The organism is Thalassoglobus sp. JC818, from assembly GCF_040717535.1.
GTDB lineage: Bacteria > Planctomycetota > Planctomycetia > Planctomycetales > Planctomycetaceae > Thalassoglobus.
The window spans coordinates 57672-115342 of sequence record NZ_JBFEFI010000004.1 but is presented as its reverse complement, the minus strand read 5'-3'; the positions used below and the strand labels follow the sequence as shown (position 1 = coordinate 115342).

The window sequence follows — 57671 nt, the reverse complement described above, 5'->3', positions numbered from 1 at the left end:
CTCGTCTGTTCAACGAGTAGTCCGGTAATCACTTTGCCCGATGTGGTTTGCACAGTATGCGTTTCGAAGCCCTCGCGGATCCTTTCCGAAGGTTTGAGGACCGACGCGACGATTTCTGCGTCGGAAGTTCCTGAACTCTTGGCGAGTTCGGTTAACTCTGGACCGAGGCCGTTCCGGGAGCCATCCACCGAGTGGCATTTGACGCAGCCGATATGGACTTGATGAAAGAGAATTGCCCCACGCTGAGGATTGCCGAGCTCCTTCGCTTCAGTCGCGAGTTCTTCGGCGTTCGCTTGCAGAAGAGACTCGGATAATGGAGCAGCTTGAGCTGAAACGCAGAGGGAGAGAGTGAGGAGGGCAGAGAGGAGGAATCGAACAGCATTCGCAGGCACGTACATTCTCCAAGGGCCAAATTGTCTCGAAGGCGATCGACTGTTGGATCTTCGCGACGACTCCGCATTCACTCGGAATCGAAGCTTCGATGTTTGCTCTGAAAACCCTCCAGTCTCGACACATCAGCGTAGCAGAATTTGTTTGGAATGTTTACGCGACGCGCGGCGCAGAAGCTGTCTGCCGGGAAGAGAAAACTGTTGGCCCTTTGAGCAGGGCGAAGCATTCGGCCAAATTGATTGAGAAATAAAAAAGTCTTCGAGTGGACAATTTGACCAACTCGAAGACTCGCACGGTACTCCCTACTTTCCCTTGCGAGAGAGGCGATCACTTCCCGACAGGAAAAGTTGAAAATTTCGAGAGATTGCGGAAAGTCGCATCACCAAACGAATTCGATCACTCGATCGGTTCGACGTCCCAGACAGCGATGTGGGCCAGAGTTCCGATGGCGGTGAGTCGATTTCCGTCCGGGGCGAATCGAATCGACCGAACTCCAGCAACGTTGGCGACGAGTGAGACCTGTGGCTGCCAGGTCGCTGTGTCCCACAGAATGACATTATCGTCCATTCCGCCGGTTGCGAGAGTGAGTCCGTCCGGCGAGTAATCGAGAGACCGAACAGCAGAAGCATGGACAGTCAGAGAGGCAAGTTCCTCAAGCGATCTTGTGTCGTAAATTCGCACGAGTCCGTCCGTCGAACTTACGGCAAAGCTGGAACCGTCCGGGGCATAGCGGATTTCGTGGAGTTTTGAATCACCGCTTTCGACAGAGCCAATTCGCTCCAGCGTGTCCGGATTCCAGCAGTGTATGTTTCCACCTTCGTCTCCGGTCACAAATCGCTTTGCTTCCGGTGAGAGTGCCATTGTCGAGCCGAGAGAAGTATGAGCGGGGAGTTCCTTGAGGATCGTTCCATCGTTCAGATTGATGATGATCAAGTTTCCCTTTTTCGTCAGACCGTACACAATTTCCCGCTTCTCGCAGACGACGCAGTCGACGATTCGTTCTTGCGTGATTGTCCATTTCAGTTCAGCGTTGTCATCAGTCAGTGTCCAGCATTCGCATTCTCCTTTGGCGAGAGTTCGAATGACCGTGGAACGCTGGGGAATGTATTCGAGATCGGTGACAATGCTGCCCCCATTCGGCATGAGAGGCGTCGACGTTTGATCTTCAAAGTTGAACGTCGAAACGTACCCATGCGTTCCTCCAGCGATGAACATTTTATTCGGAGCGAGGAAACGAATTGTCCCGAGACGTTCTTGGGGGTTGGGAACCAATCGTGGTAGCTGTGGCGGATCGGTTCGATAAATCTTGATGTTGCCATCGTGGTCAGCAATAGCAACGCGATCGGCCTGATAGGGGGTGGTCATGGCTCGAATGTTGGAGTCTTTGAGGTGAAGAAGAATGCTGTCTCCTTCGACACCGACGAGTTCTGCTCGAACGCGCGATGCGATCCCGAATTGCACCTTGGGAGTTGAGATCACCACTGGAGCGAGATGAGGCCCCGCGTTAGTGGAATAATAGATCTGCTTCTTCCTCACCAGATCCCAGGCGACGAGATATCGAAACTTGCGCCCTGCGAGTAAATAGCGTCCGGTGTTGTCAAAGCTGGATTGTTGAAGTCCCGCGACGCCCAACTCCATGTACTCCTCGGCGATTCCGGTCGTGGGATTCAGTTGATCGACAAATCCGCTGGCGCTGACTGTCCCGATGTTTGAGCTTCCGAGATCGAAGGTGATTCCGATGATGGGAGAACTCCTCACGAACATGCGCTGGGAGACGCTCGAAAAGTCTTCACTCCAGACTTCCACCGTTCCGTCGTTGTAGCCGATGGCGAACTGGTTCTCTCGGTTGCAAAACATGGCAGTCGCGTGGACTGGAGCTAAACCGACGAGAGGGGTTTTTGTTTCGGTTAAAGAGTCATATCCGACGAGCCCTTGCTCTTCTTTTTCGTAGACGATCCGACGGCCGGTCGAATCTGTGACAAGCAACGTGTTCGGCGACACGCGATCTTTGACAGCCCACAGCAGTTCAAGATCGCTGGCCCGTCGCATTTCGATGGCTCCGATGCTCGCCAATGCAATGCGTTCACCATCTCCTGAAAAACTGGCAGCGATGATAGGTCCTCTGTCCCAGCGACCCTCGGTAATGAGCCAGTCAGCTTTCTGTTTCAGAATCTTCCACGCGAATCCACGCATCTCCGGAGCGACGGAATTTGGATCATCGAGAAGTGTTTGAGAAAGCTGCGGGTTGTTCTCAGTGTTTCGAGACGCTCGCATCATTGTTGCGTTGGAAATCGCCCGTTCCAATCGAGTATTCGAGTCGTTGAGGCTCTGGTTTGCGTCCTCGAGGGCAGAGGCGTGACGCGAAGCGAGACGGGACTGTCGTTCTGCCCGTTCGAATTCGTAGTTCAAACTCGTGAATGCAACTTCCAGGGATTCGGATCGTTGCCTTGCAATGACGTTCGAAATGGTCGCGACGATCAAGCTGACCATGACAAGAGTCGCTGTGATTCCGGTGAATGCTGCTTCGCGGGGATGATGCCGACCCCATCGCAGCAACGCCCCTAAAGCCGTCTGACGACGTGCGAGGATCGGACGACCTTCGCGGTAGTTTTTCAGATCGCTGATGACATCTGCAATGGAACGATAACGATCGCCCGGATCCTTCTCGATCATCTTCATGACAATCGTTTCCAGAGTCTTCGAAACCGAGGGCAGGACCGTGCTTAGCGGAGTTGGTGGAGTGGAGAGAACGGTGTTGGCAATCTCGATCAGCGGTTTGTCGTTGACGTCGTACGGAAGCTTGCCCGACAGCATCTGATAGAGCACAACTCCGAGGCTATAGATGTCGGTTCGGATATCGATCAGGTTGTATTTTTCGGAGTATTGCTCCGGGCTCATATAAAGTGGAGTGCCGACAAACCGAGACGACGTAGCCGTCGCGGCGATTGAATTCGCTTCCGAATCAATGAGCCTTGCCAGTCCGAAGTCGATGACTTTGACCTTGCCGTTCGTTCCGACAAGGATGTTGGACGGCTTCAAGTCGCGATGAATGACTCCATTCTTGTGAGCGAATTGCATCGCTTCAGCAATCTGGTCGAAGAGTTCGAGCCGCTCTTTCCGACTGATCTGATCGCTGACTGGTTTGGTCAGCAGTTTCTCAAGCCGTTCGCCCTCAATGTATTCCATTGTGTAATAAGGCTGTGGGCCGTGACCGATATCTGCGAGTCCAGCTTCGTAAATTCTGGCGATCCCGTGATGAATTAGTGTCGCGAGTAGGTCAATCTCCAATCGAAATCGTCGCTGAATGCTCTCGTTGCAGTGAGAGAACATCAAAATCTTGAGGGCGACTTTTCGTTTCGGGAGGAGTTGGTCACAGAGATAGACATCCGAGGTTCCGCCACGACCGAGGTGATCCACCACGCGATACGGGCCGATCGACGAAATCATCTGCTTCTGTTCGACCGGAGCCGCCGGCGAGATGAAGTAGTCGACGTTGGTGAGAGCTTCGATGTATTTGTCGAGATCAGCGAGCGTTTCGGGCGGAACGGGGGAGGGCCAGTTCGCACACAGCTCTTCGGCCGTCACGTGATTGCCCTCATCGCGGAGTTCTTCCCATCTTTCCAGAAGCTGATGAATCAGCTCGTACGATTCCGGTGGGTAGAGAGGAGTCTCCGAAGTGCTCATCGTTCGGGACCCTAATGCTGAATCGAATTCGATTGACGATTCAGGGGGATGGGTTGCCTTCCGAGTTCAGTCAATTGGTTGTAAAGCCGGAGGCGGGCATCTCGCCAACGCCGTTGAATCGTCCGAACGTTGATTCCCAGAAGTTCGGAGGCTTTCTCCTGAGTGAGATCAGAATACCAGAGCAGGTCGAACATCTCCTTTTCCGGACCCGGCAGCTCTTGGACTGTTTCGTGAAAAGCGGTCCAGTCGTCCAGCGTCAACGAAGAAGAGTTCGCTGGCGGAGTGGCGGGGAGTTCCGAAATCTCGTCCCCGTGCAGGGTTTCATGATGTGCGAGAGAGTTCCCCTGAGCGCGATATCGCTTGGAGAGGTCGAGCAAGACTCGACGAATCTGGAGAGCGGCCAGCCGATGGTAATGCAGCTCAGTCAGCACTTCAGTCGATTCCAGAGCTTTATGAAGTCGAAGAGATGCCTCTTGAAGCACGTCGTCCGTTTCTTCCCATCGCCTAACCGTTGGAAACTGCTCAAGCATTCTGCTCGCCAGTTTCCGCATCCATTCTTCATGAAGGGCTAGTCGACGATCTTCAACCACGAGTGTTCAAAACTCCTCTTCTGAGCGTCTATGGAGTTTGACCAAGGCTGCCCGATTGTAGGACCAGCGACTCAGGAAAGTCAAATTGAGAGACTCTTCGACGCATGATTCACGCAATTGACATTGTTCTGATGACGCGAATCGAAGAATGTTGATTCGTTGGACGTCTGCTCAATTCCCATTTGTTGACCACCGAATCGAAACTTCTCTACGAACATCACATGCAAATTCCAAGGAGAGTCTTGTGTTTGTCCGCGTGATTTGTGCTGCCGTTCAAAACGCCTTCTCTCAAACAACTGGGCAATTCGCTGTTTTCGTTCTACTCGCATTGACCGCGATGACGTTCTGTCATGGCGTCGGTGTGGGAAGTGATGAGATTCCATCCGACTCGGGCAGTTCCCTTTCTCCCAGGCCGGGGGGGATGGTCTCCTTGAGTCAATTCTTCGTGGAGCGGGGAGCAACTTACTTCGAAACGGACCCGCACCGTGGACTCCCCTGGTTCTGGGCTGCTTATCAGTCAGAGGGTGAAGATCCCCAGAAAAGGGCTGCTCATCAGTTCCGGCTGGGGTTGTTGATTCGGGATCTCCCGCGTCTGGCCGGGTTTTGGCCGAGAATCCGGTCTGCGGATTTTTCACCCGATGGAAGGTTTCTCGCAGTCGCCAGCGGAAAAACAGTCACCGTTTATGAGCTTCCGTCGGTTCGTGAGGTCTGTGTTCTCGAACATCGGTTTGATGTCGTGAAGTTTATCTTCTCACGTGGCTCTGATCGGATAGTGACGGTGTCCCAACATCAACAAGGGGTCCCTCTCGGAAGAGTATGGAGCCTGTCGACCGGAGAACCGCTCACTGAGATGGTGAATCTGCAAGATCAACGCTACGGATTGAAAGGACATTTGGACGTCAGTTTTTCAGGAGATGACTCGAAAATTATCGTCATCGAATCACAAATGACAGGCCGTTGGCATTCGAAGATTCGGACTCAGGTTTTCGACAGTGAAACGTTGAAGTCTCTCTCTCCTGTTTGGGGGCATCATGATCAAACAGACTACGGAGATTATTCTGTGCGGAGCCCGGATGGGCTGCGAATTCTAGTTCCGCATGGAGTTCGACTCGACGATGCACAGGTCACTCAAGACGGAAGCGGAGACTGGCCGGATACCATTCTTCCGCAGCATTACGATCTGCTCACAGCAACAGAAATTCACGACCCGCTCGATCAAGTCCTCGAGTTTTATGCGACTCGTCAGATTCTCTATCACCCGGATGGATCGATGATCGCTACCACAGACAACTCCACTGTGCGAATCTGGAATGCGCTGACGGGGGAACTGGTGAACGAGTTGTCGGTTCCTCCGCTCTATCAACCACACGTCTGGCTGCAATTCCATGAGAACGGGCAGCACTTGTTTGTTGTTGGTGAGGATCGAATGCTTGCTTACGATGTCGAGGCTGGGGAGGTCGCCCAAGAGTGGGAGGGAACAGGACTTTCGCTCAGTCACGGAGGACGGTACTACACCGAAGATTTTCCGTCGCGACCTGAGACCCATGTCAAAAGAGTCCGCTTGACACTGGAGGATCAAGATGGGTCGCGCCCGATCAGGATTCCAAAGAGTTGGAGTACAAGGTTCTCTCCGAGAGAGGATCGATTTGTCAGTCGCGGCGCCAGAGTGCGACTCTTCGATTCTTGGATGGATACGCCTCAACAAGTTTTCTCAACGGTAGACGGAACGCCAGATTCTCCCCCGTGGCGTTTCGACGGGACCCATTTTGAACAGCCGTTTTCGAACGACTCTCGTTTCTTGCTGACCATCGATTCGCACGGAATCTGGCTTTGGGATCTCGAGAGCCGGAGTTCAATTGTCGAAAATTTTCCGGACGATCAACCCAGAGAAATCGTCGCAGCGACTGTGAATCGTCAACGCGACGTCGTCGTATTACTGGAAGAAAACCGCAGAGTGTCCACATGGGACATACAGTCCTCTTCGAAAGTCGGAACTGAGTTTGAACTCGTCCAGCACAACAAGAATGGAGACGGAATCTCCTGGGCGAGTGTGATCGTTGACGCTGAGAGCAAAACGATCTGTGCGATAGGTCATTACTTTGAACCGCTACCTGAAGATCGATTCCTCTACGTGAGTGTCCTGCAAGTTCATGATGTCGCCACCGGACACCCAACGACGGAACTGATTGCTTTCGACCAGCCAAGTGATTCGGTTCTGACTGGTGTGAATTTTCTGGACAATGGAGCTGAGTTGATCGTGACGACGAGAAATGTTGTGGACGATCAATACGTTCGCACTCAACTCTATCGATTCGATCCGTCGAATGGGCGACTGATCGCGGCCGTGAGAGAGCTTCCCGGAGATGTGACACTCGTCGACGGCTCTGTTCACTCGGAAGCAGTTCTTCTCAAGACGGAGATGAACCAGACGGAATCGAACGACGCTGGGAATCTGAGCCTTCAATCAATTGAGATTGAACGTGGAAGCCCGGTTTCTGAGCCCATCATTTCCAACATGTTCAAGTCCGGTCCTGTGACTCTCTCTCCCGATGGAAGATTGGCCGCCGTTGGGGGGCGAGAAATCTGGGACATGCAAACCGGCGAGTGCATTTTCACAGTCGAAGGTACAAGATCCGGTGCGAGTGCAGGACCTGTCGGTTTTGACCCTGATGTCATGGGAGCCGGAGACTGGACTGCTAACGGACAAACATTTCTTGTGTTGAACAATACAAATGGTGGCGACTCACCGGGGCAGTCACAAACGCGAGTTTTCCGACCTGTTGAAGATGTGGAAGTCTGCCCTCCGATCACACATGTTCAGACAGATGCCCGCGCGACTATTACCGATGCGGAAGGTCAAATTCTCGTCGCTGCCAAGGATGGGATTCGGCTTTGGGACTTGAATACGGGGCAGCCGATTTCACGGCGCTTGATCAAAGACTCCGTTGACTGGCAATCCTCATCCCTTCGACCGTTCTTTTCGAAGGGTGATGGGAAACTGCTGTTTCGGACCAATGCCGGAATTCGCAGCATTCCGTGGGCTCGGTTGAGGAATGAGATTCCATCTGACGAGGTTCTGCGGGCGTGGTGTCTCGTTCTTTCCGATCGCATGGTTGATTCCTCGGGAGGACTACGAAGAGTCTCCACGGAAGAAATCGAGCAGGCGTGCGAACTCATTCTCTCTTCACAGGCTCTGGAATAATCAGTCTCGAAGGTGGACACGGTTCGCGTGAAAAACGTCCGAATCGGAAATGTCACCGCTGGTCAAACCATCTTCGCGTGTACAATAACGGTTGCAGAATTCATTGCGTCACCGGTACGGATCGACCTGTGGTCTGGCCTCAGCACTAAACCTTATTTCACCGGCGGATCGCGTGAAAGATTGCATGTCCAATTTCAGCTGCGAATGACTCGTTGTGTTGAGCATCGAGCGAGCGTGACAAGCAGTATTGAGTTTCGACTCCGAAGCGTGATTGAATTGAGATCCGTCGGAGTCTTCCCGTGGATCGCGAAAGTCGTGACAGATGAAAGGTGAGAACATTCAAATTCCCGATGACTTTGGGGGATCGGTGCGTCTCTTTCCGCTTCCGGACCATGTTCTGTTTCCCGGGAACATTGAGCCACTGCATCTCTTCGAGCCTCGGTATTGTGAACTGATCGAGGCAGCACAGCGATCCGATTCTTTGATCACGATGGCGACGCTGACGAATTCTGGAGATGACTCAGGAATTGGAACTCCCCCGATTGCACGAGATGTGTGCATCGGCAAAGTCATCGCGCACAAGAAGAACGAAAACGGAACTCATGGGATCGTGCTGGCAGGTCTGACGCGTGCGCGAATTCAGCGTGAATACCCGCTCTCTCACATGTATCGAGAGGCGGAAGTGGAGATTCTTCCGGAGTGGGAACCCAATGCTTCAGCGAGTACGAAGCGATTGTTCGACTTTCTTGTTCAGGAGTTCACCGGACTGCTGAAGAGTCGAACGGGTGAAGATCCAGACTTGCCCAAGCTCGGCAGTAATCTCACTCTGCGGCTGCTCACAGATTTGCTCAGCTTTCATCTTCGATTGGATCTGCAGACGAAACTGAAACTGCTGGCTGAACGCTGCGTACTGACACGGGCGACGAAGCTCGCCGAAATTCTGCATCAACACCGCAGAGATAGTGGCGAACTCTACGAGCCCGACTTCAGTTGGAACTAAAGCAAGCAGCTCTCTCAGGTGCACTCACTTCTGCGATCTCACTCACTCGAAAGTTGAGTTCGCTCATGAGAGTCAGTGCAAACTGAATCAGAAAACGTTCTCGACGCTTCGCACTTGTCGTTTTGATTTCTCGAGCAGTGTTTGCGGCTCTTCCGGTTTCAATGAATTCGCGAATGACGCATGCATTCAGTGATCAACTTCGCTGAGGGTGAGAGTTGTTCGGGAATTGTTCAAAGCTGCTCGCTGAGCTGTCAGGTTCGCCTGGCTTGTGCGTAATTCTTCTCTGACGGGTTGAGTCTTTTCAACGGCTGTTCAGTGAATGTGGAGAACTTGCGGTTCGTCGTTCTGTCTGTGAGATGTCTTCGGAAACTTCCAATTCGGGAGTTGTGCTGTCGATGAACATGACGAGATTGGACGACCTTGTTGAGTGTGAACGCAATCACTTGCACGATGGTCATTTGCGATGGCAACGACGTTCAAAAACGTTGTTGAAGTCGATGAGGAATCAGCTGCCGAAGATGCGTTTCACACACTTTTTCAACACGAGTCTGTTCCGCTTTGATGAGGAGTTTGAACTATTTCGCGGATTCAATCAGGCCATCCACTTTCGAAAATAATTCGTGGAACTTCACCTTCCTTTTACAATTGACGCCGGGATTTCGATCAGTAGTATCGCGTGTGTTGAGTAAGTGAATCCATCCACGAGCGCCGCCATTACGGCGGGCTCTTCATCCATTTTGTGACGCGAATCTTCTGCTTTCGCGATTCTCCGCGCTTGCACCGCGAAATCGCAACGGAGTGCAGTTTTGATCCCTCGAAACGCACGTTTTACCATCCGGCTCAGGTAGAAGGTACGCGCATGGAAGGGTTGCACGATGCCGCCCGAACGCATGTCGGTTCATCAAGAAGTTGAATCAATCCAGAAACACCTCGAAGACCAGATTGGGTCAAAGCGCTATGAGAATTGGTTTGGAACATCGACGAGACTGCAGGTTCAAGAAGCAGAGTTGGTCGTCTATGTTGCCAGTCCGTATCTTGTGAAATGGATTCAGAAGAAATTCGGAGTTCAGCTCGGAACTGCTGCTGCAGAGGTGATGGGGCCATCCGCTTCCGTTCGTTATGAAGTCGGTTTCGACATCCCTCCGGTCGTTTCAGTCAAGACACCGCAGGCAGACGAACCAGCGGGGAATGAACAAGCATCGTCCGGTTCCAACGGACAGATGACTTACCATGCCCAGCCTTCGACACCGAGCGGATCGAAGAAGCAGTACAGCACCTATCGAGCGACGACTGAATCGAACGCGACAAAGAAGCGTCGCATTGGCAAACGCTCTCGTTCGTTGACTGACTTTGTTGTCGGTCCATGTAACGAACTTGCTGTCGCCGCAGTCCATCAAGTGGTCGCAGAACCCGGTTCTGTCTCTCCGTTGTATCTCTATTCCAGTGTCGGAAATGGAAAGACTCACCTTTTGGAGTCGATCTATTTGAGGCTCCGCAGAGAAGCTCCTCATCTTCAGGTTCTAAACCTGACGGCCGAGCAGTTCATCAACTATTTCACGCAAGCATACAGCGCAAAATCACTTCCTAGCTTTCGTCAGAAATTTCGCTCAGTCGATGTTCTACTGGTCGATGATGTCGATTTTCTGGACGGCAAGAAGGCGACGCAGGAAGAGTTTCTACACACCATTAAAGAGTTTGAACTTGCAGGCAAGCAGGTTGTTGTCACTGCGAATCGACATCCACAACTTCTTGCGAAGACACCTGACGAATTGTCGAGTCGACTTGTTTCCGGACTGGTATGTCGACTCGATCGTCCCCAGTTGGAGACTCGCCGGGAAGTCGTTCGTCGACATTCAAAGCGACAAGGCTGTGAGATTTCCGAGTCGGTTGTGGAAGCGGTTGCGAATCGTATGACTGGAAGTTGTCGCGAGTTGGAAGGGGCTGTGAACATCCTTTCCACCTGGAGTCAGATGACGAAGAAAAAGATCACGGTCACCATCGCGAAGAAGCTGCTGAGTCAACTCGAACGGGATTGTTTACGCATCGTTCGTCTGGCGGATGTTGAAGATGCCGTGTGCGGACTGTTTGGTGTGGGAGAGGGAGTGCTGAAGTCGAAGACTCGTAAGCAATCCGTCGCGCAACCTCGGATGCTTGCGATGTACCTCGCACGCAAGTTGACTCAAACACCCTACAGTGAAATCGGTCAGTACTTTGGTGGACGGAATCACAGCACCGTGATGTCGGCAGAGCGAAAGATCGATCACCAGTTGCAAGAGAGCGGCGTGATTCGCATTGCCTCAGAGACTTGGCAACTGCAGGATCTGATCGATACCTTGAAGGACAGAATTCAAGCTGGCTAAAGCATCGCACGTTCTGGTCTTCAGGAATTCGCCCGATCAACCGAAGCGTTCATTCCATCAAGCCAAATTCAGCCAGTGCTGCGAACAGTTGAACGACGTTTCATCGCCAGAACGTTTCATTGCGAGTGAGTAACATGTCAACGTTCGCTGTCATTCTCCCGGCCGCCGGGAAGAGTACTCGTTTCGGTGGGGCAGGGCGAAAGAAACCGTTCATCGATCTCAACGGACAGCCGGTGTGGGTCAGGGCTGTTGAACCGTTTCGGGCGAGAAACGATGTTCAGCAAATCGTCGTCGTCGTTTCCGCATCGGATGTCGAATGGTTCCGCGAGACGTTCCAAGCTCAGTTGAAGAGACTGCAAGTCTCGGTCGTTGAAGGCGGAGCTGAACGCATGAACTCCGTTGAGAATGCGCTGAGGTCGATCTCCGACGAGACCGATTTCGTCGCTGTGCATGATGCCGCCCGTCCGATGATCAGTCCTGAAGTGATCGATCGGGTTTTTCAAAAGGCAATCGAAAGTGACGCAGCAATTCCCGGAGTTCCGATCTCCAGCACGGTGAAGCGAGTTGCGGAACATTGCATCGTAGAAACGGTCGATCGCTCCAGTCTCTGGGCTGCCCAGACGCCACAAACCTTTCGGAGTTCAGTCCTTGTCGACGCTTATCAGAATCGTGGAAACAATCTCACGACCGATGAAGCTCAACTCGTCGAACGAACTGGAAGGGCTGTTCACGTTGTTGAAGGTGATCCGCTGAATCTGAAGATCACGACAAAGGAAGATTTGTTTCTCGCTGAAGCCATATTGCAGCACGAATCGCGTCGGTCTGACGCTTCCTCGCCCACCCCGTTTAACGATCGGGCTCCTGGTTCATAGTGGGCAACCTCTGAGAATTTTCTCTCTGTCAGATCCTTTCACTTGACGAATTGTGATCGACTCTCAATTAATATCCGCTTCTCAGTGAGGAGATTCGGAAAGACTTCCAGCTGTGAGCAATTTCAAAAAATTGCCAATTCCTCCGGGGGCATACCGCTGTTTGCGGCAACACGTTATGGTGTCCCAATCGCTGAGGCTGGAGACAGGAGAAAGATATGGTCGAATGTAACGACCCGATGATTGATGCCAAGGGGCTGAGCAAATACTACGGTCCGTTCATTGCCACAGAGAATGTGACGTTCTCTGTTCCGAAGGGGCAGATTGCAGCGTTCCTCGGGCCGAACGGAGCAGGCAAGTCCACCACAATGAAACTGCTGACGGGGTTTCTGACACCCAGTGATGGAGAAGCCCGCATCGGAGGCTTTGCAGTCGCTGAAGATCGAATTGCCGCCAGCGAGTTGATCGGGTACCTCCCCGAAAACGGGCCGCTGTACAACGAGATGACCCCGAAAGGGCTGCTGAAGTATCTCGGTCAGGCGCGCGGGTTGAAGGCATCCACGCTCAAGAGCCGGATGGACTACGTGGCTAACAAATGCTCTCTCGGCGATGTCTGGGGAAAGCAGATCGGGAAGCTGTCTCGCGGGTATCGTCAGCGAGTCGGAATGGCTCACGCTCTGCTACACGATCCGGAAGTTCTCATCCTCGACGAACCGACCAGTGGTCTTGATCCCAATCAGACCTTTCAGGTTCGTGATCTGATTCGTGAACTGGGCCAGTCCAAAACGATCCTTCTCTCGACCCATATTCTTTCAGAGGTTGAGGCAGTTTGTGATCGAGTGATTCTGATCAATCGCGGAAGAATTGTGCTCGATGGCACCGTCGATGAGATGAAGGGCGAGTCCGGAAATATGGAAGAGCGCTTCCGGGAATTGACTGGCGGAGTTTGAAACGCTGGTCTTGTGAAACAACAGCAAGTGGGTTGAGTGCCATGACTGTCTGGCACGGTCAGTCGAACCTTGTTTGAAACCAACAGATTGTAGAGTCGAGATGCGCAGCAACGTGATCCTCGCAGTGTTCAAGCGAAACGTAACCAGCTACTTCTCCGGAATGCTCGGTTACCTGTTTATCGTCGTTTTCGTCGTCGCGGGAGCGTTTCTCGCATTCAACGAAGACTTCTTTGCTGACAACCTTGCCAACCTGGATCAGCTGAGCGCGAGGTTTCCGCTGCTGCTGCTGTTCATTGTCCCTGCGATCACCATGACCGCCTGGGCAGATGAGAAGAAGCTCGGAACGGACGAGTTGCTCTTCACTCTGCCTGCGTCAGATTTTGAGATTTTGATCGGGAAATATCTCGCGGTCTTGTCGGTCTACACCGTTGCATTGATCTTTTCGTTGACGCATGCGTTTGTGTTGTCGATTCTGGGGAATCCGGATTGGGGCCTGATTTTCACAACCTATCTCGGCTACTGGCTGGCAGGAGGCGCGTTGCTGGCTGCGGGAATGTTTGCTTCTGTTTTGACGAGCAGTGCAACCATCGCTTTCGTGCTGGGCACCGCGATTTGTGCGATCCCGATTTTCATCGATCGGATCCCTGGAATCTCAACTTTTCTGCACGACACGCTCGGCATCACTGAACCGCTCGGCGTGAGTGGTCACCTGCAGGGATTCACTTCAGGTAAAGTGACATACAGCGGAATCTTCTACTTCGTGGGGCTGACCGCGTTCTTCCTGTATCTCAACTCAGTCGTCATTGCCCGACGGCATTGGGCTGGCGGAAAGAATGCCAAGGAGATGGGGGCACAATACATCATCCGAACTGCTTGTCTTGCCATCGCATTGATGAGTTTGACTTATTCACTCGCTGTGGCGGGCATGGATGTCGACACGACTTCGGAACACCTCCACACGCTTTCGCCGACATCGCTCGACATTCTGAAAGAACTGGACGATGAACGTCCGGTGACCATTCAGGCGTTTATCTCTCCGGAAGTCCCGCAGGAGTATGTGCCTGTCCGCAAAGAGTTGATCGACAAGCTGCGTGAGTACGACAAGCGAGGCGGAAAGAACATTCAGGTCCGTTTTGTCGATGTCGAACCCTATAGCGAAGCGGCCGAAGAAGCTGGGAGTCTGGGGATTGAACCGCGACAAATTCAAAGTCAGGACAACGGTCGATTCTCAGTCGAAGATGTCTATCTCGGGGTCGTTATGTCGAGCGGATTCGACACGGTCATTATTCCGTTCTTCGATCGCGGAACACCCATCGAGTATGAACTGACCCGCTCACTCGGAACGGTCACAACGGAAAAGCGACGTCGAGTTGGAATTCTGGCAACCGACGCCAACGTGCTGGGTGGGTTCGATCAGCAGTCATTTCGAAGCCAACCGGAATGGCAGATTGTCAGTGAACTTAAGAAACAATACGACGTCATCGAAGTTTCTCCTGATAGCCCGATCGAAGCGGAAATTGATGTTCTCATCGCCGTTCTGCCGTCTTCGCTGACGCAGCCTCAAATGGACAATCTCGTTGCTTATGTAGAATCCGGGAATCCGATCCTCGTCTTCGATGATCCCGTTCCGCGGTTCTTCCCTCCCGGTCTGCAAGGGGCACCGTTGGAAGCCAAGCCAAGTCCTGGTGGAGGCATGTTTGGGATGCAACAGCAACAAGGCGAACCGAAGGCGGACAACGGTTTAGCGACCAGCCTCCTCGATGCAATGGGCCTTCGATGGGATGTCACGGAGAGTCTGTTCGATTTGACAAATCCTCATCCGCGATACGCCAATGTTTTCCCGAAGGAACTGATTTTCCTCGCGGACACAGAAGAAGATCCTGAATCACAACAGATTCCTGACAATCCAATCTCTTCTGGGCTGCAGGAGATGATCGTGTTCTATCCCGGTTTCATTGAGCGAGACCCGAACACGCAGCTCGAATTCATCGAGTTGCTGCGTTCTCGAAAGTCGAGCACCGGGGTGAGCATGTGGGATCAGATTACGACTCCCGGAATCTTCGGCGGTCGCCAGCTTCGCCAACCTGATTTCTATCGTGCCGATGACGAGTCCTACGTGCTCGCTGCGATGGTTCGTCCGGAAGGGGCCAAGTCTCCTGCCGAGATGGACGAGAAGAAAGGCGTGTACGGAATCTTTGTGGCGGACATCGATATGATCAACGACGTCATGTTTGACGTCTGGCAGCGTCAGATGTACGACCTCAAAATCGACAACGTGCTCTTCGTGTTGAACTGTGTCGATTACCTGGCTGGCGATGAACGATTCATCGAACTGCGAAAACGTCGTGCAATGCACCGCACGTTGACCGCTCTTGAGAAAGAGAAACGAACCTTCGAACAGCGCCGCAGCGAAGAAGTCGAAAAAGCAAACGACGAAGCAGAAACCGCTGTTGAAGAAGCCAAAGAGCGACTCGATGGAGTTCTGGAAAGCTTGCGAGAGGAAATGCAGAAGGGCAACGTCGATGCAGGTGCCATTCAAGTCCGACTGCGAAATGCTCAGGAAGCAGAGAACAGAAAACTCGCTCAAAAAGAAAAAGAGATTGAACGCGCAAAGAATGAGCGCGTGCGGCGGGTTCGGATTGAGACCGAACAGGAAATTCGCAAGATCGAACGCGGTTTCTGGATGCTCGGAGTTTTGATTCCTCCGATTCCCGCGATCCTGCTGGGAGTCATCGTCGTCGTGGCCCGTCTCTTCTCAGAGCGGAAGGGCATCTCAGAGGATCGCCTGCGGTAATTCGAACTCCAGAATCATTCACTTTATTACTCGCCCCCATGAGGGTTATTGATATGACTCAGTCAGTTAAAACACTTGTCTTCGCCGGAGTGGCGCTTCTGTCGCTGGGCGTCGGTTTCGCAACCCATCGCATCTATAAGCCCGCAGATCTAGAAGGGTTTTCAGATGTCGGAACAGAATTCTTTCCGGAATTTGTTGACCCGAATGCTGTGACCGGGTTGAGAGTTGCATCGTTCAACGAAGAGACCGGGCAGACCGATCTGTTCAGTGTTGAATTCAAAGACGGAACGTGGCGAATTCCTTCCCATCACGAGTACCCGGCGGATGGCGAAGATCAACTTGCCACGACGGCCGCGTCAATGATTGGTGTGGAACGTCAAGCCCTCGTTGAACGTACGAAGGCAGCTCACAAGCGTTATCAATTGCTCGACCCGCTTGATCAGGAGAACTCAGCGAGTGAAGGTTTCGGTGACCGAATCACGTTGTCAAAAGGCGAAGAAGTCGTCGCTGACTTCATCGTCGGGATGCCAGTTGAGGGGCAGGAAAACGTCTATTACGTTCGGGCAGCGGGCGAAGATCGTTTCTATACTGCCAACCTTGGCGAGTTCGAAATCTCGACGAAGTTCTCGGACTGGATCTTGCGAGACATTCTCGACGTCGAACGCAACAATGTTAAAGAGTTGATCGTCGATCGTTATCAGGTGGACGAAGCTCGTGGTGTGGTTGTTCAGGGGGACCGATTGGTTCTGACCCGAGATGGCGCCCAGGCAGACTGGAATCTTGACGGGTTGGATGAAAAGACAGAAGAACTGAACGCCAGCAATATCAACGCGATGCTTCTGGCCCTCGATGATCTTTCGATCGTTGGGGTCAGAAAGAAACCGGATGGAATCAGTGCTGACCTGAAAGCCGAAGCGGGAGTTTCGATTACCGCTTTCGATATGCTCGATCTTCAAGACAAAGGATTCTTCATCGATCAACGTCAGGGGCGAATCCTTTCGAACGAAGGAGAAGTGCTCGTTGGTGCCAACGATGGAGTCCTGTACGTTCTGCGATTCGGAGAAGAATTCACCGGAACCGACGTCGACATCGAAGTCGGAAAGAAAGCCACCGAAGATGGAGACGACAGTAAAGAGTCATCCGACGAAGAGAAGTCTTCAGAAGAGGCATCTGACGAAAACGAAGAGGTCGAAGCAGCAGACGGCGAGACAGAAGAAACATTGGATGATCTGACAAAGAGCCGCTACCTCTTCGTGACTGCCCAGTTCGATCCAGCATTGCTCGGTGAAAAGCCAACTCCACCTGTTAAGCCGGAACCTCCCTTACAAGACGCTGAGGCAGAGAAGCCAGAAGACTCCAATGGCGAAGCCAAAGCGGATGGTGATGAAAACGCCGAACAGAGTGAGGGTGATAAAGAAACCGACAACGAAGCTTCAAAAGCCCAAGAGGAATACGAAGCTGCTCTCGCCAGGTATCAGGAAGATCTGGAAGTCTACGAGATCGCTCTGAGAGACTACGAAGAGAAAATGAAAGCGGGAGAGGAACGAGTCATCGACTTGAATCGCCGCTTTGCTGACTGGTACTACGTGATCGGGGCGGATGTTTTCGACCGGATGAAATTGAACCGAACCGACCTCGTCGAAGCGAAGGAAGTACAAGAGAGCACACCTCCCGAAACTGCCCCGGAAACAACGACACCCGCTCAACCGGAAATGACGAAACCGGAGTCTCCTGAAGAACCAACTTCCGAAGAGACAACGACTGATCCTGAAGCTTCTCAGCCGCAGTCGGAGAATGAAAAGCCGGAAGAGACATCGGAGCCTGTCGATGAGGAAAAAGAGAGCCCTTCAACTGAAGGTGCTCAACCAGACAGCGCCAACCCGGAAAGGCCGCCTCAGCCTGATCTTCCTGAAGAGTCTCCAGAGAACTCAGGGGAAGCAGGTGCTTCCGATCAGCCTGAATCGACAGAGCCAACTGCGGAGGCCTCCGATGAGAGTGAAGAGTCGTCATCTGAAGAGAGTTCCAATGAATCAGGTACTGACGACTCGGAACCTGAATCGGACTCATAGAAAAAAGTTCGTCGCGATTTCGAAACAACACGTTCTGAGCCAATTCGTCCATGGGTTCAGAGCGTGTTCTGCTTTGATGTCAGCGATTTACGCGAGCGGGCTTTGGTGCGTCGACATTTGGAAGCCCGAAGGACCGCTGAGAATTTTTTCGAACAGGTTGGAACAATTTCAAATTTGGTTTGCACTGACTCACTCAAGCCAACTCAGCATTCGAATGGGTGAGACCTCGCAAGCGAGTGCACAGGAAAGAGCAACTTGCTCTAGAAGCGGGCTTGCCGCTGAGAGAGGTATTCGACGAGGGCTTTATCGAAACGCATGCTTGTGTCGATCTCCACAAAGTCGGCACCGACTGAAAGGCAAGCCTTCTTGTATTGGGAGCGAAGATCGCTGACTGCCTGGAGATAGTCTTCGCGAATTCCGGCAGCGTCGACCATGATCTTTTCCCCCGATTCAGGTTCTCGCAGGTCGACCATCCCGGAAAACGGAAAGTGGACTTCAGCTTCATCCAGAACGTGAAAGATAATCACGTCATGTCCCGCGTATCTCAGCATCCGGATCGCGTCGATCACCGGTTCAGGATCGGTCAGCAGGTCGGAGAAGAGCATCACAAGGCTCTTGTTGCGGACCATCGCTGCATACCGGTGCAGATTCTTGGCAATTTCCGTCGGTCCAGTTGGCTGAGCCTGCGACAAAAGTGCGAGAATGTTTCCGAGTTGTGAGCGTTTACTTTTCGCGGGAAGGCTGGCCCGGATCGTTTCGTCGAAACTCATGAGACCGACCGGGTCTTGTTGATGCACCATCATGTACGCCAGCGCAGCTGCCAGGCAGATGGAGTATTCGAACTTGGTCAACTCCTGCCGGTACGTGTACGCCATGCTCTCGGACAGATCCATGAGCAGATAGCCGGTGATGTTGGTTTCGGCTTGATACTTCTTGACGTAATAACGATCGGTCTTCGCGTAGACGAGCCAGTCGATATCTTTCGGATCGTCTCCGTCGGAGTATCTGCGGTGTTCGCTGAACTCAACGCTGAAGCCGTGAAAGGGCGAAGCATGCAGTCCGGAAAGGAATCCCTCGACAATAAACTTGGCACGAAGGTCCAGACGAGCGACGTTGCGGATCACTTCCGGTTTCAGATATCGCTCGGCCGACGATGTCATAGGGATTCAATCAGTCTTGTTCAGTGTTTTCTGTTGTCACATTCGAAATGAAACGTCGACGATCGTCTGCACATCGTCACGCGTCGGGATTGACGAATCGAGCATCTGTCAGATCGTTCCCACGGGCAAAGGCGTCTGAAGGCATCGGGCGTTTTCCAGCCGGTTGAAGTTCGAGCACTTCCAAGCTGGAGTCACCGGTTTTGACCAGCAGGCGATCATCGATGATACGCAGATCCCCCGGATTGAGTGAAGAGAGATGCTTCTGATCCTCTTCGCGAGCCGGTTGAACTCGCAGAATCGAAATCCTGAGATCAGCTTTGTCCGGTCGTTGAAAATGCGTGACCGCCATCGGCCAGGGCTGCATTCCTCGGACATGCCATCCGATTTCTTCGGACTTGCGGGTCCAGTCAATCCAGCCTTGAACTTTTTCAATCTTCGGAGCGAACGTAACAAGATCGGCATCCTGCACCGTTTCTTGAGCAGTCCCGGCATCGAGTTGGTCCACGACATTGAGAGTCAGTGGAGCAGCTAGAATAGCCAGTCGATCGTGGAGTTCCCCGCTGGTTTCCTGTGGTCCAATCGGAGTAGCGACAGTTCCGAGGAGCGGTCCGGAATCGAGTTTCGGTTCAATGCGGAAGATTGAAACGCCCGTTTCAGTTTCGCCGGTCAAGACTGCAAATTGAACCGGGGCTGCGCCTCGAAACTTGGGGAGCAGAGAGCCGTGGATGTTGATCGCGCTCAGTCGAGGAATCGACAGCAGTTTTTTGGAGAGGATTTGTCCGTAGGCAGCGACGACGAACAGGTCCGCGTTCCAGTCTTCAAGCTGCGCCAAAGCTTCCGGTTGATTGACCTTCTCTGGCTGAAAGACAGGAACGTCAGCGGCGACTGCGAATTCCTTCAGCTTAATGACGTGCCGATGATGACCGCGGCCGGTGCGGTCGGGTTGAGTGACGAGACCGACAATTTCGTGTTGTGATTCGATCAGTGTCTGGAAGCTGGGAAGCGCAAATTCCCCGGTTCCCATGAGTGCAATCCGTAAAGCCATTGATTTGTCCTGCGCGAGTTTCGGCGTCTTCTTGACCCCGATGTTGATGAGCTGGTTTGTGTTGTAATGGGATCGATATTTGGGATCGATTGGTGACGTTGATCAACGATTGAATGGACGTCGAATCGACCGGCGAGTCCCTTACGCCCGGTGTCTTTCGATGCCTTCGATGGGGCCATCCGGTGAGTCTGTGGGGATATCTCTTTTCAGGATTCTGAACGGTGCCCGGCCAATCGGGGCCCCTCCGTTGTGGAAGTGAATTCCCTTATACAGGTAATGGTCCATCGGACGATGAGTATGGCCGAAGTAGACATGTTCGACGCCGGATGATTTCCCGTTCCCGATATTTTCGAGGTAACTCAAGATTCGGGCAGCAACACGTTTACAGGGATAAACTGCCGGAGGAGCGAGGCGATGCAGCTGAGCTTTGATGGCGACATCGTACAGCTTGTTATGCAGTTCAGTGCGATTTCCGTGGGCGAAACTCTGACGTTGTGATTCCAAACAAGCTGCGGTCATGGTTTTGTCTGCGACGTCTCCGTGTAGGAAAAACGTGTCTCCCAACCGGTAGTAGTACCGACTCCACTCGAACGTCTTCAGTTCTTCAGCAAGGTAGGGGAGTCTCTGAAGAAGCTCTGGATGATCGTCGTGATTGCCGAGCAGAAAGTGAACGCGGCAGTTATTGGTTTCTTCGTTGAACTTTCGAAGCCATTCAACAGCAGCATGGGCTGTTTCGTCTTCCGTCCGATAGATCGACCATCGGAAGTCGAAGATGTCGCCCCCAAGAATACACACGTCTGAGTCGAGGGCGGCTTCGACGATTTGGTCGTGATACTGATCCGCTGTCGATCGACGTGCGAAGAGATGAAGATCGGACAGGAAGCTGATTCTTGGCATGGTGGAGTTGTGAATGGCAACAGTTCAGGTGACGAAGTCAACGACATTCGAAGAGTTGATAAGTCCGAAGCGACGGAATTGGCGATAAACTATGAGTCTGAGATTCCATTCTCGAGCTCAACGAATTCCGGTTCCGGAGAACTTGATGCCGAGAGGGTTTTCAACATGGCAGGAGCGGATGCCTTGCTGTGATCTCGTCCTTGATAGGCATCGAAGTCGTTGAAGAAATGTCGCTTAGCGATTCGGTATGCCCAGCTCTTTTCCGGAACTGCCAAATCAGCGTTGTATTGTGATGGGCGAATTTTCATCTGTTCGAGTTCGGCGAGCGCCGTTTTTCGGACGGTCCCGTCTTCTGCGTGATGTGACTCGACAAGATTCTTGAGGAGGTCCGGTCGCTCGAGGACGATGCATCCACGCGTCGTGTCCCGAGCGAGTTCACGGAAGTCCTTCAGGAACGGAGAATCCAGTTTCTCGGCCAGAGTCTTCGACTGATCGTGTATGGAATCCTGCGTGAACTGAATGATCGGGCAAGGCTCGATTCCGCCCCAGGGATTGATGTGATGCGTGATTCCCGTGGCGGCTGGGCAAAGGGCCTGTCCCTGATGGTCATAGTAAGCGTCGACGAAAATGATCGGCTTCTTGACGCGCATGTCGACGACGAATTTCCGAATCCGCTGCTGCTCTTCTGGGCTCAGGCACAACTCCGGAGATGAATCCGGTCCCATCGGGCGATAGATGTGGAACCAGGTGTAGAAGACGCCCATTTCGATGAGCCGATCGACCCACTTCTCGGTGACTAGGTCATCGAGGTTGGTTTTGCAGACACTCGTGCAAACACCGGTGAAGATTTTGTTATCCAGACAGTTCTGGATTCCCTGCATCGTCTTGGACAGGACCCCTGTTCGACCGCGACGTTCATCGCTGACGATCTCAGATCCTTCAACACTGATCAGTGGCGTGACGTTGCCGAGTCGACGCAGTTCCCTGGCCACTTTGTCGGTAATAAAGTGTCCATTGGTGAAGACCTGAAAATAACAGTCAGGATGATTTCCCAGAATTTCCAGAATCTGCGGGTGCATGAATGGCTCGCCGCCGACGATTCCGAAGAAAACGTTTCCGTTCGCTTTGGCTTCGTTGATGAGACGGTCCATGGCCTCGACATCGATCGTTTGCTGTTTTGCTGATACGTCCACCCAACAACCCTGACACCGTAAATTGCAGGAATTGATGATGGAGATGTAGAGAAATGGCGGAAAAACCTCGCCCTTCTTCAGCTTCTTCTTGAAGCGTTGGACAGATCGGGCACCTTTGATGCCCATGTTCCAGAACAGTTTCCAGACGAGTCTTTTGTCTGTTTCCAGGAGAAGGCGTTTGGCCATCTGGAAGTACATGTCGTGACCTTTCTGGCGGTCTTTTATGGTCTTGTTCGAAAAATCCGGTAAAATTGCGTCCGGGCTAGAAGTTTTCGCGACGGAGGACCGTTCCGAGCCTGATTGTATCCCTGAGGATCGTTGCTGAGCAACTGCCACGCGGGCAGAGATCGTCGAGTGCGATCGAAACCCTGGTGACGATGTTCAATATCCACGAGAACCGAAAGGAGTGGGTCGGGGCGCCTCATTCCGGATTTCAGTCAATAATTATTGTTGATCCTGCCTGAATCTCCACAGACAACACATCATGACTTAACGACTGTTAAGGAAGATGCCGATTTTGAGAATTGCCTCATCGTTCCACCGAGTTTACGAACGACATGACCACCGACCGGAAACCAACTTCTCCTGAATCCAGATGGATCTGGCCATTCGAACTGCTTGAGCAAATTGGCGAAGGCGGGATGGGAGTCGTTTATCGAGCGCGATACGTCGTCAACGGCCGCGAAGTCGCTCTCAAGATGCTTCCATCGGATGTGAATGATGAGACTGCACTCGCACGTTTCGAACGTGAACTCGAAGTGCTTAAGAATCTGAAGCACCCCAACATCGTCCGTTGCTTCGGCGGGGCCTGCGAGAATCGCCGTCGTTTCTACGCGATGGAATTGGTCGAGGGAGGTTCTCTCGAAGACAAGCTCCAAGAGAAGAAGCAGTTTCCCTGGGAGCAGGTGATCTATTTCGCTTTGCAAATGTGTGATGCGCTCACCTGTTCGCATGCAGCTGGAGTGGTACATCGAGACATTAAGCCGGGAAACTTTCTACTCGCGCACTCCGGACAACTCAAACTCAGCGACTTCGGTCTGGCATCAGTCGCGGATTCGCGAAGAATCACTGCTGCGGGAAAAACCGCCGGAACATTTCTGTACATGGCTCCGGAACAAATCCGCGGGCAGGAGATCACAGACAAAACTGACCTCTACGCTCTCGGTTGTGTTCTCTACGAACTGATTACAGGGACTCCGCCATTCATCGGAGAAACACCCGCTGCCACATTGCACATGCACTGTCAGAACATGCCGGTGCGGCCCAGCGAGAAGGCACTCGATTGTCCCATCGCGCTGGAGAGAATCATTCTTCAGTTGCTCGAGAAAGACCCTGCCAACCGACCCGAGTCGGCTCAGGCGGTGATGCGGCAGCTTCGATCGGTCAAGCAATCGGTCGTCGTGACGCGTCCGACTCCAGAGGAGATGCACGATCGACTCCGCACAGGCAGCGGCGGAACACGAGCACAGGCGAAGTCGCCCAAGTCAGGCGTTCCGCTTCCGAGTCCTGTGGCCCCGACGAACTCTGTCCCGAGATGGGTGGCGATCGCGCTCGGAATTACGCTTGCCTGCTCTTTGAGCTGGAACATTATCCAGGTGGTTCAACGGCATTCCGGGGACCATGGCGAGATGCTGTGGGTGCGCGCCGCACATCATGCTGATCCAGATGTCCGAATTGTCGCAATTGAATCGCTCGGGACGATCCATCAGAGATCCGGGCGGCATCTCTCTGTTCTAGAAACAGCCTTGCAAGACATTGATCCCGAGGTGCGTCAACAAAGTGCCCACGAAATCGGACAAGGTGGTCGACGCTCTCGGCATCTCATTCCGGTTTTGATTCGCATTCAGAAAAACGACGCGGATGCACGTGTGCGTGATTCTGCAAATCGCGCTGTTCAGAATCTTCAGGGGACCGTTCCGGAGACGAAGCCTGAAGAAAAATCGTGGATCGGCTGGGCTGTTGCTGTCCTGCTGACAGGAGTCACGACGCTCGGCATCTATCACTGGTTCAAGACGTCGAGCGTACCTCGCACCAGCCCCTTGCCGTTCCGACACGCTTAGTCTTTGTCAGCGTCTTTCTTGTCAGCGTCTTTCTTGTCAGGTTCCTTCTTCTCAGGTTCCTTCTTCTCAGGTTCCTTCTTCTCAGGTTCCTTCTTCTCAGGTTCCTTCTTCTCAGGTTCCTTCTTCTCAGGTTCGGGCATCGGTGGTTCGACAGGGGTCAGTTTAATTGCTCCGACGACCTGGGCTTCGGGAAGGGCTTTCTGAAGTTTTTCGATTCCGGATTCTGTCACCTTAGACTGCCACAGATACACGCGTCGCAAGCTCTTCAGTTTGGCCAGCTCGTCAATCCCTGCGTCCGTGACGTTCGTTTCGTAGAGGTTCAGATAGACGAGGTGCTTCAGCCCTGAGAGGTGCTTCAGCCCCTTGTCGCCAATGGCTGTCTTCTCCAGATGCAGCTTTTCGAGCGAGTCCAAGCCAGCGAGGTTGGCCAGGCCGTCGTCGGAGATTTTGGTTCCAGCGAGATTAAGCCAAGCGACATTTTCCAGAGCGGCAACCTGTTCCAGGGTTTGATCAGTGACATCTTGATCCGCCAGGTGCAGCGTGACGTCCAGCCGTGGGTCATTTTGGGCGATGGCCATGACGTTGCCACCGACCTCTTTGATGGCTTTCACTGCCGGTGCTTTCTCATCGACCGGTTCGTCAGCGAAAACGGAACTCTGCAAAGACGCAAGTAATGCCAGAAGCAACAGTTGTTTGGACATGTTTGCATTCTCCCTCTTCAGAAACATGAGCGTGTGTCTCAATGAAAACACGTTGAGGAATACCACCGTTCAACGACAACCTGTCAGGATAAAAATCTGACCAATCTTCGTAAACGGACCACTGGAAGATTGTTCTGCCGGGTGATGTGACAGTCAAAGTATCCTTCTCGCTGTGATCGGAACAATCGTTACGGAATGGCCAATTCAGCCAGTGTCTTCAATCTTCCCAACTCACTTCTTAATTAAATCTTGGGTAAACCTGTTGCGTGTCATGGGAATCTGCAAAAGTCGTGTACTTCTCGAAGGTTTGATTGAAGTTCCGCGCCTCCTGCGACACCATGGTGCAGAATAAAGTTGGATCGACCAACGACACGACGCAACTCAATGCAATGACTCCAACGGGACGACGTAATGTTCACTCCTGACCTGGCCAGCTTCGAACTTCGAGAATGTGCCGACTTGCCGAAGAATACACTCATGGCTCCGCTTCCTTTCATCCGGGAGATCCGATGTCTGCTTGGCAACATCGGAATCGATATGGTGATCGGAACTGAGGAAACCGTGCTCCTCTCTTCAGACGTTTTCGAAGCCTTCCGCAGCTGGGATGCTGTTCAGGACGAGCCTCAAGTTGACACTGACGAAGACAACCACTGGATGAACTGATATCGTTTCCTCAGTCAAACGACTTGCAGGACCTGTCGGCCGAATCGGTCGCTTCGTCTCTGCAGTCCGGATTGAAATGATTGAGGAAACACGATGCTCATCACCAGACGTAAGTTCTGTGAGATTTCTGTAGCCGCTGCATCGTCTTTGACGGCAGCGGTTTCTTTATGCGCTCCTAAGTCCCAGGCGTTCGAACTGAATTACATCGTGGCTTCTGCGATGTATGGAAAAAATCCACTTGAAACCATTCTCGCTGAACTTCCGCAGACCGGTGCAAAGTCCATTGAAATCTGGGCCGAGCGGCACGGAAACCAGCGCGAGCAGATCGACGAAATGGGCGAAGATCGGTTTCGCGAACTGCTCGACCAGCACGGCGTGAAACTCGGAAGTCTGACGTGCTTCAAATACGGCATCTTCAACATGCAGTCGGAAATGCAGCTCACCAAACGTCTCGGTGGAGACATGGTCATTTGCAATTCCGGCGGGAAGAAAGATCTTTCCGGAGACGACCTCAAACGCGAAGTGAAAGCGTTCGCTGAAAAGCTCAAGCCAACGGTTGAGCTTGCAGAAAGCCTGGAGATTTCGGTTGGGGTCGAGAACCACAGCGGCGGACTGATCAGTTCGCCCGAGTCGATTTTCATGCTGCTCGATGAAATGCCATCCAGCGCGATTGGTCTTGCGATGGCTCCTTATCACTTACCGCAAGATCCTTCCCAAATCGCGGAAATCATCCATCGGCTCGGTGATCGCCTCGTGCACTTTCAGGCATGGGAACACGGAATGGGCTGTACTGAGAAACTTCCCAAAGAGCAGGAAATGCTCCAGCTTCCGCATCGTGGGCCGCTTGATTTTGTTCCGATCGTCTCTGCTCTGAAAGAGACCAATTTTCAGGGACGAACGGAGGTCTTCATGCATCCAGTTCCGCGAGGAATTCCAATTCTTCCGAACCTCTCCGATGTGACTCGCGAAATCAAAGCGGGGCACAACTATCTCGAAGACTGTCTCGCAAAGAGCTAAGCTTTACTCGAGCAGCACACACTGAGAGATCGTGGGAAGTTTTCAGAGTTCACCCGGCCCATATGAGCCGGAGGTCGAAGCTCGCCTACCCGGTCTCGTTCGGAATGAGAGATGAATGTAGACGAAATTGATTGCCGCCTGATCGAGCAAGGATCGTGGGTGGAACAGGTGGAATGGTTGGCCGAAGTCGATTCGACAAATCGCTTCCTGGCTAATGAGACAATGACCGGACGAAATCTTCCGGTTTTGGTCGGGGCGAATACGCAAACTGCCGGTCGAGGACGCGGTTCGAATTCGTGGTGGTCGGCTCCGGGGTCGCTGACATTTTCGATCGTGTTCGATCCACAGCAATTCGCAATTCCGACGAGTTTTCTGCCGAGGATGTCCTTGTCGACAGGCATGGCCGTTCGGAAAACGGTGGCACGGTGGCTTCCTGAGTCGAACGTTCAGGTCAAGTGGCCGAACGATGTCTATGTACAAGGCAGAAAAGTTGCGGGGCTGTTGATCGAGAGTCACCCCGCGAGTCCGAGCCTGCTCATCGTCGGAATTGGGCTGAACGTCAACAACTCATTGCAGTCAGCCCCTCAACAACTTCAGGCAAAGGCGACATCGATCGTCGACATGAGTGGTTCAGAAGCGAGTCGCACGGACGTGCTCATTCAGCTCTTAGAGGACCTGGAGCACGAATGGAATCGCATCGCAACAGCTTCTGACTTTCTGGAAGATTACCGCAACCATTGCTATCTCTCCGGAAGAAACATTCTGGTGAACGATGGTGTCGACGAAATCGGCGGGCTTTGCGAAGGTGTCGACGCCGAAGGGGCCTTGCTGGTTCGACTTCCTGTCGGAGTTCAGAGAATCTTTGCCGGTACCATCGAAGTGATCGGTGAATGATCAAGCTATCCTGCGGCAAATGTCAGCCGAAGAAACCTACAGCGGATTAATGAGTCATGAGACTTTTTGAAGGGACCGAGTTCGATCGACCTCCCCGGTGCGAGCGGTGTGATGAACTTGAAAGCGAATGCACGTGTCCGGAACCGGAGTTCGAATACACTCCGCCAGCGAAGCAGATTGCTCGCATTGGAGTGGAAAAACGGAAGCGTGGAAAGAGTGTCACCGTCATTCGCGATCTCATTGATGAAGCTGATCACCTTCCCAATCTGTTGACGAAGCTCAAAGACGCGATCGGTGTTGGTGGTACTGTTAAAGACGGAACGATTGAGCTTCAGGGAAGCCATATTGAACGGATCAAGAATGAGCTTCAATCGATTGGCTACCGGACCAAAGTTTGAAGCGAACTCGCAACGAATTGAACAGCTATCTCCTCTCAGAAGAAGATCGAACGGAGATGTCAGACGCAAGCACTGATTACGGTTTCGATGTGAACGAAGCGAAGAACCAACTCCGACAAAGACTCCGCGCAGAACGTGCAAAGGTTAACGATCCGGAACGACTCTCAGCGGCGATCTTCGAGAGACTGACGTCACAGCCTGAATACAACGAAGCAGGGACTGTTCTATTCTTCGTTGGCGTTCGCAGCGAAGTTCAAACACGAGTTGAGATGATCGCTCAGGCGGCTTCCGGGGCTGTTCGTGTTGTTGTTCCTTATTGTTCTGAGAACAGACTTAAGCTTGTTCAATTCAAGGATGAAGCTGATCTGATCGTGGGCAAGTATGGGATTCCTGAACCGCGACATGAATTGCGGGACGACGCGCGATTGCATGTCCTTCCGGAAGAAGTGGATCTCGTACTCTTACCGGGGCTCGGTTTCGATCGTCGCGGAAACCGACTCGGATATGGCGCGGGATATTACGATCGGCTTGTTCCCCAACTTCGCACAGACTGTCTGAAGGTTGCGCTCGCTTACGATTGCCAAATCGTCGACCGAATTCCCGCGATGGATCACGATGAACGGGTCGACTGGATTGTCACTCCGACGCAGCTGATCCGCTGTGAATGAGATCACAACAGCATTCGTCAAGTTTACGAATCTGATTCAAAGCGTCCGAACAGTGCTGCGGCTGATAGCCGAGTTGATCGGTTTTGACGAGAGGGCAAACCTCCTCAATCAGAAGGCAAACAGTAGTCGTGCAGCGTACGTAAGCACTGTGGTTTTGGGGGTCTCTTCGGCCTGAGAAAACCTTGAGTGTGCAGGGCAAATCGATCAAGAATTCTGACTCCTGATCGCAAAGAGAATTCAAGCATGACGGTGGTGAAGTTGTAGAGTTGAGAACCTCTTCAATCGAATGGCTTCGCAGGACTTCTTCTGTCGGCGATTCGAGCAACTGTCGGGTGTGTCATGTTTGGAATCAAAACGTTCTTCACCGGTCTGCTGACAGGCAGCGTCGGCTCCCTTCTGGCGATGCAGTTTCACGTCATGAATACCAATGAAGGTGTGATCGTCGTTCCGCGCGCTCATCAGCCAGCTTTGTTCACAACTTATGTTGATGTGCGCAAATGGGACCAGAACAAGTGGAGCCAGCATCCTGAAGTGATCGAAGCAGCCGTCAAATCTGGACGCACCGAACTTCTCGCGACAGAAGCAGAAGACGCTCCGCTATATGATCCGAACACAACCAATGCTGGCGGGGAAATCACCGCTGCTGAGAAGGCTCGACTGGCGATGGATGCGCTCGTTCCGATTCGGTTCAAGAACGACCCGTCGAGTCACCAGTCATCACAGGTGAATCACCCAGCAGGTTCACAGAACGCTGTGCCTTGGAATCCGCAGCAAAGCTATTCTCCGCCTCCGACCGCCGGGGCACAGAGTTCCAACTCACGGGTGATTGAACAGAACTACGCCAGCGGACAAAACTGGAATCACATCGATGTGAACAAGATGCCGACGCTTGGAAGACCGATACCATTCGAAGAGCCAGCCGCGAATGTTTCGTCTCAACAGGTGGTCGAGCCTCAGAAGCAGACTTCAACAGAGTGGGTGAAGTCTCTTCTCAAGAGTGTGATGCCGCAGTCGGACGAACAAGCATCGGTCACGACTCAACCGCAACATGGGAATGCATTCCCAACGCAGCATTACAATCCAGCTCAGATGTCGCCCGCTCAATCAGCACCGAATCAGGCGAGACCGAATCAAGTGCCGCAACCTCAGGTTCCGAATCAACCTTCCGGATTCGATGGTGGAAGACAATACCACCCAGCTGTTCGCCCCTTTTAGAGCAAGTTGCTCTTTCCTGTGCACTCGCTTGTGCTGTCCCACTCCTTTTCGAGCTGAGTTTGCTCGTGCGAGTCAGTGGAATCGAGGTCTGAAGATCTCCAAAGTCGTCACATCAGACATCAGAAAAAACGAGTGCGTCGATGATTTCTCCTTCCTCCTGAAACCATCGACGTCACTCGTCTGTTTCTACTCTTGATCCGGGGTCCATGGATCTTCCCCACCATCTTTGGCTCTCAGAAACTTGGCGTCAACCTCTTTATACCATTGATGCAATCGGTTTCGCAGATCGTTGACCAGTTCAGGATGGTCAGCTGCGATGTCGGTCGTTTCGGAAACATCGTCGCGCGTGTGATAGAGGTGAGTGCGTCCGTCTTCATAACGTTCGATGAGCTTGTAGTCGCCGCGTCGAATCGCTCCGCCCGGAAAGCCACCTTGATTGCTGTAGTGAGGATAGTGCCAGAACAGATCACGTTCAGGGAGTGGTTCTCCTTTGAGCAGCGGCACAAGACTGACGCCATCGAGCACCATTTCGCTTGGGACTTCAATACCAGCGAGATCCAGAATTGTTGGATAGAAGTCGACGCTGATCACGGGAACGTCACAAACGGGATTGGGTCGATTGCCTTCCGGCCATTTGATAATCATCGGTTCGCGAATCCCGCCTTCATAGACCCAACCTTTTCCTCCTCGAAGCGGAAGGTTGGAAGTGGGGGAGCCTTCCGAAGTTGAGAGCCCGCCATTGTCAGAGAACAACACAACGACGGTATCGTCAGCGAGTTTGAGTTCTTCAAGCCGATCGAGAATTCGACCAACGTTCTGATCGAGACTCTCGACCATTGCAGCATAGGTCGCGTGACTTTGCCGAATTCGCACTTTGCGTTCTGCGTCCGTTTCCCAAACTTGTTCTTCCGGACCAAACTCTGGCTGTTCGGTCAACAGTGCTGCTTTCTCTCGATACTTTTCCACGAGCGGCTTCGGTGCCTGCAGGGGCGTATGAACCGTATAAAAGGAGAGGTAGAGCAGGAACTTCTCGTCCTCGGAGTCTTCAATGAGTTTGATCGCTTCGTCAGCGAGACGATGCGTCAAGTGCTCTCCTTTGGGACCATCTGAAAGTCGCGGATTTGAATACGGCGAGAAGTACGACTTCGGCAATCCTCGCACGTGGCCACCAATGTTCACATCAAAACCCTGATGTTCAGGCCAGAATTCCGGAGTTGGTCCGAGGTGCCATTTACCGAGAAAGAACGTTCGATATCCGTTGTCTCGCAGCTGCTCAGCGATGGTCACATCCGAGAGCGGCATCCTGTTGTTAAGTGTGGCAGGCAGAAACTTTCCTGAACGCTCTCCGGAAAAGAAATTCGTGGCATCAACCCGTGAGGGGTACTTGCCCGTCATGATGCTATAGCGTGTTGGGCTGCAGACCGGATTGGCAGCATATCCCTGAGTGAACAGCACGCCTTCGCTGGCAAGGCGATCAATGTTCGGCGTCTCGTAGAATGTCCCGGGGTTGTTCGCCCCGATATCCATAAATCCAAAGTCGTCGACGAGAATGAAAACGAAATTGGGTCCATCGTCAGCTGCGCTGAGCGGACAATAGGAGAAGAGTATCAGCAGAGAGGCGATGATCGCACGGCAGCACATGCTCTTGTTTCCTCGTTCAGGCACTATCAATTTCGATTACAATAGTGCAATCAACGTTCGAGAAACAACGCACTGCGCATTGAATGAGGCCACGCTCAATGGTCAAAAAGAAGCAAGGCCTCCTGATGACAGAAGGCCTTGCACAGCGATTCAAAAGTTGACGTCCTTTAAGCAAGCAAATCCTTGACGGTGTCACGCTCTTCACGAAGCTCATTCAATGTTGCTTCGATCTTTTGCTGAGCAAATTCGTCGTGCTCGATTCCTTGTTCGATCTTCCATGTCGTTCCATCGCTTGTGAGTGGATAACCGAAGATGAGACCTTCATCGACTCCATAGCTTCCGTCGCTGCAGACAGCTGCGCTGAAGAAGTCGCCGTCTGCGGTCTTGGAGTTGGCAGCCTTCACGGTATCGAGAGCAGCGTTCGCAGCGGAAGCGGCACTACTTGCTCCGCGGGCTTGAATCACAGCGGCACCACGTTTCTGAACGACAGGAATGAATTCATCTTTGAACCAGGCATCATCGCCGATCACTTCTGGAGCGGGCTTGCCGTTGATGGTTGCCGTTGAGAAGTCCGGGAACTGAGTGGCGGAGTGGTTGCCCCAGATCGCCATTCTCTTCACAGCGGACACGCCCTGTCCTGATTTCTGGGCGAGCTGAGTTTTCGCTCGGTTCTGATCGAGCATGGTCATCGCGTACCAGCGATCCCGTGGAATGTCCGGCGCGTTGTTCATCGCGATCAGGCAGTTTGTGTTGCAAGGGTTCCCGACGACGACAATTCGTACGTCGTCTGCAGAAGCTGCCTGAATTGCTTTCCCGGTGTTCGTGAAGATCGGACCGTTGACGCGGATCAAGTCTCCTCGCTCCATCCCTTTTCCGCGAGGGATACTTCCGACACACAACACCCAATTGCAGTCAGCAAAACCATCTTCGAGGTGATCGCTGTCGACTTTCGTGACCCCAGCCAGAGTCGAGAAAGCACAGTCATCCAATTCCATCTCGACGCCGTCCAAAGCTGGCAGAGCTGGCGGAATCTCGATGAGGTTCAGATGCACCGGTTGATCTGGGCCGAAAACCTCTCCGCTTGCGAGACGAAAGACGAGTGCATAGCCAATATTTCCGGCCGCTCCCGTGACAGCTACTCGAATAGGTTTTTTCATCTGATCACCAGTTTCTTTCTTTGGAGGTTAGCTACGTTCAATATCTGTTCGATCACACCCCGTCGGAGTGCAATGGGGCGACATTCATAGGCTGCGCGAAAGTTCATTCAAAAAGCCACGGGATCGAAATCGCGTGACCTTGATTGATCCATTCAGATAAATGGAAACGAGAGAAAACCCTCGGACCACTCTTGTGCACGACCGGAATTCCGCACCAGCGTGCTCATCGATGTCGTGACTGTTTTCGTTGTACCGTCTTGGCATCTTCGGGGCAATTCTCGCGTGTGCGCTAGCGAGAAGATTGCTCGTTGCGGGAATCCTCATCGGTCAGAGCATTCAAAAAGTGATGAAGATCCTCGCGACTGGGAATTCATCTATTCGTAAACGGCTTTCCTGTATAGGATTTCGCAAACACCTTTGCTCTTTTGAATTCTGAGGCAGACCCCGACGGGAGAAATGCTGTCAGGTCAATCCGCTCCCCAGCGATGACTTTGGAGCCCGGAATTGAGGTGTTGTGCGTTTCGTCTGTCCGGTCGCCTCTTTATCGACCATGTCGACTGTCTGAAAGCGGCATGGATCGACCTACAGGAGATGACGCATGGCTGTGACGACGCACCGAGCTCTCCCGCCTGAGATTCGCGACATCCAGTGTCGTATGGAAGAAATTGCACGGTCGTACGGTCTGGATTGCTTCGAGACGATTTTTGAAATGCTCGACTACGAAGAGTTGAGCATGTTCGCCGCGTACGGCGGGTTCCCGATTCGCTACCCGCACTGGAGATTCGGAGCGGAATACGATGAATTGCTGAAAAGCTATTCTTACGGGCTCTCAAAGATTTACGAGATGGTGATCAACACTGACCCGTGTTACGCCTATCTCCTCACCGCGAATGAAATGACCGATCAGAAGCTGGTCATTGCCCACGTCTACGGGCACTGCGACTTCTTCAAAAACAACGCCTGGTTCGCTCCCACGAATCGCAAGATGCTCGATCAGATGGCCAACCATGCTGCGCGAGTGAATCGATATATCGATCGCTTCGGTTACGAAAACGTGGAACGCTTCATCGACTGTTGTCTCTCGCTGGACAATTTGATCGACCCCTATCTGCCACACATTCAACGTACCGCTCCGCCCGAACATGCTTCGAAATCGAAGACGAATGGGGAGAGTGACTCCGACTCATCTCGCGGACGATTTCGGGCGAAGGACTACATGGACGATTACATCAATCCTCCCGAAGTGCTCGAACGGGAAGAGATGCGACGTTCCGCAGTTGCACAGGAGAAAGCAGCCCAACGGTCATTCCCTGAAGAGCCACAACGAGATGTGCTGAAGTTTCTTCTCGACCATGCTCCACTCAAACAATGGCAGCATGATGTTCTGGCGATTATTCGGGACGAGGCTTACTACTTCGCTCCTCAGGGGCAGACGAAGATTATGAATGAAGGTTGGGCGAGTTATTGGCACTCAACAATCATGACCCGACATGGTCTGACGGATGCCGAAGTGATCGACTACGCCGACCATCACTCCGGGACGATGGCGATGTCTCCACAGCGGATCAATCCGTACAAGATTGGCATCGAGCTGTTCAGGGATATCGAAGAGCGCTGGAACCGCGGGAAGTTTGGTGAGGAGTGGGAAGCGTGCGACGACATGCATCACAAACGGAGTTGGGATCGAGAACTCGGTTTGGGGCGTGACAAGATTTTCGAAGTCCGCAGGATTCACAACGACCTCACGTTCATCGACACCTTCCTGACTGCTGAGTTCTGTCAACGTCACAAGATGTTTTCATTCGCCTACAACGATCGCAGCGGCGACTACGAAATTGCTTCACGCGAGTTTGATGAGATCAAGAAGCAGTTTCTCAAGAGTCTCACGAATCACGGCCGCCCGTTTATTTTCGTCGTGGATGGAAATCATTCCAATCGTGGAGAGCTCTATCTGCGGCATGACTATCAGGGAGTCGAACTCAAACAGGATTACGCCAACGATACCCTAAAGAATCTCCAAGCCATCTGGGGCCGTCCGGTGCATCTTGAAACGGTCATCGATGAAGAGCTGTCGACAATTTCGTACGATGGACATACTCACGAGATCAAGTCGATCGAGAAGTAGTCACAGAGTTGGGAAAGCTGGCAGCAGTTTCTTCACAAGTTGTCAGGAGGTCTGTGGAGCAGCGGTTTCAAACTCGAAGTCGATAAGCAATCTACGAATTGAGGTTCTTCAAATGGCGAAAAGTCATTCCCCACGTTTTCTCGAAATTGTGAACGAAGCTCGGGCGAAAGTCACCGAATGCAACATCGAAGATGTCCGCACGATGCAGGAGAACGGAGACGAGTTTCTGCTGGTCGATGTGCGGGAAGAAAGTGAGTTCGCAAAGGGACATCTGCCCAGAGCGATTCATCTTGGAAAGGGAGTCCTTGAACGAGACATCGAAAAGGTGGTTCCGGACCCATCGACGAAGATCGTCATGTACTGCGGCGGTGGGTATCGATCCGCTCTCGCAGCCGATGCAGCTCAACGCATGGGATACACTTCAGTGATCTCAATGGATGGGGGTTGGAGAGCCTGGAATGAGGCAGGATTTGCCGTTGAAAGTTCGTAATCAGTTGAGACCAAATCTCAATACAGTGATCCACTGTTCCGAGGGTATGCAAAATGTCTTGACAGCATATTTTAGCCGTCCTACAACGAAGTAACTGGCCGAACATATGATTTGTGGCAGCATTGTTTTGCTTTGAGTTGCCGTAAATATTTACTTTCGCAATCTGTTGCATCCGGAAAAGGAAAAGTCTGATGACACATGTCGTCGCGGAACCATGTTTTAACTGCAAATACACCGACTGCGTTGTCGTTTGCCCCGTCGAATGTTTCTACGAAGGCGAAGCAATTCTCTACATTCATCCTGATGAATGTATTGACTGCGAAGCCTGTGTTCCGGAGTGCCCAGTCGAAGCGATCTTCCACGAAGATAACCTTCCAGAAGAGTGGGCGGGGTACACAGAGCTCAACGCTGAAATGGCTCCTCAATGCCCAGTCATCACTGAGAAAAAAGAAGCTCTCGGTGGCGACGTCGGCTAATCGAGAAGACTGCTCAGTTGAGCGATAACGGTGTGGCGGAGACGTTCACACCTGTTCCGGACTGCTGGAATTCAAACCGGTCGCCATTCCGCGACCGGTTTTTTTATGTCTAGACTGTGATCTCGCGGGCAGCGTTTGCGAGATCAATTTGGCCAACAGCGACATTTCTCATTTGTGGTTCTGTTGCCACTCGACAATCGCCTGAAAAAGGCCGGGCCAGGTGAATTCCTGTGCGACTGCCTTGATCGTCAAGCCGGCTTGTTCGGCTGCTTCCTGAGTCACTGGGCTGATGGCTGCAAATTTTGGAAGCTGATTGAGTGACAGTTCCTGAATTCGTTCTGCGACGTTACGTGCAATGGTCGGACTGCTGAGTGCGATCCAGTCGAGTTTCCCACGATGGAGAGCGTCGATTGCGGCATTCGGGAATGAAGGGACGTCGAGGTGTTGATAAACAACAAGGCTTCGAAACTCAGCTCCGGCGGAAATGAGCGTTTCCGGAATGACCTCTCGACCCCGATTTGCCCGTGCCCAAAGCACTGATTTTCCCTCCACATGCGGTTTCATTGCATCGGCGAGTTCTTCTCCTTTGTATACCGGCGGCACAAGATCCGGCCGAATGGAATACTCTTCGAGGCGTTTCGCTGTCGCTGGGCCAATGCAGGCGATCTTCATCTTCCCGAAGCGGCGGGCATCGCTTCCGAGTTCCCAGAGTCTGCCGAGAAAAGCATCCACACCATTCACGCTGGTAAACACAATCCAGTCGAACTCTTCGAGTGTTTCGATGACCTGATCCACTTCCGTCCAGTCAGAGAGTGGCGAGGTCTTGATGGCGGGCATCAAAATCGGGGCAGCACCAAGTTGAATCGCCTGGTCAATCACTTCATCCGTCTGATGTTCAGGGCGGGCGATGCCGATCGTTTGACCGATCAGAGGAAGCGTCTCGAACCAGTTGATCTGCTCTCGCTGGCGAGTGCATTCGCCCACCACAATCAGTGAAGGGGCTTGCAGATTGGCCTGAGCAACCTTCTCACCAATATCTTCCAGAGAAGCATGGACGCTTTGCTGCAGCGGGGTGCTGGCTTTTGAGATGACGAGCGTTGACGTTTCCGGGTCCATTCCGCTCGCGATTAATGACTTCGCGATTTCAGGAAGCCGATGGAGCCCCATGTAGAAGACGAGCGTGCCAGGGAATTTGACGAGTTGCTCATAGTCGAGCGCTGATTGCGGTTTCGTGGGGGCTTCGTGACCGGTAATAAAGGCGACAGCAGAGGCCAGTTTTCGGTGAGTCAGAGAGACACCTGAATAGGCCGCCGCTGCGGTGGCTGCTGTGATGCCAGGAACGACTTCAAACGGAATGCCAGCTTCCGCGAGAGCCAATGCTTCTTCGCTCCCCCGACCGAAGATATAGGGGTCGCCTCCCTTGAGGCGGACGACGATCTTCCCAGCTTTGGCAGCGTCCACGAGTCGCTTGTTGATCTCGTCCTGATCGAGTCGTTTTTCTGGTCCCAAACCAACGCGGTTTGTCCTCTCAGCAGTTGCCTTAGTGTGTCTGAGCAGAAGTGGATTCACGAGCCCGTCGTACAAGACGACATCAGCGATTTCGAGGCAGCGTTTCGCTTTGAGTGTCAGCAGTCCGGGATCACCGGGACCGCCTCCGACCAGATAAACTTTTCCAACTTCCGCCATCAATCAGAGTTCCTCAGTCGCATGATGTTCGCCCCATGCTTGGGCAGTGAAGCAATGAATGCTCTTTAGAAAAGACCACTTCAACCTGTCGTTGAAAAGAAACAATTGGCCGCAGAATGAACTTCCGGGGCCAATTGTGTGAGGGAGATGATCCGCGATCTGCGAAAATCTCTTCCGGATTGGAATTGGGAAGTTATCCCTCCATCCGGGATTTCATGAATTTCAAACCTTCTTTTGCGAGATGCTCTTCGCTCGGGAACATGCGTCGCCAGATGCATGTTGCAGCTGCCAGTTCAGGCAGGGCGAGACCGAACGCTTCGATCATCAGCCAACCGTCATAGCCGACCTCTTTGATGGCTTTGAAATTCTCATCCCAGTTGATTCCACCTTCGCCCGGCGTCGATCGGTCGTTCTCTGAGATATGAACGTGAACCAGTTGATCCTGGCAGGCTTTGATGGCTTCGCTGGGAGATTTTTCTTCGATGTTGGCGTGGAAGGTGTCGTACATCATCTTGAGATGCGGATGATTCACTTCCCGGCAGAAACGTGCGGTGTCTTCTGCACAGTTGAGGAAGTAGCACTCAAAGCGATTGAGATACTCGACGACCAGTGTGACATCGTTGGCCTGAGCGTAATCCGCAGCTTTGGCGAGGCTGTCCTGAGCCCACTTCCATTCCTCTTCAGTTCGTCCGCGACCGACGAAATGGCCAAGCGCCGAGTGAATTGGTCCCAGCAAGTGTGTACATCCCGAAGCAGCACACATGTCGACCGCTTTTTTGAGCCGATTGACTCCAGCTTCGCGAATAGCAGCATCTTCGGAAATCGGGTTTTCTTCGACTGTGCAGACGGTCACAGCAGTCCGTCCAAAGCCGAGTTCGTCCAGCTTCGATCCGATTTTTTTGTATGCTGCCTCGTCCATGTCAAAGACTGGCAACTCGACGCCATCGTAGCCCCATTCCTTGATTCGATCCAAAGTTGGGAAAATGGATTCATCGACACCAGACGTCCAGAGCAGCAGATTCAGACCGTACTTCATATTTGTCTTCCCCGATTCAAGTGTCTGCTCCGCGACACTCTTCTGTCGGGGAGCACAAATGAGCAGTTTTTGATGGACGCATTGGACTTCAATTTCACATCACGGTCAATCAACGCCATCAAGAACCCCATTTCACCTGTGAGTTGACGACAACTCGCAGGATTTCTCACGGAATGTTGGGCTTTCTTGCGAAATGAAAATTGAAATCGATCCGAATTCGTTGACGTGCTCGCGAGCCTCGAAATAATCTCGGAAGTGCGATATGAAATTCCCGAATTTGCCGCGAAGCAATCTGAAGTGAACCCGTCCTTGTCGACTCGCGTCAGATCCACAATGCTAAGTGTCAAACAGCTGCAATACAACGAGACTGAGAGAATAGACAATGTCTAATGCCACCAAGAGTGTTCCTGACGCAGAAGGACGATTCGGGGAATTTGGTCGCCGATTTGTGCCTGAAACACTCATGGAGGCCCTGGATCAGCTTCACGAAGAGTACTTGCGTTCCAAGTCCGATCCAGACTTTCAGTCCCAATTGGATCACCTGCTCAAGACTTACGTCGGTCGTCCCAGCCCGCTGTATTTCGCTGAACGGCTTACCGAACACGCTGGCGGTGCGAAGATCTATTTCAAGCGGGAAGACTTGAATCACACCGGTGCCCACAAGATCAACAACACGATCGGACAGGCACTGCTCACGCTTCGAATGGGTAAGAAACGCGTGATTGCAGAAACCGGGGCCGGTCAGCACGGTGTGGCTTCTGCAACGGCATGTGCTCGATTCGGCCTCGAATGCGTCGTCTACATGGGCGAAGAAGATATTCGACGGCAAAAGTTGAACGTGTTCCTGATGCGAAACATGGGAGCGGAAGTTCGCTCGGTCACATCGGGCTCGCGCACCCTTCGCGACGCCATCAACGAAGCGATGCGAGACTGGATGGCCAGCGTTGATTCCACGCACTACATCCTCGGATCGGCAGTTGGTCCGCATCCGTTTCCAATGATTGTTCGTGACTTCCAGTCTGTGATCGGACGCGAGGCTCGCCAGCAGTGCCTCGACGAAACAGGTCAGCTTCCAAACGAAGTGATCGCCTGTGTCGGAGGCGGTTCCAACGCTGCCGGAATGTTCTATCCGTTCGTTGAAGATTACGACGTCAGCCTCACCGGAGTGGAAGCAGGCGGACGCGGAGCACAACCCGGAGACCACGCCAGCCCGCTGACATACGGAGTCAAAGGCGTTCTGCACGGCAGTTTCAGCTACGTCATGCAGGATCAGGACGGTCAGACGCAAGACGTTCATTCGATTTCCGCCGGACTCGACTATCCGGGAGTGGGACCAGAGCACAGCTACTGGAAAGAATCAGGCCGCGTGCAATACACCGTCGCGATGGATGACGAAGCGTTAGAGATGTTCCAGCTCGTTGCCAAGCTCGAAGGAATTTTGCCGGCCGTCGAAAGTTCGCACGCGGTGGCCCACGCAGTCAAAGCGGCCAAAAAACGCTCACGTGATGAGATCGTCGTCGTCTGCCTTTCGGGACGCGGTGACAAAGACATCAGCGAAGTGGCTCGCCTCACCGGAATTGAAATGTAACGCAGCACAAGCTAAAGCGTCTTATCGAGCCAATAGGCACAACACCGACGAACTATGACCCGGCAGGCCGGATTGAATTCGTCGATTCGAACCGCTCGATCTGAGACAAACTCGACCATTAACGATTCAACACCGAAGTCATTCCAACGGAGATCCCGAGTGGACTCACGCATTTCAGCCGTCTTCGCCAGCCTCAAAGAACAAAACCAGATGGCATTCATGCCATTTATCACCGCTGGCGATCCCGATCTCGCAGCCACCCAACAGGTGATTCGCACGTTGGGAGCAGCGAATGTCGACATGATCGAAATCGGGTTCCCCTACAGCGATCCCATCGCCGACGGACCGGTCATTCAAGCGTCTTACACGCGAGCTCTTGAGTCAAAAGTCTCTGTCTCTCAGATCTTCAAAGCGTTGGGAGAACTCGATCACGAACAACTTCCACCGCTTGTGGCGATGGTCAGCTTCGCGATCGTCTTTCGCACAGGTGTTGATCAGTTCTTGTCTTCCTGCGTTGAGTCAGGAATCAGCGGGCTCATCATTCCGGATCTGCCTGGAGATGAAGCTGCGGAAGTGTTTGAGAAAGTCCGGGGTGCGGGGCTGGATTTGATTCAACTCGTCGCTCCCACGAGCCCGAGAGAACGTGTCCGCAAGATTCTCAAATCTTGTTCAGGGTTCGTCTACTGCATTGCAGTTTCGGGGACGACGGGTGAACGCGAGCGAGTTGCTGATGCGTTGCTGGATCAATTGAAGTGGCTGCGAGAAGAGACCGATCTTCCGCTGGCGGTTGGCTTCGGAATCAGTAAGCCCGAACATGTCGAACCGCTCCGAGACCTCGCGGACGGAGTCATCATCGGCTCAGCAATTGTCAGACGCTTTCAAGAGCTTGCCGACAAAACACTCTCGTCCGATGAACTCCAGAAAGATCTCTCGAAACTCGCGGGCGACATGGTCGCTGCGACTCATGCGAAGTAGAGCATTTTCAATTCTGCTTCGAATCCATTTCGAGAAGAACTCCTCGGAAAAGTCGTTTACTTGGAAGCAATGGCTGCGGCCATTGTTTTCAGATAGAGGCTGAGGGTTGTCAGATTCTCGCTGAAGACTGCGCTGCTGATGTACTGATCGCCAGCTCGAATTTTGGGTTGTCCCACGAGCCGCTCTCCTGAAGCTGTGGTTACCCATCTTCCCTGCTGGTCAAGGTCTTTGATGATTTGCTCAGCACGCGACTCCAGTGACTCGATATCGAACGGTTCAGCAACGATTTGATGATCCCGCTGCTGTTCGTAAGTCCGGCGAAGGCTTTCGATTTTGGCGGGAGTCTTCCAGCCGTAGTGACTCGGAAGATTTGAGGAGTCGTAGGTCAACGAGTAATTGCCTCTAGTCCGTTCCATGTAAAGCGGTCGGTTCGTTTTCAGTTCGTAATAGCGAGCCACTTGACCGTCGGGGAGTACTGATCGATCGAGGTAGTCGAGCGCCGCCGGGATTGGCTCCAAATAGCGATCGTCTCCTGTGTATCTGGCAATTTCCAGCAGGGTCTCAATCGCTTCTTGTGTCTCGTCACCTGAAACGCCCGGAGGTTCGAATTTCCTCGCCCAGATCGGCTCCATGTCAGGGTTGTATTGCTGAGCCCAACCCCGTTGTGGTTCCGGCATTTGTGCCAGGATCAAAAAGTCACCCAGCTTGCGAAGTGCCTGCAAACTTCGCTCATCCTCGTAAGTTTGGTGAGCAGCGATGAGGGTTTTGGCAAGATACCCGCACACGTTGTCATTCAACGTGTACATGTCCCAGTAGTTTTTGATTCGCCCCTCCGTACGCCAGTCGTGATCGGGATACTTCGCTTTGAGGACCGGTCGATCTTCAACAGGCTGAGTCCAACTTTGCGGAAATGCACCGTTCGGAAACTGAGCTTTCAGAACTGCATTGAGGCCGACCATCGCTGCGTCGTGAATCGCCTCGTTTCGGAATTGAAGGGCTTTATCCGCGTGGATGAGAAACAACAACGCCGACTGGGTTTGTCCGTCGTCGAGAGAAGAGTTGTTTCGGCCACGGCCTTTTCCATTGCGGTACAGATAGACACGTTCTCCAGCGGGGTCGAAGTCCACGCAGTTGGCCCATCCGCCCGATTCAAGCTGTCCGTACGCCAAGGCCTCGGCGGCGTCTTTGGCAGCGACGAGGTACTTCAAGTCAAGGGTGGCAGAGTAAGCGTCTAGGTAAGCCATCCCGACTGTCGGAGTTCCCGGAGGTTGAACCCAAATTTGATCTTCCGACGCCAGACCTTCGCCCCATCGCACTTTCAGGTCGGGAGAATAGTGGTAAACGTAGCCTCCGTGCCGCGCGACTTCGCCGTGAAAGTACTCGGTCGCCCGCCTCATCGTTTCTTTCGCCTGCTGAACGACTTGATCGTCAGCACCGGTGTCAACTCCCCATCCCAGAATGAGAATCCACAGAGCCGTAAGCGTGCGATGGTGTTTCATGACTGTCTCAGCTTGCAGAATTGATTTTGCGATGATCGAGAGAACGTACTCTGATGACTCGCTTTGGATCACAGAATGACTCTCGGATCAATTCGAAGGGATTTTGGGCATGGAGTGAACGAACATCGGGAAATTAGTCACAAGAGTCGTGCAAACCATGGTTTGGGGCTCATTGCGGAAGGAACCGAATTTTCGATGAAATGGAATCCACCTGACGTGATTTCCATCATCTACGAATCTCTGTTGTCGATTCTAGGAGCCCAGCCTGCGTATGGTGGTTTCTGGACCGGGCCAACACTATAAATTGGTGGGCGATGAGTGCAGTGCGTCGAACCGGTTGAACGAACGGTTCGCAGGCTCAAAGTTATATCAAACGTTGCTTATTGAAAAGGAAAGATCATGTCAGCCCTTCAGGAGTGCGATTCTGCAGTTTGGGAATCGATTCTGCGTGAGCGAACCCGACAGGTAGAAGGCCTCGAACTCATCGCTTCGGAGAACTACACCAGTGCCGCGATTCAGGAAGCGGCCGGGACAGTTCTGACGAACAAATACGCTGAAGGGTATCCTGGTCGTCGCTACTACGGCGGATGCGAATTCGTCGACGAAGTGGAAGTGTTGGCTCGCGATCGTGTCTGTCAGCTCTTCGGTGCCGACCATGCGAACGTGCAACCACACGCTGGTTCGCAGGCCAACATGGCGGTCTACATGTCCCAGCTTCAGCCCGGCGATACGATCCTGGCGATGGATCTCGCTCATGGGGGACACCTCACCCACGGAATGCATCTGAATTTCTCTGGCCAGTTGTACAACGTCGTTCACTACGGCGTGCGTGAATCAGATCACCGAATCGATTTCGATCGCGTGGCTGCCCTCGCGAAAGAGCACAAACCGAAAATGATCGTCGCTGGGGCAAGTGCGTATCCTCGCGAAATCGACCATCCCAAGTTTGCTGAAATCGCAAAGGAGAACGGCGCACTGTTGATGGTCGACATGGCTCACTACGCGGGCCTTGTCGCTGGGGGATGTCACAACAATCCCGTCGAAGTCGCCGACTTCGTCACTTCGACTTCTCACAAGACGCTTCGCGGTCCACGTTCTGGATTTATTCTGTGTAAGTCTGAGCACGCAAAGGCTGTCGACAAGACCGTCTTTCCAGGACTTCAGGGCGGCCCGCTGATGCACATCGTCGCGGCTAAGGCAGTCTGTTTCCAAGAAGCTCAGCAACCGACCTTCAAAGCGTACGCCGAGCAGATTATTGCCAACGCAAAAACTCTCGCGGAAACACTCGTCGCTGGCGGAATTCGTCTTGCGAGTGGAGGAACGGACAATCACCTGATGCTTTGCGATATGACTGCCATCGACCTCACCGGCAAGATCGCGGAAGAGGCACTCGACCGAGCTGGGATTACTGTCAACAAGAACATGATTCCATTCGATCAGCGCAAGCCGCTCGATCCAAGTGGCGTTCGAATCGGAACTGCCGCGTTGACGACACGCGGCATGAAAGAAGCGGAAATGAAGCAGGTCGGAGAATGGATTCTGAGTGTTCTTCGATCAGCCGATGACGAATCGAAAGTTCAGGCAATTCGCAGCGAAATTGCTCAGTTTGCCAAGAACTTCCCTGTTCCCGGAATCAGCTCCTGATTCTCGAATGAACAGTTGACTGACAAAACAATCCCTCGATCGAATCACCAATCGATCGGGGGATTTTTGCGTAGAGCAAATTGTTTTTTCCGGTGCATTCGCTTGAGGTTGTTTCATCAAGTTGACGGCTGTGTTTGCTCGTGCGAGAAAGTGCAAACTAAAGCTGAAGTTGCTTTAGGCAATGAGAGTGAAGATGAAAGCAGTTCGCTTCCGTCAGAGCCAAAGCATGGCTCGTTTCTTGAGGTTCTCGGGCAATCGCTTTTCGACCGCTCTGCGGATTTGTTCTTCGTGATAGCGTGTGCTGAAATGGCCGAGAATGACGAGTTCGTTTTCAAACCGATCAGCCCGTTCGATCAAATCGTCGAGATGGGTGTGGCCGAATTTGTGAATCTTCTCCTTGCGATGCTCAGGCCGGAAGAACGTCAGCTCCGTGATCAGGATCTTCGACTGAAAGACCGCGTCGCAGTGGTCCAGCCCTTGCGGGGCAGTGTCGCCACAATAGCAAACGATCGGCATGCGAATCTCGGCACTGACTTCGATCCCTTTCATCCGCAGATCTCGAATTTCGGTTCCGGAAAGGTTCTGATACTCCGGCTTCAGCTTCTTCCGTCGTTCCCAGACGACATATCCAAGTGACGGCACGGTGTGTTTGGTCGCAAAAGTGGTCACGACGTGTTCGCGAGAGAGTTCGTACTCCATTCCGGGCTCTGCACCGACGAGCTGACAGATCATTCGGCCACGATCAAGTTTCTGCCATGATCGAAGCATCTTCTGAACAGATTCAGCCACCGCAGCCGGAACGTAAATCGTGGGCGGTTCCATTTTCATCATGCGGCGTCGAGCAACATAAGCCGGCAAAGCTGCCATGTGGTCGAGGTGCGCATGCGAAATGAAGAACGTTTGCGTTCCCATAAAAGACCACGGACTGCCCCCCAGGTCGAATCCAACTTTCAGCTCGGGGATTCGCCAGTACGTCTGGACCGCAGCTCGTGAGTAGCCTTCAATCGTGAGTCCACCATGCTCGATGGATTTCAGCGGCAGGTTTTCGATCATTCAGGGAAAGCTTTCAGGGGAGGGACGCATTCAATCAACCGGGCGTCAGAATATGACAGACAGCGAGATGGTTGCAGCGACCCGCTCCAATTTTCGCAAAGAAACGCACAATTGCCCCAGATCTCAGAAGAGGAAACACAGCAGCGGATCAAGGGGTTCAGGCCAATTTGAGCAGTTGCGGATAACAAAAAACGCACGAGCAATTCTCAGTCGAGAGTTGCTCGTGCGAATCGATGTTTCCCGCAATTGAGGAAACTTTAGACAGAGTCCCCCGGGACAGGGCTGACGTCTGGTCCTGATTCTTCAGGAGCTTCGAAAGTTGGGTCGGCTTCAGGAGCGATCGGTTTTCCAACTTCCTGCTGAATCACTCCGCAGTCTCCGTTCGCACATCCGCCACAGTTTCCGCAAGGTTGAATTGAGGAACATTGCTGAACGGGAACGAAGCGGCAGACTTCGTACGCAACTTCTCGTGGAACGAGTTTCGAAACCATTCGAGTGACGGTGTATGGTTCCTGTCGTGTGACTGGTCGAGCCACTTTGCGTGTCACCTGATAAGCAACTCGCTTGGTTGTGCAAACTGGCACTTTTCGTGTCAGAGTTTCTGTCACCATGCGGCAAGTTTGGATCGGAATGCGGCAGGTTTTGACTTCGTTCACCATGCGGCAGGTCTGAACCGGAATCTTGCGTGTCTGAGTTTCGCAAACCCATTTGCAGACGCGGACTGGGCAGTTCTCGACAACTTGTTCGGGAACCATTTCGCAAACCTGAATCGGGCAGTTTTCAACAACTTGTTCCGGCACCATGCGGCAGACCTGAACGGGGCAGTTCTGACGGACGACTTGAGGAACAAGAGTCGTACAGGCGACTTGTTCGGTGACGACTTGTGGACAGACGCGCTGGACTGTCGCCATTGTTCCCGGACAGCGAGTCAGGCACGGAATCGGACATCCGCAGAGTCCTGGCTTGCGTCCCCAGACCAACGGTCCCGGACGGTAAACCTGCTGATTGACTGTGACAGGCACGACGCGCTGAACCGGACGATAAGTCGTGACCGGTCGCATCACGGTGTAGCATCGCTCTTGATTGACGGTTTCCGTGACTTGTCGCATGACTGTTCGAGTCACCTGACGGTTCACAGTCCGCGTGACAGGTCGCATCACAGTGCGAGTGACTTGTCGGTTGACGGTTTCCCAGACCGGCTTACGAACCTGATACGACTCTTCGCGGTACGAAGTTTCGAAGACAGGTCGTTGGACGGTGTATTCTCTTTCCTGGAAAGCAGTTTCGTAGACCGGTCGAGAGACTTGATACTCTTCTTCACGACACCCGGTCTCGACGACGTTTCGATAGCAGGTTTCCTGTACGTCTTCGAAAACGGTTTCGCAGACGGTTCGGTAACATGTTTCCTGAACAGGCTCGCAAACCTGATCGTAGACAGTTCGGTAGCACGTTTCGCGCTCAACCTTGCACGCGGTGTAGCATGATGTTGGCTGACAGCATGTGACCGGGCAAGAATTGTAGCCGACGGTTCCAGCAAACCAGCCGGCGTTCGCTGTGGTGCTCCCGGAGATCGCGAAAGCCAGGGTCGCGACTCCCCACAACACAGTCTTCATGAGAACTCTCCTCGTTTGTGTCAAATCAAATCGGATCCAAAGAATCGTCTTGATTCACACACATCCCCATCGTGCCAAATCATTTTGCTGATTTCAATCACGTAATGAGGAAATGCTGTTGGATGGTTGGTTTCAAGTGTTCCGTCTAGCTTATCGCGAAAATTTGTGGATCTTGAGTCAGAAGTGATCAATCTCCAGATCGACGGACAGGAAATGTGAGGAACTGCCATAAAACCCGCAAAGTCTTCCCCGTCGATGATTCAGAGCGGACTCTCGTCGCAGGTAGAGTCGTTGTGATTCGCACAGCAGCCCATGATTCCCCTGTGAATTCGAAAATCCCCGCGATAAGATATTCACAGCGCGGATACGTCATTTAGTCGGCAGGCACCCGAGAGAGCGAGACGCCATGTCAGAGTCCCGATTGTTCCATCGAGTCGATGAAGTTGCTCGACGGATTAGACGACTCAGGGCCATTCGAGCATCTTTACTGATTTGGGCACTTCTGGCAGTTCTGCTGCTTGCGATGGCAGTCGCAGGAGATCGAACAGCGGAGATGATGAAGCTGTTCATTCTGGGAGCACCACTGGCGATGTTGATCGGCTGGATCGCGGGTCGTCCCCGCACAGACGATCGTCATCAGGCAGCTCTTCAAGTCGAGCGGAATTTTCCGGAACTCGACACCCGTCTGCTGGCCGCTGTTCAACAGCATCCGAGTGCGGAGACATCGGGTTTCAGCTTTCTACAATCAGAGTTGTTCACTGAAGTCCTTCGACACAACTATCAGGCCGATTGGGCAAAGTCGGTGAAAGGCATCTGGGGGCTGCAGTTGTTGCGAATCCTCGCGATGATTCTGTGCCTCGTCCCTCTTTTCACCGGTCCGTGGAATCAAAAGACAACCGAAGCTCGCATCGCCGACATCAACGATCAATCACCAGCGACATCCCAGCAGCTCTTCGAGCTTGTGGTCGAACCTGGAGACGCAGAGGTCGAAAGAGGGGCGAGCCTCCTCGTCCTCGCACGATTTCCACAAGCACTGCCCGACGAAGTCTCTCTCATCGCGACCAAACAAAACGGCGAGACGTTATCAATCCCGATGCGCAAGAGCCTCGACGATCCCGTCTTTGGAGGACGGCTGGCGGATGTCGATCAGGATATGACGTATCAAATCGTTTACTCGGACCAGACATCTTCTGAGTTTTCGATCACGACATTTACCTATCCGGAACTGTTGCGTGCAGATGCCGACATTCACTTTCCGGAATTCACAGGTCTCGACGAAAAACACCTCGACGATGTTCGACGCGTCAGCCTGGTCGAAGGCTCAAAGCTCGATCTCAGCTTTGCACTCAATAAAGATTTGCAGAGCGCCGCGCTGATCGACGATGAAGGCAACCGACTGGAGCTGATCGAAGATGGAAGCGACTCGGTCAAAAGATCATTGACCTGGAACGCGGAAGACCCACAGAAGTATCGCTACAAGCTGGAACTGATTGACCAGCAGGGACGCGTGAACCGAACTGTTCCGGAGTTCGTGTTTCAAGTCCTTCCGAATCACCCAGCCGACCTGCAAGTTGTCTTTCCCAAGCGAGACGTGCGTGTATCGCCGATCGAAGAGTTGGTCCTGCAAGCCAATGCCTCAGATGACTACGGCCTGCTCAAGTATGGCCTCATCTATGAACGTCCGGATGGAGAATCGGAAGAGCTGGAACTGGGCGGCAAAGCGGAACGCGACGAACGACGTGCCATGGACCATACAGTCTTCGTCGAGGAATTAGATGTCGTTCCCAACCAACTCATCTCCTATTACTTCTACGCAGATGACATCGGCCCCGACGGAAACGTGCGTCGTGCGTTCAGCGATATCTTCTTCTCTGAGGTGCGACCTTTTGAAGAAATCTTCCGACAGGCGGCATCCCAAAGTGGACAGCAACAACAACAGCAGCAGCAACAACAGGGGGGAGAGTCGGGCAAGCTCGTCGAAATTCAACGGCAAATCGTGACTGCTTCCTGGAACTTGATTCGTTCAGAAAACCGGCCCGAGCCGACGAGTCAATTTCTTCCCGGGATGGAAGTCCTCTTTGAGTCGCAAGAGCAAGCCATCGGCTTGGCCGAAGAGATGATGGAATCGTTAGAGGATGAAGTCATGAAACAGCACTTGCAGGAAGCCATCGATGCGATGGTCAGTGCTTCTCGGCACTTCGCCGATGGAATCGCCAACGAGAAACTAGAATCGCTCCCGCAAGGGCGGTCAGCAGCTCAGGCCGCTTATCGTGCTCTGCTGCGTTTGAATTCGCGTGAGAAACAGGTTCAGCAGAGTCAGGCTCAGAGCAGTCAGAGTCAATCACAGCAACAGCGAATGAATCGTCAGATGAATTCGCTCGAGTTGAAGAACGATCGAAACCGCTACGAAACCGAACGTCAAGCACAGCGACAAGAGCAGCAGGCCGAGCAACGCGAAACACTTCAAGTTCTCAACCGATTGCGTGAGCTTGCTCGCAGACAGGAAGACCTGAATCAGAAACTCAGGGAACTCGAGAACCAGTTGCAGCAGACCGAAGATCCCGAGCAGCGCGAGGAACTCGAACGTCAGCTCAAACGCTTGCAGGAAGAACAGCAGGAGATGCTGCGAAACCTCGACGAGCTTCGCGAGCGAATGAGCCAGGAAGAGAATCGCCAGCGTATGGCAGAAGCGCGAGAGCAGGTCGATCAAACTCGCGAACGACTCCTGCAGGCATCGGAAGCCCTGCAACAAAATCAAACATCCAAAGCCATCGCCGAAGGGACCCGCGCACAGCGTGAGCTTGAAGAACTCAAGGAAGATTTCCGTCGCGAGAATGCAGGGCAGTTCGACGAAGCGATTCGAGACTTGAGAGATGATGTTCGCAATCTCGCTCAGGAACAGCAGGAAATCGAACGGATGATGCAGCCGTCGACGGAATCACAACTCGACCAGCGTCCCAGCCTGCGAGATCCAGAACCGCAGGAGGTCTCGCGAGAAGTTACGGAAGCGTTGGAAGCACAAGGTGATCGTCTCGGAGAAACCCTCGACCGGACGCGTGAACTCATTCAAGACGCCGAAAATACAGAACCACTCTTGTCTGACAGTCTCTACGAAACTCTTCGCGACTTGCGACGCTACGAACCCGAGGAAGCATTGCGAGGCGCAGCCCAGCTTCAACGGTACGGCCTCGACGAAGAGGCTCGAGAACAGGAGCAACAGGCAAGGCAAGGTATCGAGCGTCTGCAGCGAGGAGTTGAAAACGCAGCTGAGAGAATTCTCGGAGACGAAACGGAAGCCCTCGCACTCGCAAACGAGGAGTTGGAAGATCTCACACGGGCGATCGAATCTGAACTCGAACAGGACCCGAACGCAACTCAACAGCAACCGGGTCAGCAGCAACCGGGTCAACAGCAACCGGGTCAGCAGCAACCGGGTCAACAACAACCGGGTCAACAACAACCGGGTCAACAACAACCGGGTCAACAACAACCGGGTCAACAACAACCGGGTCAACAACAACCGGGTCAACAACAACCGGGTCAACAACAACCGGGACAGCAACAACCGGGACAGCAACAACCGGGACAGCAACAACCGGGACAGCAACAACCGGGTCAACAGCAGCAGGGTCAACAGCAGCAGGGACAACAGCAGCAGGGACAACAGCAGGGACAACAGGGAGGTCAGCAACAGGGAGGTCAGCAACAGGGAGGCGGACGTCGCAATGGCGGGGATCTGGCCACTCAGTTGGGATCGCTATTTCAGGAAACCGGCGGGGACGAAGATGGCGGAGCCCCAAGAAACGTTTCTCTCCCGTTGACGGGCGATGAGTACGTCGAATGGTCCGATCGCATGAGAGACGTTGAAGAAATGGTCACCACTCCCGAGCTAAGATCTCGCGTGGCTCAGATTCGAGACGAAGCCCGCAAGGTTCGTGTCGATGTCAAACGGCATTCCAAACAGCCAGACTGGGAAATGGTTCGGACTAAGATCTACGGTCCGCTTCTCGAATTGCAGACACTGGTCGCAGAAGAGTTGGCCAGACGTGATCCGAACGAACGACTCGTGCCTATCGACCGAGATCCAGTTCCGGACAAGTATCGATCACTTCTCGATTCGTACTACGAACAGCTTTCAAAAGCGGATCGAACCGCAACGCCGTGAGGGTTTTCCTCTTTGCGATGACAGAGACACTGCTCAGACACAGATCGCAGTGACTCGCGTATGAAATTAGCCAGTCTGACATGCTGTTCACATCACGAGATCGGCAGCGAGAATGAATCCGGAGTCTGACCGCGAAGTCGTTCAAGCAGAAAATACGGAACAACGCATTGAAGTGTCGACGACAAAATCAAAGCGGAAGTTTCGCTGGAGCACGATCGGCGTTGGCTTAAGTTGGGGAGTCGGCGGGATCTTTCTGGGTTCCCTTCCGATTATCGTCTGGAGAGTCTGTCAGCGATTTCCCATCCCCGGCGATGCTTCAGTGCATTATCGCTTCCACACGCTCTCCGGAGTGATCATGATTCCCGTTGTTCTTGCGTCGGGAGTGATTCTCCTCGTCGCTGGGAATGACTGGAATCACGGGAGACCGAAACGTGCGCTCTTACTGGATGTGCTTGCATACGCACTGCTTCTGATCCCAGAACTCATGCATCAATACGCGGTCCACGTTCTCTGAAAATCCGCGGAATGCGTTCCTGTTTTATCAGTCAGCTGGAGCCGCATTTCCCTCGCCGGGATTGAACTTACCTTGGTTGTTGAAGTCGCGACCTTCTGGTTTCTCAGGCGATTTGTTTCGGTCCGACGTTGAGGAGACACCGACTGAAGGTTTGGCTGAGATTCCGAACGACTGATTGAGTTGATCGCGCAGAACACTGGCATTCATGGCAGGATTGACGGGGACAACTCGCACACTCAAATCGGGTCGGGCTGCCTGATCGAGAACGTCCACAAGTTTCGCGAGGTCACTCATGAGCCCGCTCGCTGCGGAGATGACGAGAGTGTTGGACAATTCGTCGACACCTACCGAGAGTAGCCCTTTGAACTTGATGGGTTCTTCCGGGGGATCGCCGTCGTCTTTGTCCTGATTTCCACCGCTACGGATGTATGTGATTCCCTGTTGTTGCGGGGGAGACTTACCTTCCTGGTTCTTGTTTTGCAGCGCGGGGTCATTCGAACTGAGGAGATCGCGGTAGACCGACTTGATCGTTTCTGCGACGACAGCTGCTTGCGAGTACTCAAGTTGAAAAATCTGCGTCAACCGGACAGCTTGTGGATCGTTTGTTTCCGGGCGGTCGTAGATTTCGAGAAGGTCTTCGATGAGCGCCAGTTGTTCATTCGTTGCATTCTGAACGAGTAGCGTGCGTGAGTCGTCGTCGGAAATGATTCGCAACTTGCGTTTTGAAGAGAGTCGCTCCGGTCCCTGTTTGTTCGTAGTGACCGAATTTCCCCACCAGTCGAGAATGGTCTCTTCGTCTTCATTCCCATCGAAGAAATCGTCGAGGAGCAGTTCGATTCCGAACGGCCAGGCGTATTTGATTTGAAAGATTTTGTACTCTGGAGCCGGGGGGACGAGTTCCGAGATCAGCATTTCAATCTCGTCGAGTGCTTGCGTGTCATCAGACTCGAGAGTGAGTCGGCCATCCGGGAGTTGCCGAATTCGGATGTCAGGTGGCCCAACTTCCAGTTGGCGCATCTTTTGAAGAAGGGCTTCTTCTTCAGAGGAAAGCTCGGTTTCACTCTCTGGTTTCGTGCGAACGGTTTCAGAAACAGCAAAGCTGATGGGTGAAGTGTTCTCCTGTCGAGCTTCCTTCTTTGGTTCTGGCTGTTCTGGTTCCGTTTCGGCTGGCGTCTCTGGCGGAGAATCGATTTGCAGTGAATTTGGGTGACGCTGTTCCCAGACGTTTTGAAGACGTTCGAGAATCTTGCGTGCTGTTTCGTCTGAGTGCAGATCGATCAAGCGGGCTGTCGCAGGATTCGGTTTCCCAAGCGAAATCTCCCCCATCTTTGAGAGGAGGTTTTCGATTTCCTTGAATTCCATCTCGTTCGCCCAGACGAGCAGGCGATTGTTTTCGACGTCAGCATCAACTTTGAAGGGGCGTTGATCTTTCGACTTTTCGTCGTTCTTTCCGTAGCTGGAATAGTAGCCGTAGTAGTATCGCGAACGGCTGCTCTGGTCGTCTTCTTCCTCTTCCTCGCCAAACATGTACTGAATTGTGCCAGCGACTTCGGCTGCTCGGAGCCGTCTAAGTGGAATCACTTCGAAGCTGCGACTGCTGCCATCAAGACGATCGACGAGAGACTGAATCGTCACGTGATCAGCCAGCGTCCCGAAGACGATAATGGCGTTGTTCTCTGAATCCACTTGAACTCGCGTCGACGGAGAAAGGTCACCGACTTCGGTCAGGATCTCCACAAGCGGAGCCGGTTGCAGTGTCGAAAGGTGATAGACCCGCATGCGGTCCAGGTTCTGCAGGATATGGCTTGAGTCTGGGCTAGGAACGTCTAACGCTTTGACCGTTTGAGAGATGATTTCCATCTTGTCCGGTGAAGCATGAGCGAGGATGCTGTTCTCACGCTCATTGAGCACCAGTCGAGGTTCTTCAGGAGCCCCGCCTTTGCCGCCGCTGTTGTTCGAAGAGTTGTTCCTCTGCATTTGCTGCTGCATTTGTTGCAGCTGCTGCATGATCTGCTGGCTGGCACCGAACGAGATACTGCCTCCGCCGCTTGCTGAGTCGGGCTTTCGAATGCCGAGGATCGCAAAGAGGGAGTCAAAGACTTTCCCAGCCCGAACGTGTTCGATTCGAAATTCGCGAACGAGTCCTTTTTCTGTTTGGTTCGATCGCTGCTCTTCGGTCAGCAGCTTGTAAATCTCTCGCAGATTACCGACCGCGTCCATGGCTTCGAGTCGATTGACCGTCGGGATGGCGGAAAGCTTCCCGTTCTGGCTGAGCATCGGCTTCAGCTGTTCGACAGCCTCTTCGGCCAGAATCCAATCCAATGGCAGTGACACTTTCACGAATTCGTGCGGGAAGGCAGTGAGTAAGTCTTCAGGTGCGACACGCGGAACAAGTCCGGGATCGAGATTAGAGATTCGCACAACGGTGAGCAGTTCGCCATGTTGCAGGAGCGTGTATCCGCGAGCCAGCAAGTGCCGATTGATCACATCGCGAGCTTCTTCAGCGGTGTATGAGTGCTGAGTCCGCAGGTTAAGGAAGTCGCCGGGCAACTCCTGCCAGTCGAGGTTGAGCTGGGAGAACTTCGCCAGCCAATTCAAGACGACTGGCCATTTGGCTCCGTGAAAACTGAATTGAACTTTGCCGTCCGGGTCGAGGATGACATCTGCGGGGGAATAGTCGGGTTCCGGTTCGTACTCGGTTCGCTTAATCACCTTCGGACTTGAGTCGCCCTCTTTGTTTTCCCCTTTTTCATCGGGCTTATTCGGAGTCTCGCCCGGTTTGCCTTGGGGAGGTGTTTCCGAAGATGGGGATCGTGCCGGTCTCGCTGAGGCGGGGGAAGCACTGGGCGATCCGATGACCGTACCCTCCTTGACGATAACAGGCTTGTCTTGGCCGAAGCTCGATGCTGGGGCCAGCAGCAACAGAACTCCGATTGAAAGCCCGATAGAACAGAAACGCATATCTTCCCCAATAATTCTTCAGATTCGGCTTCCGAGATGTCGGATCAGCGTCTGAGGACGAATGGATCAAAGCAGCATTACATCATCATACGATGGAGAAGAGTTGATTCGTTAGGAAGAATTCGATGCATTCGACCATTTTCACGGTTTCTCTACACTCGCATCCGTACGCGAACACTGTGTTTATTTGTGCAAACCGTTGTAAACCAAAATCGAACCAGCCAAGGTGAGTATGAGCCCCCCTGTCGCAATCAGTGGAGGCTCCAATTGTTCGTATCTTGCCTGCAGTCAAGATATTAAGAAGTTTGCAGGTTTCGGCTCGGTCACCTCGCGCCACAGCGAATCGATTGCATCGGCGACTAATACTGTCGTGCCCGATTCAACAGGTCAACTGCTCGTCATTCGACCAGAATTCGGCGTTACATGAGGACCCGCATCATCTCTTCTGGGGTCGTGATCCCAGCGAGGACTTTAGCACGAGCGCTCTGTTCGAGCGTTTCCATTCCCTGTTCCTGAGCTGCTTCGAAGACTGTGCGGCCCGGTTTTCCGGAAACGACGTAGTTTCGAAGAGACGGGTTCATGGCCAGCACTTCGAAAACGCCTGTTCTTCCGAAGTAGCCGGTGTGGAAGTTCGAATCAGCCGGAATTCCGCGGACCAGCTTGTGTTGATCTGCTTCTGCGGGATCAATTCCTAGCATCTCGCAAGTGGTCTCATCGGGGGTATAAGTCTCGCGGTTCTTTTCACAGACTCGTCGAATCAGACGCTGAGCAATGATGCAGCTGATCGCATCAGCCAGGAACATTCGGGTGATCTGGAACTCGCGGAACATGTCGAGAGTCGCACCGGTGTCAGATGCGTGGAGAGTACTCAAGACCTTCGAGCCCATCAGTCCCGCTCGGACGGCAATGTGAGCTGTTTCCTGATCGCGGATCTCGCCGACCATGATGACATCCGGGTCCTGTCGCAAAACGCCTCGCAAGGCTTCGACGAAACCGAAATGGGCGCGATTGTCGACTTGAATTTGATTGACTCCGGGAATCCGACGTTCGACCGGATCTTCAATCGTGACGAGGCTGCGCGTGGCTTCATTGAGAGAAGCGAGACAGCTGTACGTGGTTGTGCTCTTCCCGCAACCGACGGGACCAACGCTGAGAATCATTCCGTGCGGTCGGGCAGTTGCTTGCTCGATGGCCGAGATTTGTTTGTCGGAAAGGCCAAGTTGATCGAGAGAAGTGAATCGAGAGCCATCTGACATCAACCGCATGACGATGCGTTCGCCGTAAATCGTCGGTCCTGATCCGACACGAACGTCCCGGTTTTGCTCCATCATCATGTTGGAGAAGTGGCCATCTTGCGCGATCCGCTTCTCAGCAATATTCATCCCCGCGATCAGTTTGATTCGAGAGACGAGCTGCGGGGCGTATTCTGGATCGAGATGGAGAATCTCATGCATCACTCCGTCGAGCCTCAGGCGAAGATTCATGCCGTTTGGTCGCGGGTCGAGATGAATGTCCGTCGCTCCGAGCTGAAAAGCGCGCTCAAGAAGCAGGTCGACGAGTGGTTCAACGCCGACGAGACTGATGAGACCTTTGAGTTCCTCCTGAAGTGCCTTTTGCCGGGCTTCCGGTGCGATCTCCTGAATCATTGCGTTTGCTTCTTCAGCACCAGAAGGAGAGTTCGAGGACTCATTAGTCATGACAACTCCGCGAGTTGAGAGATGTGGAAGGAGTCGCTGATTGTCTTCATCAACGTGAATTGTTCATGAAGGATTCTGCATCATCACGAAGATTGAGATCCCGAGAATCAAAACGAGGGTCAAGACAATGGAAACCCAAACCAAACGCTCGTAGCGACCGATGCCGGATCGTTCGATGACCACTTCTCGTCCTTCGACTTCAGCGACGACCGTGTCGGAAAGATCGAGAGCACGAGAACCGAGTTCGATCGATGGTTGGATGTCCCAGATTTTGTCCAGACCCGCCAATGAAATGGTTTCTTTCACGATGGGGTGCGAGGTGACGACGACGAGGCGACCGTTTCGAGATTTAACTTCTCGCCAGATTCGAACGATCAGCGCGACCAATGAGCTTCCCATGAAATCAAGCTGGGTCAGGTCGACCAGGCAACTTGGGTGTTTGACATCCTTTAAGCATTCGACAACCTGGTCTCCCAGGCTCGAAATTGATGCCCAGGTTGACTCAACCACTTCGGGAGTGATGACAACTCGAATGTGCGAGTGAAAAACCTTGACATTCTCGGAAAACGTTGTGAGCGATGACAATCCGCTAACTCCAGGTCAGATTGATCAGCAAAGAAGCATATGTTCGAACATCGCCAACCGGAACGCAACCCACACGCTGGCTAAGCCATTCTGTTTCGAGCAGGTCGCTCTAGGCGGAGCACTCAATTGGAATGCTGGTGATGGTCTTCGCTGTATTGAAGCGCTCAAATTAGCGAAGACCACTTCGAGAATTGCTTCGTGAAATTGTTCGGTCGGCTTCGCGAACATTTACCGGATTTTGTTAAGGAAAGGAATTGCGTGTCTGTGAATTTTTGATGTGCTCGACTGGTTTTTGGATTGCAATCCGTACAGCGAGAGCATTACAGCCAGCCCGAAAGGGGCGAGCCGCCGGAGACGAAGTAAGTCTCTCACAGAGTCTCTTCAATTGAGTATCTGCGGCTCAGGCGGTCCCGGAATCCGGGTTGTCACAATGAATTGAAAGAAATATAACCGGCAGCCTGATTGGGAAATGACTCCCATGGAGCGAGCTGTTCATGGATGAACGCAATCAAAATCTGTCTGCCCAAACGCGACCGAACTCCTTTCTGGAAGGCGGATTGTTCGCGTTGGCCTTGCTGCCCTTCGTGATTTCTGCGATCGCGATGCAAAGTGCAGGGGCTCCTCGGCCAATCGCGGGTAAAATCGCTCGCGAAACGCTGATCTTCTCGCAATACGCCGTCGATCTGGGACCTGTTCCGCCGCTAGAAACAATTCCTGCCCATTTTGACTTTCGAAATCTCGGCGATACAGACGTTCGAATTCTTAAGCTCGAACCAAGTTGCGGTTGCCTGAATCCAAGGCTGTTTGATGACAAAATGGTTTACGGCACCGGAGAGTCAGGCCGCTTTTACGTCTCTGTGAAGACGGCGAACGAAGCTCCCGGACCGAAAGACTATACCGTCCGGGTCAGCTACGACGACGGGGAACTCAAAGAGCGAATCGTCCGT

At 52.9% G+C, this 57671-nt stretch carries 41 protein-coding genes (2 of these 41 cut by a window edge); 23 read left to right on the top strand and 18 right to left on the bottom strand.

Annotated features, from left to right (window positions below):
* The 3 genes from AB1L42_RS11545 to AB1L42_RS11535 form a co-directional block, all read right to left on the bottom strand.
* Window positions 1–398: the 5' portion of a DUF6797 domain-containing protein gene (locus tag AB1L42_RS11545; protein ID WP_367055089.1), read on the bottom strand. Its footprint begins 3553 nt before the window's first position; the window shows 398 of its 3951 coding nt (coding positions 1–398); the start codon lies at window positions 396–398; its stop codon lies beyond the left edge, outside the window.
* A 388-nt stretch (window positions 399–786) separates the two neighbouring features.
* Window positions 787–4074 (bottom strand): WD40 repeat domain-containing serine/threonine-protein kinase, encoded by a 3288-nt coding sequence (locus AB1L42_RS11540; RefSeq protein ID WP_367055086.1) that lies wholly within the window; start codon window positions 4072–4074, stop codon window positions 787–789.
* Window positions 4075–4085: 11 nt separating this feature from the next.
* Complete coding sequence (locus AB1L42_RS11535) at window positions 4086–4625, bottom strand: RNA polymerase sigma factor (RefSeq protein WP_367055083.1); 540 nt, start codon at window positions 4623–4625, stop codon at window positions 4086–4088.
* Between the two features lie 283 nt (window positions 4626–4908).
* Here AB1L42_RS11535 and AB1L42_RS11530 point away from each other — a divergent pair, with 283 nt between their 5' ends.
* From AB1L42_RS11530 to AB1L42_RS11500, 7 genes are all read left to right on the top strand, one after another.
* Window positions 4909–7866, top strand: coding sequence for a hypothetical protein (locus AB1L42_RS11530; RefSeq protein WP_367055080.1), 2958 nt, complete (start codon window positions 4909–4911; stop codon window positions 7864–7866).
* A 322-nt stretch (window positions 7867–8188) separates the two neighbouring features.
* Window positions 8189–8866: an LON peptidase substrate-binding domain-containing protein gene (locus tag AB1L42_RS11525; RefSeq protein ID WP_367055077.1), complete on the top strand. Its 678-nt coding sequence runs from the start codon at window positions 8189–8191 to the stop codon at window positions 8864–8866.
* A gap of 875 nt (window positions 8867–9741) precedes the next feature.
* Window positions 9742–11226: a chromosomal replication initiator protein DnaA gene (gene dnaA, locus AB1L42_RS11520; RefSeq protein ID WP_367055074.1), complete on the top strand. Its 1485-nt coding sequence runs from the start codon at window positions 9742–9744 to the stop codon at window positions 11224–11226.
* Between the two features lie 134 nt (window positions 11227–11360).
* Entirely contained in the window at window positions 11361–12098 is a 738-nt protein-coding gene (ispD, locus tag AB1L42_RS11515) for a 2-C-methyl-D-erythritol 4-phosphate cytidylyltransferase (protein WP_367055070.1), read from the top strand.
* A gap of 215 nt (window positions 12099–12313) precedes the next feature.
* Complete coding sequence (locus AB1L42_RS11510) at window positions 12314–13045, top strand: ATP-binding cassette domain-containing protein (RefSeq protein WP_367055067.1); 732 nt, start codon at window positions 12314–12316, stop codon at window positions 13043–13045.
* 100 nt (window positions 13046–13145) lie between these two features.
* Window positions 13146–15839, top strand: coding sequence for a Gldg family protein (locus AB1L42_RS11505; protein ID WP_367055064.1), 2694 nt, complete (start codon window positions 13146–13148; stop codon window positions 15837–15839).
* 53 nt (window positions 15840–15892) lie between these two features.
* Window positions 15893–17908, top strand: coding sequence for a DUF4340 domain-containing protein (locus AB1L42_RS11500; RefSeq protein ID WP_367055061.1), 2016 nt, complete (start codon window positions 15893–15895; stop codon window positions 17906–17908).
* A gap of 260 nt (window positions 17909–18168) precedes the next feature.
* Here AB1L42_RS11500 and AB1L42_RS11495 read toward each other — a convergent pair whose 3' ends face one another.
* From AB1L42_RS11495 to AB1L42_RS11480, 4 genes are all read right to left on the bottom strand, one after another.
* Window positions 18169–19068, bottom strand: a complete 900-nt coding sequence (locus AB1L42_RS11495; RefSeq protein ID WP_367055058.1) for a DUF58 domain-containing protein — start codon at window positions 19066–19068, stop codon at window positions 18169–18171.
* A 76-nt stretch (window positions 19069–19144) separates the two neighbouring features.
* Window positions 19145–20113, bottom strand: coding sequence for a methionyl-tRNA formyltransferase (gene fmt, locus AB1L42_RS11490; protein WP_367055055.1), 969 nt, complete (start codon window positions 20111–20113; stop codon window positions 19145–19147).
* A 141-nt stretch (window positions 20114–20254) separates the two neighbouring features.
* Window positions 20255–21010 carry a metallophosphoesterase gene (locus tag AB1L42_RS11485; RefSeq protein WP_367055052.1) on the bottom strand — a complete coding sequence of 252 codons (756 nt, stop codon included), beginning with the start codon at window positions 21008–21010 and terminating at the stop codon, window positions 20255–20257.
* 89 nt (window positions 21011–21099) lie between these two features.
* Entirely contained in the window at window positions 21100–22401 is a 1302-nt protein-coding gene (locus tag AB1L42_RS11480) for a radical SAM/SPASM domain-containing protein (RefSeq protein ID WP_367055050.1), read from the bottom strand.
* A 359-nt stretch (window positions 22402–22760) separates the two neighbouring features.
* Here AB1L42_RS11480 and AB1L42_RS11475 point away from each other — a divergent pair, with 359 nt between their 5' ends.
* Window positions 22761–24263, top strand: a complete 1503-nt coding sequence (locus tag AB1L42_RS11475; protein WP_367055048.1) for a protein kinase — start codon at window positions 22761–22763, stop codon at window positions 24261–24263.
* On the opposite strand, the gene AB1L42_RS11470 is transcribed toward AB1L42_RS11475, so the two are convergent.
* Window positions 24260–24964: a hypothetical protein gene (locus AB1L42_RS11470; protein ID WP_367055045.1), complete on the bottom strand. Its 705-nt coding sequence runs from the start codon at window positions 24962–24964 to the stop codon at window positions 24260–24262. The genes AB1L42_RS11475 and AB1L42_RS11470 overlap by 4 nt on opposite strands.
* Window positions 24965–25375: 411 nt before the next feature.
* Here AB1L42_RS11470 and AB1L42_RS11465 point away from each other — a divergent pair, with 411 nt between their 5' ends.
* The 6 genes from AB1L42_RS11465 to AB1L42_RS11440 all read left to right on the top strand — a co-directional run bounded on the left by AB1L42_RS11465 (window position 25376) and on the right by AB1L42_RS11440 (window position 29819).
* Complete coding sequence (locus AB1L42_RS11465; RefSeq protein ID WP_367055042.1) at window positions 25376–25627, top strand: hypothetical protein; 252 nt, start codon at window positions 25376–25378, stop codon at window positions 25625–25627.
* Between the two features lie 93 nt (window positions 25628–25720).
* Window positions 25721–26644, top strand: a complete 924-nt coding sequence (locus AB1L42_RS11460; protein WP_367055039.1) for a sugar phosphate isomerase/epimerase — start codon at window positions 25721–25723, stop codon at window positions 26642–26644.
* Window positions 26645–26755: 111 nt separating this feature from the next.
* On the top strand, window positions 26756–27538 hold the full coding sequence (locus AB1L42_RS11455) for a biotin--[acetyl-CoA-carboxylase] ligase (RefSeq protein ID WP_367055036.1): 783 nt from the start codon (window positions 26756–26758) through the stop codon (window positions 27536–27538).
* A gap of 56 nt (window positions 27539–27594) precedes the next feature.
* Window positions 27595–27936, top strand: coding sequence for a translation initiation factor (locus AB1L42_RS11450; RefSeq protein WP_367055033.1), 342 nt, complete (start codon window positions 27595–27597; stop codon window positions 27934–27936).
* A gap of 56 nt (window positions 27937–27992) precedes the next feature.
* Window positions 27993–28604, top strand: coding sequence for a 5-formyltetrahydrofolate cyclo-ligase (locus AB1L42_RS11445; protein WP_367055030.1), 612 nt, complete (start codon window positions 27993–27995; stop codon window positions 28602–28604).
* 339 nt (window positions 28605–28943) lie between these two features.
* Complete coding sequence (locus AB1L42_RS11440) at window positions 28944–29819, top strand: hypothetical protein (protein WP_367055027.1); 876 nt, start codon at window positions 28944–28946, stop codon at window positions 29817–29819.
* 186 nt (window positions 29820–30005) lie between these two features.
* Here AB1L42_RS11440 and AB1L42_RS11435 read toward each other — a convergent pair whose 3' ends face one another.
* Both AB1L42_RS11435 and AB1L42_RS11430 read right to left on the bottom strand, forming a co-directional pair.
* On the bottom strand, window positions 30006–31460 hold the full coding sequence (locus AB1L42_RS11435) for a sulfatase (protein WP_367055024.1): 1455 nt from the start codon (window positions 31458–31460) through the stop codon (window positions 30006–30008).
* Between the two features lie 167 nt (window positions 31461–31627).
* Window positions 31628–32617 (bottom strand): malate dehydrogenase, encoded by a 990-nt coding sequence (locus AB1L42_RS11430; RefSeq protein WP_367055021.1) that lies wholly within the window; start codon window positions 32615–32617, stop codon window positions 31628–31630.
* Window positions 32618–33215: 598 nt separating this feature from the next.
* On the opposite strand from AB1L42_RS11430, the gene AB1L42_RS11425 reads away from it, so the two are divergent.
* From AB1L42_RS11425 to AB1L42_RS11415, 3 genes are all read left to right on the top strand, one after another.
* Complete coding sequence (locus AB1L42_RS11425) at window positions 33216–34742, top strand: SpoVR family protein (RefSeq protein ID WP_367055018.1); 1527 nt, start codon at window positions 33216–33218, stop codon at window positions 34740–34742.
* A 112-nt stretch (window positions 34743–34854) separates the two neighbouring features.
* Window positions 34855–35232 carry a rhodanese-like domain-containing protein gene (locus AB1L42_RS11420; protein ID WP_367055015.1) on the top strand — a complete coding sequence of 126 codons (378 nt, stop codon included), beginning with the start codon at window positions 34855–34857 and terminating at the stop codon, window positions 35230–35232.
* Between the two features lie 191 nt (window positions 35233–35423).
* Window positions 35424–35708, top strand: coding sequence for a ferredoxin family protein (locus AB1L42_RS11415; protein WP_146510247.1), 285 nt, complete (start codon window positions 35424–35426; stop codon window positions 35706–35708).
* Window positions 35709–35876: 168 nt separating this feature from the next.
* On the opposite strand, the gene cobA is transcribed toward AB1L42_RS11415, so the two are convergent.
* Entirely contained in the window at window positions 35877–37394 is a 1518-nt protein-coding gene (cobA, locus tag AB1L42_RS11410) for a uroporphyrinogen-III C-methyltransferase (RefSeq protein ID WP_367055011.1), read from the bottom strand.
* Between the two features lie 193 nt (window positions 37395–37587).
* On the bottom strand, window positions 37588–38430 hold the full coding sequence (locus AB1L42_RS11405; protein WP_367055008.1) for a sugar phosphate isomerase/epimerase family protein: 843 nt from the start codon (window positions 38428–38430) through the stop codon (window positions 37588–37590).
* Between the two features lie 382 nt (window positions 38431–38812).
* On the opposite strand from AB1L42_RS11405, the gene trpB reads away from it, so the two are divergent.
* Together trpB and trpA are read left to right on the top strand one after the other, a co-directional pair.
* Entirely contained in the window at window positions 38813–40018 is a 1206-nt protein-coding gene (trpB, locus tag AB1L42_RS11400; protein ID WP_367055005.1) for a tryptophan synthase subunit beta, read from the top strand.
* 159 nt (window positions 40019–40177) lie between these two features.
* Complete coding sequence (trpA, locus tag AB1L42_RS11395) at window positions 40178–40993, top strand: tryptophan synthase subunit alpha (protein WP_367055002.1); 816 nt, start codon at window positions 40178–40180, stop codon at window positions 40991–40993.
* Window positions 40994–41049: 56 nt separating this feature from the next.
* On the opposite strand, the gene AB1L42_RS11390 is transcribed toward trpA, so the two are convergent.
* Window positions 41050–42492, bottom strand: coding sequence for a pectate lyase (locus AB1L42_RS11390; protein ID WP_367054999.1), 1443 nt, complete (start codon window positions 42490–42492; stop codon window positions 41050–41052).
* A 399-nt stretch (window positions 42493–42891) separates the two neighbouring features.
* Between AB1L42_RS11390 and glyA the strand changes: the two genes are divergently transcribed.
* Window positions 42892–44136, top strand: coding sequence for a serine hydroxymethyltransferase (gene glyA, locus AB1L42_RS11385; RefSeq protein WP_367054996.1), 1245 nt, complete (start codon window positions 42892–42894; stop codon window positions 44134–44136).
* A 213-nt stretch (window positions 44137–44349) separates the two neighbouring features.
* On the opposite strand, the gene AB1L42_RS11380 is transcribed toward glyA, so the two are convergent.
* Both AB1L42_RS11380 and AB1L42_RS11375 read right to left on the bottom strand, forming a co-directional pair.
* The gene (locus tag AB1L42_RS11380) at window positions 44350–45189 is read right to left on the bottom strand and encodes an MBL fold metallo-hydrolase (RefSeq protein ID WP_367054993.1); all 840 of its coding nucleotides are present in this window, start codon (window positions 45187–45189) and stop codon (window positions 44350–44352) included.
* Window positions 45190–45446: 257 nt separating this feature from the next.
* Entirely contained in the window at window positions 45447–46802 is a 1356-nt protein-coding gene (locus AB1L42_RS11375; protein ID WP_367054989.1) for a hypothetical protein, read from the bottom strand.
* 406 nt (window positions 46803–47208) lie between these two features.
* Here AB1L42_RS11375 and AB1L42_RS11370 point away from each other — a divergent pair, with 406 nt between their 5' ends.
* Both AB1L42_RS11370 and AB1L42_RS11365 read left to right on the top strand, forming a co-directional pair.
* Window positions 47209–50967, top strand: coding sequence for a hypothetical protein (locus AB1L42_RS11370; RefSeq protein ID WP_367054986.1), 3759 nt, complete (start codon window positions 47209–47211; stop codon window positions 50965–50967).
* Between the two features lie 112 nt (window positions 50968–51079).
* A complete protein-coding gene (locus tag AB1L42_RS11365) occupies window positions 51080–51481 on the top strand; it encodes a hypothetical protein (RefSeq protein WP_367054983.1) in 402 nt (133 codons plus the stop codon).
* Window positions 51482–51508: 27 nt separating this feature from the next.
* Here the strand turns inward: AB1L42_RS11365 and AB1L42_RS11360 are convergent, their stop codons facing one another.
* The 3 genes from AB1L42_RS11360 to AB1L42_RS11350 all read right to left on the bottom strand — a co-directional run bounded on the left by AB1L42_RS11360 (window position 51509) and on the right by AB1L42_RS11350 (window position 56724).
* Entirely contained in the window at window positions 51509–54442 is a 2934-nt protein-coding gene (locus AB1L42_RS11360) for a secretin N-terminal domain-containing protein (protein ID WP_367054980.1), read from the bottom strand.
* A 419-nt stretch (window positions 54443–54861) separates the two neighbouring features.
* Window positions 54862–56139 (bottom strand): GspE/PulE family protein, encoded by a 1278-nt coding sequence (locus AB1L42_RS11355; RefSeq protein ID WP_367054977.1) that lies wholly within the window; start codon window positions 56137–56139, stop codon window positions 54862–54864.
* Between the two features lie 63 nt (window positions 56140–56202).
* Window positions 56203–56724: an STAS domain-containing protein gene (locus AB1L42_RS11350; protein WP_367054974.1), complete on the bottom strand. Its 522-nt coding sequence runs from the start codon at window positions 56722–56724 to the stop codon at window positions 56203–56205.
* 494 nt (window positions 56725–57218) lie between these two features.
* On the opposite strand from AB1L42_RS11350, the gene AB1L42_RS11345 reads away from it, so the two are divergent.
* Window positions 57219–57671: the 5' portion of a DUF1573 domain-containing protein gene (locus AB1L42_RS11345; protein ID WP_367054971.1), read on the top strand. 450 nt of this gene lie beyond the right edge of the window; the window shows 453 of its 903 coding nt (coding positions 1–453); its start codon is at window positions 57219–57221; its stop codon lies beyond the right edge, outside the window.

Coding starts and splice junctions, on each gene's coding strand:
- ispD (WP_367055070.1), top strand. CDS start 11,361: ATGTCAACGTTCGCTGTCATTCTCCCGGCCGCCGGGAAGAGTACTCGT.
- AB1L42_RS11495 (WP_367055058.1), bottom strand. CDS start 19,068: ATGACATCGTCGGCCGAGCGATATCTGAAACCGGAAGTGATCCGCAAC.
- AB1L42_RS11480 (WP_367055050.1), bottom strand. CDS start 22,401: ATGTACTTCCAGATGGCCAAACGCCTTCTCCTGGAAACAGACAAAAGA.
- AB1L42_RS11435 (WP_367055024.1), bottom strand. CDS start 31,460: ATGTGCTGCCGTGCGATCATCGCCTCTCTGCTGATACTCTTCTCCTAT.
- AB1L42_RS11360 (WP_367054980.1), bottom strand. CDS start 54,442: ATGCGTTTCTGTTCTATCGGGCTTTCAATCGGAGTTCTGTTGCTGCTG.
- AB1L42_RS11440 (WP_367055027.1), top strand. CDS start 28,944: ATGTTTGGAATCAAAACGTTCTTCACCGGTCTGCTGACAGGCAGCGTC.
- AB1L42_RS11475 (WP_367055048.1), top strand. CDS start 22,761: ATGACCACCGACCGGAAACCAACTTCTCCTGAATCCAGATGGATCTGG.
- AB1L42_RS11465 (WP_367055042.1), top strand. CDS start 25,376: ATGTTCACTCCTGACCTGGCCAGCTTCGAACTTCGAGAATGTGCCGAC.
- fmt (WP_367055055.1), bottom strand. CDS start 20,113: ATGGCTTTACGGATTGCACTCATGGGAACCGGGGAATTTGCGCTTCCC.
- AB1L42_RS11455 (WP_367055036.1), top strand. CDS start 26,756: ATGAATGTAGACGAAATTGATTGCCGCCTGATCGAGCAAGGATCGTGG.
- trpB (WP_367055005.1), top strand. CDS start 38,813: ATGTCTAATGCCACCAAGAGTGTTCCTGACGCAGAAGGACGATTCGGG.
- AB1L42_RS11445 (WP_367055030.1), top strand. CDS start 27,993: ATGTCAGACGCAAGCACTGATTACGGTTTCGATGTGAACGAAGCGAAG.
- AB1L42_RS11485 (WP_367055052.1), bottom strand. CDS start 21,010: ATGCCAAGAATCAGCTTCCTGTCCGATCTTCATCTCTTCGCACGTCGA.
- AB1L42_RS11375 (WP_367054989.1), bottom strand. CDS start 46,802: ATGAAGACTGTGTTGTGGGGAGTCGCGACCCTGGCTTTCGCGATCTCC.
- AB1L42_RS11510 (WP_367055067.1), top strand. CDS start 12,314: ATGGTCGAATGTAACGACCCGATGATTGATGCCAAGGGGCTGAGCAAA.
- AB1L42_RS11390 (WP_367054999.1), bottom strand. CDS start 42,492: ATGAAACACCATCGCACGCTTACGGCTCTGTGGATTCTCATTCTGGGA.
- AB1L42_RS11430 (WP_367055021.1), bottom strand. CDS start 32,617: ATGAAAAAACCTATTCGAGTAGCTGTCACGGGAGCGGCCGGAAATATT.
- AB1L42_RS11500 (WP_367055061.1), top strand. CDS start 15,893: ATGACTCAGTCAGTTAAAACACTTGTCTTCGCCGGAGTGGCGCTTCTG.
- AB1L42_RS11505 (WP_367055064.1), top strand. CDS start 13,146: ATGCGCAGCAACGTGATCCTCGCAGTGTTCAAGCGAAACGTAACCAGC.
- AB1L42_RS11470 (WP_367055045.1), bottom strand. CDS start 24,964: ATGTCCAAACAACTGTTGCTTCTGGCATTACTTGCGTCTTTGCAGAGT.
- AB1L42_RS11405 (WP_367055008.1), bottom strand. CDS start 38,430: ATGAAGTACGGTCTGAATCTGCTGCTCTGGACGTCTGGTGTCGATGAA.
- AB1L42_RS11365 (WP_367054983.1), top strand. CDS start 51,080: ATGAATCCGGAGTCTGACCGCGAAGTCGTTCAAGCAGAAAATACGGAA.
- cobA (WP_367055011.1), bottom strand. CDS start 37,394: ATGGCGGAAGTTGGAAAAGTTTATCTGGTCGGAGGCGGTCCCGGTGAT.
- AB1L42_RS11355 (WP_367054977.1), bottom strand. CDS start 56,139: ATGACTAATGAGTCCTCGAACTCTCCTTCTGGTGCTGAAGAAGCAAAC.
- AB1L42_RS11420 (WP_367055015.1), top strand. CDS start 34,855: ATGGCGAAAAGTCATTCCCCACGTTTTCTCGAAATTGTGAACGAAGCT.
- AB1L42_RS11535 (WP_367055083.1), bottom strand. CDS start 4,625: ATGCGGAAACTGGCGAGCAGAATGCTTGAGCAGTTTCCAACGGTTAGG.
- AB1L42_RS11460 (WP_367055039.1), top strand. CDS start 25,721: ATGCTCATCACCAGACGTAAGTTCTGTGAGATTTCTGTAGCCGCTGCA.
- dnaA (WP_367055074.1), top strand. CDS start 9,742: ATGCCGCCCGAACGCATGTCGGTTCATCAAGAAGTTGAATCAATCCAG.
- AB1L42_RS11370 (WP_367054986.1), top strand. CDS start 47,209: ATGTCAGAGTCCCGATTGTTCCATCGAGTCGATGAAGTTGCTCGACGG.
- AB1L42_RS11380 (WP_367054993.1), bottom strand. CDS start 45,189: ATGATCGAAAACCTGCCGCTGAAATCCATCGAGCATGGTGGACTCACG.
- AB1L42_RS11450 (WP_367055033.1), top strand. CDS start 27,595: ATGAGACTTTTTGAAGGGACCGAGTTCGATCGACCTCCCCGGTGCGAG.
- glyA (WP_367054996.1), top strand. CDS start 42,892: ATGTCAGCCCTTCAGGAGTGCGATTCTGCAGTTTGGGAATCGATTCTG.
- AB1L42_RS11415 (WP_146510247.1), top strand. CDS start 35,424: ATGACACATGTCGTCGCGGAACCATGTTTTAACTGCAAATACACCGAC.
- AB1L42_RS11525 (WP_367055077.1), top strand. CDS start 8,189: ATGAAAGGTGAGAACATTCAAATTCCCGATGACTTTGGGGGATCGGTG.
- AB1L42_RS11540 (WP_367055086.1), bottom strand. CDS start 4,074: ATGAGCACTTCGGAGACTCCTCTCTACCCACCGGAATCGTACGAGCTG.
- AB1L42_RS11425 (WP_367055018.1), top strand. CDS start 33,216: ATGGCTGTGACGACGCACCGAGCTCTCCCGCCTGAGATTCGCGACATC.